At 32.1% G+C, this 57,671-nt stretch carries 56 protein-coding genes, 1 tRNA gene and 1 other RNA gene (2 of these 58 cut by a window edge); 55 read left to right on the top strand and 3 right to left on the bottom strand.

Features of this window, described 5'->3' with window-relative positions:
- From selA to ACJDUG_RS10705, 6 genes are all read left to right on the top strand, one after another.
- Positions 1-1,121, top strand: the 3' portion of a protein-coding gene (selA, locus tag ACJDUG_RS10730) for an L-seryl-tRNA(Sec) selenium transferase (RefSeq protein ID WP_406769885.1). The gene continues 277 nt to the left of window position 1, outside the view; only the last 1,121 of its 1,398 coding nucleotides appear in the window; its start codon lies off the left edge, out of view; its stop codon occupies positions 1,119-1,121.
- A 4-nt stretch (positions 1,122-1,125) separates the two neighbouring features.
- Positions 1,126-3,033 carry a selenocysteine-specific translation elongation factor gene (gene selB / locus ACJDUG_RS10725; protein WP_406769884.1) on the top strand — a complete coding sequence of 636 codons (1,908 nt, stop codon included), beginning with the start codon at positions 1,126-1,128 and terminating at the stop codon, positions 3,031-3,033.
- A gap of 68 nt (positions 3,034-3,101) precedes the next feature.
- A tRNA-Sec gene (locus tag ACJDUG_RS10720) sits at positions 3,102-3,198 on the top strand.
- Positions 3,199-3,804: 606 nt separating this feature from the next.
- Positions 3,805-4,059 (top strand): phage holin family protein, encoded by a 255-nt coding sequence (locus ACJDUG_RS10715; RefSeq protein ID WP_406769926.1) that lies wholly within the window; start codon positions 3,805-3,807, stop codon positions 4,057-4,059.
- 231 nt (positions 4,060-4,290) lie between these two features.
- Complete coding sequence (locus tag ACJDUG_RS10710; RefSeq protein ID WP_406769883.1) at positions 4,291-5,172, top strand: sensor histidine kinase; 882 nt, start codon at positions 4,291-4,293, stop codon at positions 5,170-5,172.
- Positions 5,173-5,184: 12 nt separating this feature from the next.
- Positions 5,185-6,948 (top strand): tetratricopeptide repeat protein, encoded by a 1,764-nt coding sequence (locus ACJDUG_RS10705; protein ID WP_406769882.1) that lies wholly within the window; start codon positions 5,185-5,187, stop codon positions 6,946-6,948.
- A 138-nt stretch (positions 6,949-7,086) separates the two neighbouring features.
- Here the strand turns inward: ACJDUG_RS10705 and ACJDUG_RS10700 are convergent, their stop codons facing one another.
- Positions 7,087-7,593, bottom strand: a complete 507-nt coding sequence (locus ACJDUG_RS10700; protein WP_406769881.1) for a metallophosphoesterase family protein — start codon at positions 7,591-7,593, stop codon at positions 7,087-7,089.
- Between the two features lie 126 nt (positions 7,594-7,719).
- Here ACJDUG_RS10700 and ACJDUG_RS10695 point away from each other — a divergent pair, with 126 nt between their 5' ends.
- From ACJDUG_RS10695 to holA, 3 genes are read left to right on the top strand one after another with little or no spacing between them, the layout of a single operon-like run.
- Positions 7,720-8,022, top strand: a complete 303-nt coding sequence (locus ACJDUG_RS10695; RefSeq protein WP_406769880.1) for a hypothetical protein — start codon at positions 7,720-7,722, stop codon at positions 8,020-8,022.
- The gene (locus ACJDUG_RS10690; protein ID WP_406769879.1) at positions 8,009-9,814 is read left to right on the top strand and encodes a ComEC/Rec2 family competence protein; all 1,806 of its coding nucleotides are present in this window, start codon (positions 8,009-8,011) and stop codon (positions 9,812-9,814) included. The genes ACJDUG_RS10695 and ACJDUG_RS10690 overlap by 14 nt, the downstream gene beginning before the upstream one ends.
- A gap of 4 nt (positions 9,815-9,818) precedes the next feature.
- On the top strand, positions 9,819-10,841 hold the full coding sequence (gene holA / locus ACJDUG_RS10685) for a DNA polymerase III subunit delta (protein WP_406769878.1): 1,023 nt from the start codon (positions 9,819-9,821) through the stop codon (positions 10,839-10,841).
- A gap of 33 nt (positions 10,842-10,874) precedes the next feature.
- Here the strand turns inward: holA and rpsT are convergent, their stop codons facing one another.
- On the bottom strand, positions 10,875-11,141 hold the full coding sequence (gene rpsT / locus ACJDUG_RS10680; protein WP_406764414.1) for a 30S ribosomal protein S20: 267 nt from the start codon (positions 11,139-11,141) through the stop codon (positions 10,875-10,877).
- Positions 11,142-11,425: 284 nt separating this feature from the next.
- Here rpsT and gpr point away from each other — a divergent pair, with 284 nt between their 5' ends.
- From gpr to ppdK, 25 genes are all read left to right on the top strand, one after another.
- The gene (gene gpr, locus ACJDUG_RS10675; protein WP_406769877.1) at positions 11,426-12,400 is read left to right on the top strand and encodes a GPR endopeptidase; all 975 of its coding nucleotides are present in this window, start codon (positions 11,426-11,428) and stop codon (positions 12,398-12,400) included.
- 157 nt (positions 12,401-12,557) lie between these two features.
- A complete protein-coding gene (locus ACJDUG_RS10670) occupies positions 12,558-12,836 on the top strand; it encodes a hypothetical protein (protein ID WP_406769876.1) in 279 nt (92 codons plus the stop codon).
- 108 nt (positions 12,837-12,944) lie between these two features.
- Positions 12,945-14,750: a translation elongation factor 4 gene (gene lepA, locus ACJDUG_RS10665; protein WP_406769875.1), complete on the top strand. Its 1,806-nt coding sequence runs from the start codon at positions 12,945-12,947 to the stop codon at positions 14,748-14,750.
- 11 nt (positions 14,751-14,761) lie between these two features.
- The gene (hemW, locus tag ACJDUG_RS10660; protein ID WP_406769874.1) at positions 14,762-15,892 is read left to right on the top strand and encodes a radical SAM family heme chaperone HemW; all 1,131 of its coding nucleotides are present in this window, start codon (positions 14,762-14,764) and stop codon (positions 15,890-15,892) included.
- A gap of 186 nt (positions 15,893-16,078) precedes the next feature.
- Entirely contained in the window at positions 16,079-17,116 is a 1,038-nt protein-coding gene (hrcA, locus tag ACJDUG_RS10655) for a heat-inducible transcriptional repressor HrcA (protein ID WP_406769873.1), read from the top strand.
- Positions 17,117-17,180: 64 nt separating this feature from the next.
- Positions 17,181-17,747 carry a nucleotide exchange factor GrpE gene (grpE, locus tag ACJDUG_RS10650; protein ID WP_406769872.1) on the top strand — a complete coding sequence of 189 codons (567 nt, stop codon included), beginning with the start codon at positions 17,181-17,183 and terminating at the stop codon, positions 17,745-17,747.
- A 116-nt stretch (positions 17,748-17,863) separates the two neighbouring features.
- Complete coding sequence (dnaK, locus tag ACJDUG_RS10645; protein ID WP_406769871.1) at positions 17,864-19,717, top strand: molecular chaperone DnaK; 1,854 nt, start codon at positions 17,864-17,866, stop codon at positions 19,715-19,717.
- 93 nt (positions 19,718-19,810) lie between these two features.
- Positions 19,811-20,935, top strand: coding sequence for a molecular chaperone DnaJ (gene dnaJ / locus ACJDUG_RS10640; protein WP_406769870.1), 1,125 nt, complete (start codon positions 19,811-19,813; stop codon positions 20,933-20,935).
- Between the two features lie 312 nt (positions 20,936-21,247).
- Positions 21,248-22,186: a 50S ribosomal protein L11 methyltransferase gene (gene prmA, locus ACJDUG_RS10635; RefSeq protein WP_406769869.1), complete on the top strand. Its 939-nt coding sequence runs from the start codon at positions 21,248-21,250 to the stop codon at positions 22,184-22,186.
- 34 nt (positions 22,187-22,220) lie between these two features.
- A complete protein-coding gene (locus ACJDUG_RS10630; protein WP_406769868.1) occupies positions 22,221-22,982 on the top strand; it encodes a 16S rRNA (uracil(1498)-N(3))-methyltransferase in 762 nt (253 codons plus the stop codon).
- Positions 22,982-24,283 (top strand): tRNA (N(6)-L-threonylcarbamoyladenosine(37)-C(2))-methylthiotransferase MtaB, encoded by a 1,302-nt coding sequence (gene mtaB, locus ACJDUG_RS10625; RefSeq protein WP_406769867.1) that lies wholly within the window; start codon positions 22,982-22,984, stop codon positions 24,281-24,283. Before ACJDUG_RS10630 ends, mtaB begins: the two co-directional genes overlap by 1 nt.
- 28 nt (positions 24,284-24,311) lie before the next feature.
- Entirely contained in the window at positions 24,312-24,656 is a 345-nt protein-coding gene (locus tag ACJDUG_RS10620; RefSeq protein WP_406769866.1) for a histidine triad nucleotide-binding protein, read from the top strand.
- A 140-nt stretch (positions 24,657-24,796) separates the two neighbouring features.
- A complete protein-coding gene (rpsU, locus tag ACJDUG_RS10615) occupies positions 24,797-24,973 on the top strand; it encodes a 30S ribosomal protein S21 (RefSeq protein WP_252131274.1) in 177 nt (58 codons plus the stop codon).
- Positions 24,974-24,996: 23 nt separating this feature from the next.
- A complete protein-coding gene (locus ACJDUG_RS10610; RefSeq protein WP_406764427.1) occupies positions 24,997-25,443 on the top strand; it encodes a GatB/YqeY domain-containing protein in 447 nt (148 codons plus the stop codon).
- A 218-nt stretch (positions 25,444-25,661) separates the two neighbouring features.
- Positions 25,662-25,946 (top strand): sporulation protein YqfC, encoded by a 285-nt coding sequence (gene yqfC, locus ACJDUG_RS10605; RefSeq protein WP_406769865.1) that lies wholly within the window; start codon positions 25,662-25,664, stop codon positions 25,944-25,946.
- Complete coding sequence (yqfD, locus tag ACJDUG_RS10600) at positions 25,939-27,078, top strand: sporulation protein YqfD (protein ID WP_406769864.1); 1,140 nt, start codon at positions 25,939-25,941, stop codon at positions 27,076-27,078. Before yqfC ends, yqfD begins: the two co-directional genes overlap by 8 nt.
- Before the next feature lie 31 nt (positions 27,079-27,109).
- Positions 27,110-29,206: an HD family phosphohydrolase gene (locus ACJDUG_RS10595; protein WP_406769863.1), complete on the top strand. Its 2,097-nt coding sequence runs from the start codon at positions 27,110-27,112 to the stop codon at positions 29,204-29,206.
- A 13-nt stretch (positions 29,207-29,219) separates the two neighbouring features.
- A complete protein-coding gene (gene ybeY / locus ACJDUG_RS10590) occupies positions 29,220-29,726 on the top strand; it encodes an rRNA maturation RNase YbeY (protein WP_406769862.1) in 507 nt (168 codons plus the stop codon).
- A gap of 137 nt (positions 29,727-29,863) precedes the next feature.
- Positions 29,864-30,562: a diacylglycerol kinase gene (locus tag ACJDUG_RS10585; protein ID WP_406769861.1), complete on the top strand. Its 699-nt coding sequence runs from the start codon at positions 29,864-29,866 to the stop codon at positions 30,560-30,562.
- Between the two features lie 93 nt (positions 30,563-30,655).
- Positions 30,656-31,054, top strand: coding sequence for a cytidine deaminase (locus ACJDUG_RS10580; protein ID WP_406769860.1), 399 nt, complete (start codon positions 30,656-30,658; stop codon positions 31,052-31,054).
- 32 nt (positions 31,055-31,086) lie between these two features.
- Complete coding sequence (era, locus tag ACJDUG_RS10575; protein ID WP_406769859.1) at positions 31,087-31,974, top strand: GTPase Era; 888 nt, start codon at positions 31,087-31,089, stop codon at positions 31,972-31,974.
- A gap of 46 nt (positions 31,975-32,020) precedes the next feature.
- Positions 32,021-32,791, top strand: coding sequence for a DNA repair protein RecO (gene recO / locus ACJDUG_RS10570; protein WP_406769925.1), 771 nt, complete (start codon positions 32,021-32,023; stop codon positions 32,789-32,791).
- Positions 32,784-33,407 (top strand): DUF4342 domain-containing protein, encoded by a 624-nt coding sequence (locus ACJDUG_RS10565; RefSeq protein WP_406769858.1) that lies wholly within the window; start codon positions 32,784-32,786, stop codon positions 33,405-33,407. Before recO ends, ACJDUG_RS10565 begins: the two co-directional genes overlap by 8 nt.
- 168 nt (positions 33,408-33,575) lie before the next feature.
- Entirely contained in the window at positions 33,576-34,217 is a 642-nt protein-coding gene (gene ccpN, locus ACJDUG_RS10560; protein ID WP_406769857.1) for a transcriptional regulator CcpN, read from the top strand.
- Positions 34,218-34,285: 68 nt separating this feature from the next.
- On the top strand, positions 34,286-36,919 hold the full coding sequence (ppdK, locus tag ACJDUG_RS10555) for a pyruvate, phosphate dikinase (RefSeq protein ID WP_406769856.1): 2,634 nt from the start codon (positions 34,286-34,288) through the stop codon (positions 36,917-36,919).
- Positions 36,920-36,969: 50 nt separating this feature from the next.
- Here ppdK and ACJDUG_RS10550 read toward each other — a convergent pair whose 3' ends face one another.
- On the bottom strand, positions 36,970-38,040 hold the full coding sequence (locus tag ACJDUG_RS10550; protein WP_406769855.1) for a CotS family spore coat protein: 1,071 nt from the start codon (positions 38,038-38,040) through the stop codon (positions 36,970-36,972).
- Between the two features lie 345 nt (positions 38,041-38,385).
- On the opposite strand from ACJDUG_RS10550, the gene dnaG reads away from it, so the two are divergent.
- The 21 genes from dnaG to dtd form a co-directional block, all read left to right on the top strand.
- Entirely contained in the window at positions 38,386-40,158 is a 1,773-nt protein-coding gene (gene dnaG / locus ACJDUG_RS10545; RefSeq protein ID WP_406769854.1) for a DNA primase, read from the top strand.
- Between the two features lie 21 nt (positions 40,159-40,179).
- A complete protein-coding gene (gene rpoD, locus ACJDUG_RS10540; protein WP_406764439.1) occupies positions 40,180-41,244 on the top strand; it encodes an RNA polymerase sigma factor RpoD in 1,065 nt (354 codons plus the stop codon).
- A gap of 101 nt (positions 41,245-41,345) precedes the next feature.
- Positions 41,346-42,227, top strand: coding sequence for a PH domain-containing protein (locus tag ACJDUG_RS10535; RefSeq protein WP_406769853.1), 882 nt, complete (start codon positions 41,346-41,348; stop codon positions 42,225-42,227).
- Between the two features lie 93 nt (positions 42,228-42,320).
- Positions 42,321-43,013, top strand: coding sequence for a tRNA (adenine(22)-N(1))-methyltransferase (locus ACJDUG_RS10530; protein ID WP_406769852.1), 693 nt, complete (start codon positions 42,321-42,323; stop codon positions 43,011-43,013).
- Complete coding sequence (locus ACJDUG_RS10525; protein WP_406769851.1) at positions 43,004-43,816, top strand: Nif3-like dinuclear metal center hexameric protein; 813 nt, start codon at positions 43,004-43,006, stop codon at positions 43,814-43,816. Before ACJDUG_RS10530 ends, ACJDUG_RS10525 begins: the two co-directional genes overlap by 10 nt.
- Before the next feature lie 121 nt (positions 43,817-43,937).
- An RNA gene (rnpB, locus tag ACJDUG_RS10520) (RNase P RNA component class A) lies at positions 43,938-44,319 on the top strand.
- A gap of 171 nt (positions 44,320-44,490) precedes the next feature.
- Positions 44,491-44,712 (top strand): (2Fe-2S)-binding protein, encoded by a 222-nt coding sequence (locus tag ACJDUG_RS10515; protein ID WP_406769850.1) that lies wholly within the window; start codon positions 44,491-44,493, stop codon positions 44,710-44,712.
- A 120-nt stretch (positions 44,713-44,832) separates the two neighbouring features.
- On the top strand, positions 44,833-45,414 hold the full coding sequence (locus tag ACJDUG_RS10510) for a hypothetical protein (protein WP_406769849.1): 582 nt from the start codon (positions 44,833-44,835) through the stop codon (positions 45,412-45,414).
- Positions 45,415-45,504: 90 nt separating this feature from the next.
- On the top strand, positions 45,505-46,098 hold the full coding sequence (gene ruvA, locus ACJDUG_RS10505) for a Holliday junction branch migration protein RuvA (protein WP_406769848.1): 594 nt from the start codon (positions 45,505-45,507) through the stop codon (positions 46,096-46,098).
- A 13-nt stretch (positions 46,099-46,111) separates the two neighbouring features.
- Positions 46,112-47,143 (top strand): Holliday junction branch migration DNA helicase RuvB, encoded by a 1,032-nt coding sequence (gene ruvB / locus ACJDUG_RS10500; RefSeq protein WP_406769847.1) that lies wholly within the window; start codon positions 46,112-46,114, stop codon positions 47,141-47,143.
- Between the two features lie 93 nt (positions 47,144-47,236).
- Positions 47,237-48,262 carry a tRNA preQ1(34) S-adenosylmethionine ribosyltransferase-isomerase QueA gene (queA, locus tag ACJDUG_RS10495; RefSeq protein WP_406769846.1) on the top strand — a complete coding sequence of 342 codons (1,026 nt, stop codon included), beginning with the start codon at positions 47,237-47,239 and terminating at the stop codon, positions 48,260-48,262.
- A 21-nt stretch (positions 48,263-48,283) separates the two neighbouring features.
- Positions 48,284-49,420 carry a tRNA guanosine(34) transglycosylase Tgt gene (gene tgt / locus ACJDUG_RS10490; RefSeq protein WP_406769845.1) on the top strand — a complete coding sequence of 379 codons (1,137 nt, stop codon included), beginning with the start codon at positions 48,284-48,286 and terminating at the stop codon, positions 49,418-49,420.
- A gap of 62 nt (positions 49,421-49,482) precedes the next feature.
- Positions 49,483-49,785 carry a preprotein translocase subunit YajC gene (gene yajC / locus ACJDUG_RS10485; RefSeq protein ID WP_406769844.1) on the top strand — a complete coding sequence of 101 codons (303 nt, stop codon included), beginning with the start codon at positions 49,483-49,485 and terminating at the stop codon, positions 49,783-49,785.
- Between the two features lie 80 nt (positions 49,786-49,865).
- Positions 49,866-50,234 carry a TIGR04086 family membrane protein gene (locus ACJDUG_RS10480; protein WP_406769843.1) on the top strand — a complete coding sequence of 123 codons (369 nt, stop codon included), beginning with the start codon at positions 49,866-49,868 and terminating at the stop codon, positions 50,232-50,234.
- 68 nt (positions 50,235-50,302) lie between these two features.
- Positions 50,303-50,440: a six-cysteine ranthipeptide SCIFF gene (scfA, locus tag ACJDUG_RS10475; RefSeq protein WP_406764454.1), complete on the top strand. Its 138-nt coding sequence runs from the start codon at positions 50,303-50,305 to the stop codon at positions 50,438-50,440.
- Positions 50,441-50,536: 96 nt separating this feature from the next.
- On the top strand, positions 50,537-51,892 hold the full coding sequence (gene scfB, locus ACJDUG_RS10470; RefSeq protein WP_406769842.1) for a thioether cross-link-forming SCIFF peptide maturase: 1,356 nt from the start codon (positions 50,537-50,539) through the stop codon (positions 51,890-51,892).
- 92 nt (positions 51,893-51,984) lie between these two features.
- Positions 51,985-53,250, top strand: coding sequence for a protein translocase subunit SecD (secD, locus tag ACJDUG_RS10465; protein WP_406769841.1), 1,266 nt, complete (start codon positions 51,985-51,987; stop codon positions 53,248-53,250).
- A 1-nt stretch (position 53,251) separates the two neighbouring features.
- Positions 53,252-54,139, top strand: a complete 888-nt coding sequence (gene secF / locus ACJDUG_RS10460) for a protein translocase subunit SecF (protein ID WP_406769840.1) — start codon at positions 53,252-53,254, stop codon at positions 54,137-54,139.
- A 278-nt stretch (positions 54,140-54,417) separates the two neighbouring features.
- The gene (locus ACJDUG_RS10455; RefSeq protein WP_406769839.1) at positions 54,418-54,936 is read left to right on the top strand and encodes an adenine phosphoribosyltransferase; all 519 of its coding nucleotides are present in this window, start codon (positions 54,418-54,420) and stop codon (positions 54,934-54,936) included.
- A gap of 160 nt (positions 54,937-55,096) precedes the next feature.
- Complete coding sequence (locus ACJDUG_RS10450; RefSeq protein ID WP_406769838.1) at positions 55,097-57,292, top strand: RelA/SpoT family protein; 2,196 nt, start codon at positions 55,097-55,099, stop codon at positions 57,290-57,292.
- A 13-nt stretch (positions 57,293-57,305) separates the two neighbouring features.
- Positions 57,306-57,671, top strand: the 5' portion of a protein-coding gene (gene dtd, locus ACJDUG_RS10445) for a D-aminoacyl-tRNA deacylase (RefSeq protein ID WP_406769924.1). 84 nt of this gene lie beyond the right edge of the window; only the first 366 of its 450 coding nucleotides appear in the window; the start codon lies at positions 57,306-57,308; its stop codon lies beyond the right edge, outside the window.

Here is a 57,671-nt window from a genome sequence, read left to right as displayed (position 1 = left end):
TAGGCAGAGCCCTATTAGGTGAAGAAGCCTTAAGGCATATTATAAACTGTGCCGATAGCTATAGTAATTTGGAATATGACCTTAAAAGTGGTGAGAGGGGTTCTAGATACGAGCATGTTGAAGAACTTATAAAAAAAATTACTGGTGCTGAAGCAGCTGTGGTTGTAAATAATAATGCAGCTGCTGTTATGCTGGTGTTAAACACCTTATGCAGCAACAAAGAAGCCATTGTATCAAGAGGACAGCTTGTTGAAATTGGAGGCTCCTTTAGAGTTCCAGAGGTAATGAAGTTTAGTAATGCCACACTTGTAGAAGTTGGAACCACAAATAGAACCCACCTTTATGATTATGTAAATAGTATAACTGAAAATACAGGTGTATTATTAAAGGTTCATACCTCCAATTTTAAGATAATGGGCTTTACTGAAGAAGTCCCACTTGAAGACTTGGTGAGCTTAGGAAAAGAAAAATCAATACCTGTGGTTGAGGACATAGGCAGCGGTGTATTAGTTGATTTTTCTAAATATGGTTTCTCCTATGAACCAACCGTACAGGAAAGTATAAAAAAAGGTATAGATGTAGTAACCTTTAGCGGAGATAAGATGCTTGGAGGACCTCAAGCAGGGATTATTGCAGGTAAGAAAATATATATAGATAAAATAAAAAGAAATCAATTAACTAGAGCACTTAGAATTGATAAGCTTACTTTAGCGGCCTTAGAAGGCACACTAAAATATTATATGGATGAAACTAAAGCAGTAGCTGAAATTCCAACTTTAAATATGATACTAAGTTCAAAGGATATCCACAAAAAGAGAGCTCAAAGGCTTAAAAACAGAATTCTAAAAGCAGCAAAAGAAATAGATATAAATATTGCTTCAGATTATTCTATGGTTGGCGGGGGTTCAATGCCTGCTGAAAAAATACCTACGTATGTTTTAAGAATAAAATCAGATTTCAAAGCAGCAAAGCAAATAGAAGCCTCTCTTAGGAACTATGTAATTCCAATTATAGTAAGAATATTTGAAGATAATGTTATAATTGATTTAAGAACCATCTTTGACAAAGATTTTGATATTATTGCTCTAGCTTTTAAAAATTTAATGCAGCAGAAGGGTTGATATAATGAAGCATGTAATCATAGGAACCGCTGGGCATATAGACCATGGTAAAACTACATTAATAAAGGCCTTGACTGGAAGAGAAACTGACACCTTAAAGGAAGAGAAAGAGAGAGGCATTTCTATAAATCTAGGCTTTACTTTTTTTGATTTACCTTCTGGAAAGAGAGCTGGAATAATTGATGTGCCTGGCCACGAAAAATTTATTAAAAATGCACTTGCAGGTGTAAGCAGCATCGATGTGGTTTTACTTGTAATTGCAGCTGATGAAGGCATAATGCCTCAAACAAAAGAGCATTATGAAATATTGCAGCTTCTTAATATTAAAAAAGGGATTATTGTAATTACAAAGACTGATTTAGTTGATGAAGAATGGCTTCTTCTAATTAAAGAAGATATTAAAGAATATTTTAAAGGTACCTTTCTTGAGGAGGCACCAATTCATGAGGTTTCTTCTAAAACTGGAAAAGGCATAAAGGAGCTAATTGAGGATATAGACAAAATTACTGAGGAAGTAGAGCCAAAAGACACTGAAGGACATTTTAGACTTACTGTAGATAGAGTTTTCTCGGTCAGCGGCTTTGGGACCGTTGTTACAGGAACCATCATAAGCGGCAGAATTGAGGAAGGTGAAGCTTGTGAACTTTATCCCTCTAAACTACTTACAAAAATTAGAGGAATACAAGTTCATGAAAGTCCAGTTAAGTTTGCTGAAGCAGGACAAAGGGCGGCGTTAAATCTTGCTAATGTTAAAGCTAGCGAGGTTCATAGAGGTGATGTCCTTTCAAAAGAAAACGTAATGGAGCCATCTTTAATTGTTGACTGCAGCTTAAATTATTTAAAGTCTGCTGAAAAACCTTTAGAAAATAGACAAAGGGTAAGACTCTATCATGGAACAAGCGAGATTTTGTGCAGGGTAGTTTTACTTGATAGGGAGGAGCTTTTGCCGGGAGCAAAAGCTTATGTTCAGCTTAGACTTGAGGAGCCTTTAACAGCCCAAAGAAAAGACAATTTTGTTTTAAGAAACTATTCTCCAATGTATACCTTAGGTGGAGGACAACTAATAGAACCTGTCTCTAAAAAAGCTAGAAGATTTGATAATTCTTATATAGAAGAATTAAAAATAAAGGAGAGCGGAAGTCAGGAAGATATCTTAGATAAATTAGTTGAGAAACTTAGCAAGGATTTTCCAGATGAACAGGTGATAATAAAAGCCTTAGGGAAAAATGATGAAAGGCTCTCCGAAAGATTAGAAAACTTAGTTAAGGATAAGGTGCTCCTAAAACTTACTAGTCTAGATAAACCAATTTATATTCATAAAAGCTTTTTAAAGTTAAAAACTTCAGAAATTGAAAAACTCCTAACTGATTTTCATATGGCGAATCCACTTAAAGCCGGCATATCAAAGGAAGAAATAAAAAATAAAGTCTTTGGGAAAGGCATTAAGCAAAAAACCTATGATGAGCTGCTGCAGCTTTTATATGGGAGAAATGTTATAAGAATACAAGGAAGCTTCATAAGACTTATGGACTTTGAAATAAAGTATTCTAAAGAACAAAATATCCTAAAGGATAAAGTTATAAATGCCTATACTGAAGCTAGGTATATGCCGCCTAAATACGATGAACTAATTCAAGGTGAGAAGGATAAAAAAACCTTTAAAATGGTATATGATTCGCTGCTTGATATGGGTAGTTTAACAAAGGTATCAGAAGAGTGTGTATTATTAAAGGATTATTATGAAGCTGCAAAGGCGCATATTATTAAGTTTATTAGCGAGCATGGCAGTATATCAGCAGCTGAAGCTAGAGACATTTTAAATACAAGCAGGAAATATGCAGTTGCAATTCTAGAGAACCTTGATAGCATGAAATTGACAAAAAGGGTAGAAGATATAAGGGTTCTTTACTAAATTACTATTTCTTACATTGACTTTAGAATTATTTTTATGTAAAATCATTATGCGTAGTAAGCAAATACGGGGGTAGATAAGTGCTGGTGTGCTTGCCAGTCTTCAAAACTGTGTTGCCGTGCTAAGACCACGGTAGGTAGGTTCGATTCCTACATACTCCCGCCAAAACCATTTAAATCAATGACTCATGAGAGCTTTAAAAAAATCTTATGAGTCTTTTTTTATAGCTTAAAATTATAAAACTTTCAGAGTTAGCTTATATACGCAAAAGAATTAATTATTGATGAACAATTTTCTTCTTAAACGTTTATATTAAAAAAGAAGGGACTCTACTTTAAAAGTAAAGAAACCTTCTTCTCAAACAACTCTCTTTGAGTTGTTAATAATAGTATTAGGAGTTTTGTAGTTTTTATGCATAAAAATAAGAGTATTAAGAACATAAATTAAAATATTAATTGATATGTACACCCATTAATTGGGTGTATTTTTTATTATAAAAGTAAGGTGATGAGCAATGGGAGATAATGTAGATGAATTAAGTTATAAAAGCTAAAAGTATTGCTGGTGGAATTATACAGTAATAAAAATATTCGGGTAGAAAGTCATTATGTGTACACAATTATACAAAAGCACATAAATTATAATAGGTCAAATGATGTCTTAAATCCATTAGGTTTGCCATTCATGGAATAGATGACATAGAGGGGACTGTAAAAATTAAAAGAAACTATTACATATATCTTAAAATAATTTGGAGGTATGAATATGGATATAGATTTAATAGAATTAATTACAGAACAAGCTTTGATATTAATCCCTGTTTTATATATAATTGGTATACTTTTGAAAAATACACCTAAATTAAAAGATTGGTTAATTCCCTATATATTATTGGTTCTTGGTATTGTAGGTTCAGTTTCTATAATTGGATTAACAGTACAAGCAGTAATACAAGGTATTCTTGTTGCGGGTGCTGCTGTATTCAGTCACCAATTAATTAAACAAACTACCGATAAAAAAGATTAGAAGTTACTTTGAATAGTCAGCCATTTTTATGGCTGGCTATTTTAATAAGAATTCTTTATTAATTATAACTTGAATTTCGACAAATTAATTAATCTTTTTAAACAATTCCTTAAAAAATGTCGAATTCTATACATTATCCATAATTTATGATAAAATTAATATGGTTAATAATTATGTGATTTAAAATAGTTGGATAAATATTCTTGATATACAAGGTGGTAAACTTAAAATATGGATATTGATAAAAGTAATGATAATAGTGAGATAGAAAAATTAAAATTAGCCTTAAAAGTTTGTGAAGAAAAATTGGAAGATCATAATAAAAAAAGTGAGTTTTTCGCCAATATATCGCATGAATTTAAAACTCCAATAAATATTTTAATGGGAGCAATGCAGCTTATTGAATTATATACCTTAAGCGGAACTATTAAAGATCCAGAGAAAAAACTTGAGAAGTATATGAAAACAATGAAGCAAAATTCTCTGAGATTATTAAAACTAATTAATAATATTATTAGTATGACTAAGATTGATTCCAATGATGTTTCAATTGAGCTTCATAATTATGATATAGTTACAATTATTAAAAATGTGGTACAATCTATTGAAGCTTACGCAAAGGTAAAATTAATTAATTTAACCTTAGAAACAAATTTAGATAAAAAAATTATTGCTTGTGATGCAGACAAAATTGAAAGAATAATGTTAAACCTTTTATCAAATGCCATTAAATTTTCAAATAAACAAGGAAATATCAAAATAAAATTAGAAGACATTAATAATATGGTAAGTATTTCTGTAGAAGATGATGGAATTGGTATTCCAAAAGATAAACTAAATAGTATCTTTCAACGATTTAGAAAAGTTGAAACAAGTTTTACTAGAAACAGAGAAGGAAGCGGCCTTGGCTTGTCCATAGTAAAGGCCCTTGTGGAAATGCACAACGGTACTATAAACGTTACTAGCGAATATACTAAAGGAAGTAAATTTGTAATTCAACTTCCTAATAGAAAATTAAGCGAATCTAATAAATCAAATCTTTATTCTCAATTTGATGACGATATTGATCAAAGGGTAAAGGTTGAATTTTCTGATATACAAGATATTTTTTAAGGAAGTGATTATTTGAAAGCTGCAGAAGAAAATTTGGAGATAGCTGAAGATGTAAAAAGATCTAAAGAAAAGATAAATGCGACTGCTTTAATTAAAAATGCTAAAGCCTTTGAAAAGAAAAATGATATTCATATGGCTATTAAAAGCTATGAGAATGCACTTTCAATCTGCATATCTGAGAATAATACTGCTGATGTATTTACCCTATCCATGAAACTTGGAGACTTTTATCAGCTAGGAGGTAAATTAGAAGAGGGGATGCAGTACTTTCAGCAAGCAAAAGCTGCAGCAGAAAATCTTAAAAATAAAGCATTGCTTATTGACGCCTTAAATAAAACTGCGGATAGCTATATAAGCTGTTATGAAATTGAAAATGCCCTAAAGTATTCAGAGGAAGCTTCTAAAATTCTAAATGAAATTGATTATTTAAAAGGTAAAATTGAAAATAACATTGGTATGTCACGTATTTACAATATAAAAAAAGAGTATTTTAAGGCTAGAGAACTCTGCAATGAAACATTGCTGCTCTGTGGCGATAACTTCCCTCTATTTAAAGGAAAATTATATATTTCGCTAGCAGATCTTTATAAAAACATGACAAGCCCAGAAGAGCACTTAGAACTTTTAAGTCAGGCCTATGAGTGCTTTGAGAAGGCTGATTATGAAAGAGGGCTGTTTGGTGTTATAAATAATATTGCAATTGTATATGCTGAAAAGTTACATGATTATGAAAAGGCACTTGAATATTATAAAAAACTAAAAAAACTTTGCGAAGGTTCTATTTATGTGGAGTTTCTTAAAATATGCTATCTTAATATTGGAGAAGTTAATTTAAAATGTTTTAATTATAAGAAGTCCCTTAGTTGGCTTAATAAGGCTATAAAAATGCCTTCAGGAGCCTATGCTGATAATATATTAGCTTATAATTACGTTTTTTTAGTACAAGCTAACTTAAAGTTGTATAACTACACAGAAGCCTATGACTTTTTAATGAAGGCTGAAAAAGAGATAGGTAAAAACTCTAATACTGAATATACATTAGTACAATATTATAAAGCTGCAGCCTTAATTTTTAATGAGTTTGGAGACACTAACTGCGCTAAATCCTATATAAAAAAAGCATTGGATTCAGTTGAAAAAGATGAAACATTGATTAAATGGAATATAGGTATTATATATGAATATTTAAAGCTAAGTGAGGCTAAAAATGAGGCTGATGTAATTGATATAGTTGATGGAGTAAGCTATGCTCTATCAAAATACAAAAATAATGACCAAATTTTAGAGTCTGTTTACAATATCACTATAGCATTAATAGATTGTAATTATGATAAAATAGCATTAAATTTTCTAAGTAAATACAATTCAATGAAACCAGCTTATGAAATATTAAAATTAAAAAAGATGTTTATTGATATTAAGCTAAGTAAAAGTAATGATGAGAAATTATTAATTAAGGCTTTAAAACTAGCTGAAGAAATTAGAGATGTTAATTTTGAATGGAAGTTATCTTGCTTAATAGGAGACTATTATTTAAAAAATGATGGTGCTAAGGAAGCTTTAAATTATTATAATCTAGCTTTCAAAGTTGTTGAAGAAATGGTTTTATCTGTACCTGAAAAATATAGAATTCAATATGCTAATTCAAGTAAAGCTTTAGAGGCCTATAATAAATTAGTTATGGCAATGCACTATAATTCAATGATAGAACTTAAGACTTGTAAAGCAATTACCAGTATGGACCAATTAAATGAGATATTTAACTATACTAATTAGTTTTATGGAATTATTACATAAAATAATTTATGAAGAATTATAAAGGATATAAAAATAGTGTTTCTTTATAATTCTTCATTTTTTATTTATTGTTTTTCATTATTAAAAAAGTATTTTATAAAAATATAAAGATATATTTTACAGTTTGTCAAAGAAGTTAAGTTGAGCATCAATGTGTCCTTTACTAAGCTCTAAAATTATATAAGAATACCATCTATCCTTTCTTTTACTTGTCGGTGATCCTGGATTTATCATCAGAATTTTATTCATTGTCTTTATTATGGGCTGATGACTATGTCCGAAAATTATAATATCAACTTTATTGTCTTTAAACATTTCATAAGCTCTATCGATAGTAGTTTTTGCATTGCCATGGCCATGATAAATTCCAATTTTATAGCCCATAATATTAATAAGCTCTTTTTCTTTAACTCTTTCTTTTATAAGCTCTCCATCATTATTACCAAAAACTCCAATAAATTTTTTTTGATTTTCTAAAAGATCAATAACCTTACTGTTTTTAAAATCTCCAGCATGTATTATTAAATCAACAGCTTTTAAATGTTTATTTAATAATTCCTCAATTTTATATAAATCCTTTGAAATATGTGTATCTGAAATAATTCCAATTTTTATGCTGACCACCTCCTAAATACCTATAGTTATACATTATTCTTAGTATGCTTCAAATGTTAAATGGATTTTCATTAAAGACTACTTCTGATTAAAGACATAGGTTTTGGATAAAATAATTATGGAGGTGTATTAAGTATGATTAATAACGTGTTTGAAACATCAGTAATGGGAAGTAATATTGTTTATTTGAATATACCTGAAGAGGATTATTTTTTAAGCTATGATTCAATTACTAGAAAAGCTGCGGAAGAAATAAGTAACACCTATTTTTTGCTAAGAAGCAGAGATGGAATTCCTGAGGTCTTAGATATAGAGCATCATGAACCAAGCCATAGAGTAAAAATCACCCTTGAGGTAAAAGAGGCCAAGAACAACAATAGGCCTTTATATAAGGTTCCAGATTCTCTAAATATTACGAGAAATAATGAAGTTCGTTAAGCCTCTTGTATTTTATGGAATCGCTCTTTTTATAGGTTGTATTTCTTATATAGCTTTTAAAAATAGTTTAGTTATAGGTGCAGTTTTAACTGCATCTTTTTTAATCATAATTCTCTCAACAATTGATACTAAATATTCAATAATTATCCTTAGCTTTTTATTTCTTGGAATTCTTAGCTCACATCTTTACTATAATATGGAGGTGGATTCGAACACTTTTAATATAAGGCTTACAAAATATAATGAATTTTATTCTTATGGCATATTAAATGGAAGAAATGTGCTGCTTAAGGGAAATCTTAAAAAAGAAGATGAGGGTTTAAATCTAATAATTAAAGGTAAATTTGAAGATATAAGGGATTATGAAAAAGGAATAGTTGGAACCATATATGTAGATAGTGCTTTAAGTGGGAAAAAGGATTTTATTTCAAGCATCAGTACCTTTAAGCAGAAATTATATAATAAATTCAAGACTTATTTAGGTGAAGAAAGGGCAGCACTTATAATGTCCCTATGTTTTGGAGAAGCAAATTACCTTTCTGATATTCAAAAGAACGACTTTAAAAAGCTTGGGGTTGTCCATGCCATTAGTGTATCAGGCTTTCATATGGCCATTATTTACAAGGTGCTGGAAGGTGTTTTTGGAATTGGAATCTCTATTTTTGTGTCACTTTTATATGCCTTATTCACAGGAGCGCAGCCTGCAACTTTAAGGGCTTTTTTGATGATATTTATTTTAAAAATGTCTAAAAAGGTGTTCAAAAATTATGATGGACTTTCAGCCCTAAGCTTGTCTGGAATAATTATTCTTACTTTAAAACCCTATTATTGTCTGGACTTAGGCTTTATATTGTCATATCTTTCAACTTTAGGAATCATGCTTTATTATAACAAAATTAGAAGAGCTCTTTATTATATTCCAAATAAGCTTAATGAAAGTATAAGCCTAACTCTAAGTGCCCAGGTATTTTCAATGCCATATGCTGCACTTTCCTTAGGGAATCTAAGCTTTGGCTTCATACCTGGAAATATAGTTTTATTACCTATTTATACTGTGCTGGTCCTAATAGGGAACATAGCGTTATTGTTTTATAAAATTGATTTTATATTTAACTTATTAAATAAGTTTTTAGAATTAATTATGCTGATTTTAGAAGGTGCAACTTATTCCTTGCTTTTAATAACGCCGCAAGTAGTATATATAAACTTCTTTGAAAGCTGTTCCATTTTACTGATTATTATTTCTTTTATATTAATTAAAAGAGGAATGAACAATTTAAAACCAGTTCCTTTATTAATAGTAATCTTAGTAGCTATAAATAATTATAAATTTTTTCCCAATATACAGTATATAGATTTAGGTGCAAGTGATGGTGTAATTATAGAATATAAATTAAATAAAATATTAATAGTCAATGATGGTGAAAATATAGGAAACAATATAAAGACAATTAATAATAAGTTTAACTTCTCAAGAATTATTAAAAATTCTAAGGAAGGCTTAAGCTTAAAAATTAGTACTAATTTTTATTTAAAGACTCTGCCTAATTTAAATTCAGAGGCTGGTGAGCTAAATTTAGAAGTATATTCGAATAACAATCCCATTATATTCACAAGGAACTCCCAGAACTTTATGGATATTGATTTAAAAAAGTGTGATATAATAGTGTTACCTCAGAAAAGTTATTATTTTTCTAAAAATGTAACGATAAATAATTTAAAAACCTCAAGTTATGATATTGTCTTTAATAAGGCATATCCTAGTTTTACATTAAGCAAAGGAAAGGAGTAGTTTCTTGCTTGAATATATTGAATTAGAAGAGAAACTTAAAAATAATAAATTTGAAAATTGCTATATATTTTGCGGTATTGATGAAGCCTTGATGAAGGAAAAAATTTCATTTATTAAGAAAAAGGTTCTTAATGCTGCCTATTCAGATATCAACTTTGTTCAATTTGATGGAAAAACAGCGGATATGGAAGCAGTTATTAACACATGCGACACTATACCATTTCTAGATGAGAAAAAAGTAGTTGTAGTTTTTAGAGCTGAGTTTCTAGGAGAAGGAGAAGATAGAGCCGCAAATAAAAGCTTTGAGATTCTCCTAAAATATTTAGATAATCCTGCAAAGCATACAATTTTAATTGTCTATTATGTGTTTAAGGAAGAAAGAGAGAAACCTAGCAGCAAAATTAAGAAATTTGATAAAAAAGCTTCTGTTGTTAAATTTGATAAATTAAAGGGCGTAAATCTTGAAAAAAAGATTAAAGCACTGTTTGACGAAAAAAATAAAAATATAGGCAGGGCAGAACTAAAATTTTTCTGTGAGGAAATTGAAGCCAACATGGAATCTGCAAAAAATGAAGTTGAGAAGCTTTGCTGCTATGCTATAAACAAGGAAATTACAAAGGAAGATATTTTGATGATGCTGCCGCCAAAAGCAGATAATGATATCTTTAATTTAGTGGATTCAATATCCCAAAAGAAATTAGAAAAGGCATTGGACATCTTATCAGAACTTATATATAAAGGAGAGAAACTTACCTATATTTTGTATATGGTTGAACGGCAGTTTAATCTACTTTTACAATTAAAACTTGGAATTGAAAAAGGGAAAACAAAGGATGTGCTTTCTAAGGAGCTAAAAATGAACCCCTTTATTTGTGATAAAATGATGATTCAAAGTAAAAGATTTACACTTAAAAACTTGAAAACTGCTATAAATGACTGCTTAGAAAGTGAAGAGGTACTTAAAAGTTCGCCAGTTAACAGTAAAACTGAAGTAGAATTATTGATTTTAAAAACCATAACAGCATAAAAATAAAAAACCGGTTAAAAACCGGTTTATTTATTAAGCAGAAATAGAATTTAACTTTGCAGCTAATCTAGATTTCTTTCTTGAAGCCATATTCTTATGAATTATTCCTTTAGAAGCAGCCATATCTAAAGCTTTTACAGTATTAGTGAAAGCAGCTTTAGCTTCTTCAAGGTTTCCGCCTGTTACAGCAACTTCAAACTTCTTTATAGTAGTTTTAAGAGCTGATTTAACCATTTTGTTTCTAAGTGTTTTAACTTCGATAACTTTTATTCTCTTTTGAGCTGATTTAATATTTGCCATTGGTTTTCACCCCCTTATTTTTTTATAGGGTCTCAGCAGTTTGGGGAAATCTGCGTCCGAGTTATTTACATAACAAACCATATTATAACACTTATTTTTTAGCACTTCAATAGTAAATTGCAAAAATCACTTTGGAAGTCTATATTTTTGAAGTTATTCTTTCTATTTAAAATTATATCTTCTCTAAGACCGTATAGTATGAGCTTAATTGGAAAAGATAAGGTTAAAAATAATAAGAAAGATAAAACTCTTCTTACAAACTTATTTTTTAAAGGAGCAAAAACATGATAAATGTAAGAACTGATTTGGCAATTGAAGCTAAGGAAATATATGAAAAGAAAAGTAATGGAAGATATCCAGGGGTTGAAGTTTCAGAAGAAAGGGATGGAGACATAAAAATTACAAAGGTTAAAATAGTAGATGAGGTAGGGGAAAAAGCTATGGGTAAGCCCATAGGAAGCTATATTACACTAGACATACCTGCTGTAACTCATTATGACAGTGATTCAATGGATGAGGTAAGTGAAGCTATGGCTAAGGTACTATCTCCTATGATAAATTTAGATAAAAGTATGACAGCACTTATAGTTGGACTTGGAAATTCAAGCATTACGCCAGACGCCTTAGGTCCAAAGGTTATTTCAAAGCTTATGATTACAAGACACTTAAAGGAGTTAGTGCCTGACAGCATAGACGAAAATATAAGGCCTGTTTGCGGAATTTCTCCAGGAGTTTTAGGTACTACAGGCATAGAAACTGGTGAGATAATAAAGGGTGTTGTGGAAAAAATAAAGCCAAATTTAATTATTTGTATAGATGCCTTGGCTTCTAGAAAAATGGAAAGGGTAAATAAAACAATTCAAATTGGAGATACTGGAATTTCACCAGGTTCTGGAGTTGGAAATAAGAGAATGGAAATTAGTAAACGTTCAATTGGAATTCCAACAATTGCAATTGGCGTTCCTACAGTGGTAGATGCTGCTACTATGGCTAATGACACTATAGATTTGGCCATTGATGAAATGATTAAACAAGCTACAAATGGTGGGGAATTTTATAATATGCTGAGGGGTATAGACAAAAATGAAAAACAGAAAATGATTGAGGAAATTTTAAATCCCTATGTTGGAAACTTAATGGTAACACCTAAGGAAGTGGATTTAGTAGTTGATTCACTTTCAAAGGTAATAGCTAATGGCATAAATATAGCTCTTCAGCCTGCTTTAGACCTTGAAGATATTAATAGATATATGAATTAAATAAAAAATGGTATTTTTGAATAAAATAAATAAAAAAGTACATCCTTTTATATATGTAGGAATTTAAGGAGCAAGACAGGCAATATTTGTTTTGTATTCTGCTGATTCAAGGAACTCAACAACAATATTTGCTGGGTACCTAAGGAGGTATTTTTTTATGTTTAAAAGATTAAAATATTTTTTTGTAATTTTTATTTCACTTGGCATAGTTTTTTATGGTTTTATAACTGTCAGCAATGTTCTGCCTGATTTTATAAAGGAAAGGTCTGCATTTAAAGTGTTCTACAGCACTAAGCCTTTTGATTTACAATTTGATATTGGCGATTATGTAGTTTACTTAAATAGCAAAGCAGTGGATAACTATAAAAAAGGTGCAGATGAGCTTATGCATAACCTAGTTACAAACAATCCCATAAAAAAGATTTTAAAGCAATAATAGCTTTTAGTAAAATATTATAGGGGTTGATTTGCAGTATTTATTGACAAATTCCCTAGTTACTATGATATAATTTATTTTGATTTAATACGTTATGGGGGTAGAACTATGCAGACAGATAGACAAAAGCATATTAGAAATTTTTCAATAATTGCTCATATAGATCATGGTAAATCAACACTTGCAGATAGACTTTTAGAAAGTACAGGTACCTTGACACATAGAGAAATGGAAGAACAGGTGCTTGATAATATGGAGCTTGAAAAAGAGAGAGGTATAACTATAAAAGCACAGGCTGCAAGGCTCATATATAAAAGAGAAAATGGAGAAGAATACATATTAAATTTAATCGATACTCCAGGACATGTAGACTTTAATTATGAGGTATCAAGAAGTTTAGCTGCTTGTGAAGGTGCAGTACTTGTTGTAGATGCTACCCAAGGAATACAAGCTCAAACCTTAGCAAATTGTTATTTAGCTCTAGATCACAATCTTGAAATAGTACCAGTTATCAATAAGATTGATCTTGCAAGTGCAAGACCTGAAGAAGTCATTCATGAAATTGAGGATATTATTGGAATAGAAGCTCATGATGCACCTTTGGTTTCAGCTAAGTCCGGACTAAATATTGAGCAAGTTTTAGAGGCAATAGTTAATAAGGTTCCAGCTCCAGAAGGAGACGAGGAAAGCCCTTTAAAGGCCCTAATATTTGATTCCTATTATGACAGCTATAAAGGTGTAGTTTGTTATGTACGGCTGAAAGAGGGAAATGTTAAGATTGGAACAAAAATTAAACTCATGTATACAAATAAAGTTTATGATGTTACTGAAGTAGGTGTATTTTCGCCTCAAATGTTTCCGATTTCAGAACTTAGAGCTGGTGATGTAGGTTATATTACAGCATCTATTAAAAATGTTAGAGATGCAAGAGTTGGAGATACAATTACAGAAGCAGACAGACCAGCTTTAGAGGCTTTAGAAGGGTACAGACCGGCAGTGCCAATGGTATTTAGCGGTATTTATCCTGTAGATGGTGCTAAATATGAAGAACTTAAGGAAGCTATAGAAAAGCTTCAATTAAACGATGCCTCCTTAAGCTTTGAACCTGAAACCTCAATAGCCCTAGGCTTTGGCTTTAGATGCGGCTTTTTAGGATTACTCCACATGGAAGTTATTCAAGAAAGAATTGAAAGGGAGTTTAATATAGATATTATTACTACAGCTCCTTCTGTAATTTATAAAATCGGTAAAACAGACAATACTGTTATAGAACTGACCAATCCAAGTAATATGCCAGAAGCATCAACTATAAGCTATATGGAAGAACCTATAGTAAAGGCCTCCATTATAACTCCTACTGAGTATGTTGGGGCTGTTATGGAATTATGCCAAAATAGACGTGGAACCTTTAAGGATATGCAATATCTAGAGGAAACAAGGGCAGTTTTAAATTATGACATTCCACTTAATGAAATAATATATGATTTCTTTGATGCACTAAAATCAAGAACAAGGGGATACGCTTCCTTAGATTATGAACTTAAGGGCTATGCAGAAAGCAAACTTGTAAAGCTTGATATCTTGCTTAATGGGGATACCGTAGACGCCCTGTCTATGATTGTCCCAGAAGAAAGAGCTTATTATAAAGGAAGAGGTATGGCTGAAAAGCTAAAGGAAATAATACCAAGACAGCAATTTGAAATACCAATTCAAGCTGCAGTAGGTTCTAAAATAATTGCTAGAGAAACAGTTAAAGCTCTTAGAAAGGACGTTCTTGCAAAATGTTATGGCGGTGACATAACAAGAAAGAAGAAGCTTCTTGAAAAACAAAAAGAAGGTAAAAAGAGAATGAGACAAATCGGTACGGTGGAAGTTCCACAAGAAGCCTTTATGTCAGTATTAAAGATAGATTAAGGAGAAAAGTGATGGAAGAAACAATAGCATTGTATCTGCATATACCATTTTGTAAACAAAAATGTTTTTATTGTGATTTTCCTTCCTTTGCCTGTAAAGATAGCTTAATGCTTAATTATACTAATGCACTTTGTAAGGAAATAGGCAGTGCGGCAAATTATAAAATTGGTTCGATTTTCATAGGTGGGGGTACTCCCACCTATTTGTCTTTAGAATGCCTAATGCTTTTAAAGGAAGTAATAGCTAAACTAGATCTTGCCGAGGATATTGAATTTACCGTGGAAGGAAACCCAGACAGCTTTAATAGTGAAAAGCTATCCATATTTAAAGCTATGGGAGTAAACAGACTAAGTATAGGGCTGCAGGCATGGCAGGATAATTTGCTTAAGAATCTTGGACGAGCACACAATAGACAACAATTTTTAAATACTTTTAATACAGCAAGAAGCCTAGGTTTTAATAATATAAATGTTGATCTTATGTTTGGCCTGCCAAATCAAACTATGAGCAATTGGAAGGAAACCTTAGAAAAGGATATAGAGCTAAAGCCAGAGCACATTTCTTGCTACAGTTTAATTATAGAGGAAGGAACACCCTTTTATAAAACCATGGAAATTGGAAAGCTAAATTTGCCAGAGGAAGATGCAGAAAGAGAAATGTACGAATTTGCTATAGAATTTTTAAAGTTCAAAGGCTATAAGCAATATGAAATATCCAACTTCAGCAAAGTAGACTACGAGTGCAGGCATAACTTAACTTACTGGAACTTAAAGGACTATCTTGGCTGCGGCTCTAGTGCACATTCTTTCATAAGTAATACAAGGTATAGAAATGAATCTGATATAGAAAAATATATTTACGGCGTAAACAGTGGGACAAATGCTGTAATTGAGAAGCATGTAAATTCCTTAGAAGATAATATGGAAGAATTTATGTTTATGGGACTAAGAAAAATAGAAGGCATATCCCTTAAAGAATTTAAATTGAGATTTAAGAATGATATATTTAGTGTTTATCCTAAGGTATTAAATAAGTTTTTAAAAGCTAATCTTCTGGTTTTAGAAGGTGATAGATTATACTTAAGTGCAAAGGGCATAGAATTATCCAATCAAGTTATGTGTGAATTTATACTTTCAGTGTAAGGTTCATAGTAATATAGAGTAAATTAAAGAAAAATGAAGTAAATAAAAAATAAAAAAATGTAATTAAGATATTTGATCTATATGTGGATATTTTATTTAATTGACAAAAGATTTTAATAGTGATATGTTTTAAACATAGTGATTAGCACTCACCGACAGCGAGTGCTAATAAAAAGAGGTGATTGTATGGAGATGGACGAAAGGAAGATAAAAATTCTTCAGGTAATAATAAATGATTATATATCTACAGCTGAGCCTGTTGGTTCCAGAACCATTGCAAAAAAATATGATTTAGGTATAAGTCCAGCTACAATAAGAAATGAAATGGCTGATCTTGAAGAAATGGGATTTCTTGAGCAACTTCATAGTTCCTCTGGTAGAAAGCCATCAGATAAAGGTTATAGATTATATGTTGATAAACTTATGAAATTACCTCAGTTAACTACGGAAGAAGAAAATTTAATAAAGGGCCAGCTTTTAAACTCTGCACTTTATGAGGTGGAGAAGATTGTAAAGCAGGCCACTCAACTCTTATCAGAACTTACTAAACTTACCTGTATTGTAAAGACTCCCTCAGTAAATAAAAGCTATATTAAATCAATTCAGCTTTTAGGTGTGGATAATAACAATATACTAGCCGTTATTATTACAGATACTGGAATTATTAAAAATACAATTATAAGAATTAAAACTCCTGTAAGTACAGATGATTTAGTAAAATTAACTAATATTTTAAATGGAAGACTTAAAAATTTAAGTATTGAAGATATAAATCTTACTGTTATTAATTATCTTAAAACAGATTTAATAAATTATGAGGAGATTTTTGATGCTATAATACCTGCGCTGCATGAAAGCTTAAGCAGTTCAGATGTATCTGAAATCTATCTTGAAGGGGCAACAAATATATTCAACTATCCTGAATATAATCATATAGATAAAGCTAGAGACTTCTTATTCCTTCTAAATAATAAAGAAAATATAAAGGAAATGTTAAACCAGTCTAATAATATTTCCATAACAATTGGTGGAGAAAATAATTTAGAGGAAGCAAAGGACTTAAGTATAATATCAGGTGTATATAGTATTTATGGAAGGCCTCTTGGGGCAATAGGGGTAATTGGTCCTACCAGAATACCCTATTCTAAAGTTATTAGTATTTTATCTAAAATATTAAAAAATATAAATGAATCGCTTAATCAATCATATTTAGATGATAGATGATCTAATCTATTTATGAATAAATATTAAGTTTTAAATGGTTTTGCACAGAAGGGAGCAGCGATAAATGGAAAAAGATTTTAAGGATGAAAGTACACAAGTGGATAATGAGGAAACCTTAGAACAAGCAGAATTAATGGAGGATAAAGAATTCGAAGCTACTGAAAATGATTTACTGGATACTAATAGAAAGCTTAAAGAAGAAAAGGATAAAGCAGAAAATGAGCTTAATTCAATAAAGGACAGATTACTTAGACTTTCTGCTGAATATGAAAATTATAGAAAAAGAACTGCAAAAGAAAAAGAAGGAATATATTCAGATGCCTGTGAAGATATTCTTAAAAATATGCTGCCTGTATTAGATAATTTAGAAAGAGCAGCAAGTGTTGAGGGCAAAGCAGAAGATATTAAAAAGGGTATTGAAATGACAATTAGGCAGTTTAATGATAGCCTTGAGAAGCTTCAAGTAACTGAGATTCCAGTAAATGAAGGCTTTGATCCAAATATTCATAATGCTGTGATGCATGTAGAAGATGGTAATTTTGGTGAAAGTGAAATAGTAGAAGTTTTTCAAAAGGGTTATATTAGAGGAAATAAAGTCATAAGACATAGTATTGTTAAAGTAGCTAATTAAAAAATTAAATATATTTTTTAATTTCAAGGAACACCATATTTGTGTTCAAATTTAAGACTATAAGGAGCATAAATTTAATATTTGTGCAGAATAAGGAATACAAGGAGGATATTAAAATGGGAAAAGTAATAGGAATTGACTTAGGAACAACTAATTCATGTGTAGCAGTTATGGAAGGTGGAGAACCTGTTGTTATAGCTAATGCAGAAGGCGGAAGAACTACTCCTTCAGTAGTATCTTTTCAAGCAAATGGTGAAAGATTAGTAGGTCAGGTTGCTAAAAGACAGGCAATTACAAATCCTGATAAAACTATAATATCAATAAAGAGACAGATGGGAACTAGCCATAAGACAAATATAGATGGCAAGGATTATACTCCACAAGAAATTTCAGCTATGGTACTTATGAAAATAAAATCAGACGCTGAGGCTTATTTAGGTGAAAAAGTAACTCAAGCAGTTATAACTGTACCAGCATATTTTAATGACAGCCAAAGACAAGCAACTAAGGATGCAGGAAAAATTGCTGGTCTTGAAGTACTTAGAATAATAAATGAACCAACTGCAGCATCACTTGCATATGGCCTTGATAAACAAAACGAGAGCCATAAAATATTTGTATATGACTTAGGTGGTGGAACCTTTGATGTATCCATTCTAGAACTTGGTGATGGTGTATTTGAGGTTAAATCAACAAATGGTAATACAAAGCTTGGTGGAGACGACTTCGACCAAAGAGTTATGGACTTTATTGCTGATACCTTTAAGAGAGAAAATGGAATTGACTTAAGAAATGATAAAATGGCATTACAAAGATTAAAGGAAGCTGCTGAAAAAGCTAAAATAGAATTATCAGCATCACTTCAAACAAACATCAATCTGCCATTTATAACAGCAGATGCTACAGGTCCAAAGCACATAGACATGAACTTTACAAGAGCTAAATTCAATGAATTAACTCATGACTTAGTTGATGCTACAATTGAACCAATGAGAAAGGCTTTAAATGATGCTGGACTTTCAATGAATGAAATAGATAAAATTATATTAGTTGGTGGTTCAACAAGAATACCTGCAGTTGTAGATGCAGTTAAAAACTTTACTGGAAAAGAACCTTCTAAAGGAGTAAATCCTGATGAGTGCGTTGCAGTAGGAGCAGCAATACAAGCTGGAGTATTAACAGGAGATGTAAAGGATGTTTTACTTCTTGATGTTACTCCACTAACACTTGGTATAGAAACCATGGGAGGAATTGCAACTCCATTAATACAAAGAAATACAACTATTCCTACAAGAAAGAGCCAAATATTCTCAACTGCAGCAGATGGTCAAACCTCAGTTGAAATAAATGTAGTTCAAGGTGAAAGACAAATGGCAGCTGATAATAAGACACTTGGAAGATTTACATTATCAGGCATAGCTCCAGCTCCAAGAGGAATTCCTCAAATAGAAGTTACCTTTGATATAGATGCAAATGGTATTGTAAATGTTGCAGCTAAAGATAAGGGAACTGGAAAAGAAGCAAACATTACAATTACAGCTTCAACAAACTTAAGTGATGAAGAAATTGATAATGCAGTAAAAAATGCTGAAAAATTTGCAGAAGAAGATAAGAAAAGAAAAGAAGCTATTGAAGTTAAGAATAATGCCGACCAAATGGTTTATCAGTCAGAAAAAACTTTAAAGGACCTTGGAGATAAGGTTTCTGCAGAAGACAAGGCTAAGATTGAAGATAAAATCAAAGCAGTTAATGCAGTTAAGGAAGGAACTGATTTAGAAGCTATTAAAAAGGCTACAGAAGAATTAACTAACGAGTTTTATGCTGTTTCTTCAAAAATGTATCAAGCAAATGGCGGAGCAGAGGGCGCTGGCTTTGACCCAAATAACATGGGCGGAGCTAATGCTGAGGGCAGTGCACCACATGATGATAATGTTGTTGATGCAGATTTTAAAGTTGAGGATGACAAATAAATAAATTCAAGTATAATATATAAGGGATGGGTAACTAAACCCCTCCCTTAATTTAAGTCGTATGAACTAATATATAGGTGGTGTAAAACTTAGATGGCTAAAAAAGACTACTATGAGGTGCTTGGCCTTCAAAAAGGAGCAAGTGATGATGAAATTAAAAAAGCTTTTAGAAAGCTAGCCATAAAATATCATCCTGATAAAAATCAAGGCAATAAGGAAGCTGAAGAGAAATTCAAAGAGATAAACGAAGCCTATCAAGTGCTTTCAGACCCAGAAAAAAAATCTAATTATGACCAGTTTGGAACTGCTGATTTTAATGGTGCCGGTGGTTTTGATGGCGGTTTTGATTTTTCTAATATGGGTGGCTTTGGAGATATATTTGAAAGCTTTTTTGGTGGTGGTTTTTCTTCAGGAAGAAGAAAAAATGGTCCGGAGCGAGGAGCAGATCTTGAATATAATTTAAACCTAACTTTTGAAGAAGCTGTCTTTGGCGTTGAAAAAGAAGTTTCTGTTCATAAACAGGAGAATTGTGAAACCTGCAGGGGAACAGGCACTAAACCAGGAACTTCACCAAAAACCTGTGATAAATGCGGTGGAACAGGACAAATAAAGGTGCAGAGAAATACTCCTCTTGGAACCTTCCAAAGTATTAATACTTGTGATAAATGCGGAGGTAAAGGTAAAATTATTAGTGACCCATGTCATACTTGCAGAGGAACAGGTAAAGAAAGAAAGCTTAGAAAAATTAAAATTAATGTGCCAGCTGGTGTTGACACAGGCAATGTTATTCCACTAAGAGGCCATGGAGAGCATGGAAATAATGGTGGGTCACCTGGAGATCTATATATAAATATAAGAGTCGCTTCCCATCCTCAGTTTAAAAGAAAGGGATTTGATATCTATATAGATAGACATATTAACTTTGCGCAGGCTGCTGTAGGCTGCGAATTAAAGGTACCAACAGTAGATGGAGAAGTTAAATATGATGTACCTTCTGGAACACAACCAGGAACAATTTTCAGATTAAAGGGAAAAGGAGTTCCAAGAGTTAACAGCAGCGGTCGTGGTGACCAATACGTTAATATTATTGTAGATATTCCAAAGACCTTAAATGAAAAACAAAAGGAAGCCTTAAGATTGTTTATGGAAGCAAGTGGCAGCACTCATGAAGATATAAAAAAATCATTTATGGATAAGCTTAAGGGAAGCTTTAAGTAAGAAAAAACTTAACAATTTAAAATAGCTGCAATATATAAAATATGTTACATGAGCTGATCGCTATAAAAGAATTTCCAAGTTCAGAATAGCCACAAAACCAAGTGTTGACCTGAATTCATTTCATTCAGACGAACAACACTAAGGCTTTGTGGCTATTCTTTCGCTAGGAAATTCTAGTTTTCGCGCATGCTCATTACATATATTTTATATATTTTCGCTAAAATTTCAAATTGTTAAGTTTACTAAATTGGAGGATTTGGTATAATAAATACTAAGCATTACATAATTTTAAGCTAAGAAAGGATTGAAACAATGGAAGGAAAATGGATTGAGGTAAAAATTGTAACCAGTAGTGATGCCTTAGAAGCTGTAAGTGGAATATTTTATTCTCTAGATGTTAAGGGAGTAGCAATAGAAGATCCAAGAGACATATTAGAAAGAGAACAGGGACCTTTAAGCTGGGACTTTGCAGATATAAATATATTTGAATATGGAAGTGATGCTGCAGTAATAAAAGGATACTTTGCTGTAGAGGACAACATAGACGAAATTAAAAGTTATATAGAAGAAAAATTGATTTACATAAAGGAATTAGGAATAGATATAGGTAAGGGCAAGGTAATTATAAACGCAGTTTATGAAGAAGATTGGGCTAATAATTGGAAAAAGTATTATAAGCCAACTAAAATTGGTGATAAGATAGTTATTAAGCCAATTTGGGAAGCTTATGAGCCAAAGGGCGAGGAAATAATAGTTGAAATGGATCCTGGTATGGCCTTTGGAACTGGAACCCATGAAACTACCAGAATGTGTATAGAAGCTCTTGAAAAGAAGGTGCAAAAGGAAAGTACTGTATTTGATATAGGCACAGGCTCAGGAATACTTGCCATTACAGCTGCAAAGCTTGGTGCTAAAAAAGTTATTGGAGTTGACTTAGATCCTGTAGCTGTTGATTCTGCAAAACAAAATACTACTATTAATAAACTAGATAATATAGAGATAATTTATGGAAACTTAATGGAAGTAGTTGAAGGTAAGGCTGAAATTGTGGTTGCAAATATTATTGCTGAGGTTATAATGCTTTTATGTGAGGACGTTAAAAAGTTCTTAAAACCAAATGGTTATTTTATTAGTTCTGGAATAATTAAAGATAGAAAAGATGATGTGGCAAAGAAATTAACAGAAGTAGGTTTTAAAATTCATGAAATTAATGAACTTGGAGAATGGGTGTGTATTATAGCAAGTCTATAAGATACCTCATCTAGCAGCAAGGAGTAAGTAATATATGAATAAATTTTTTGTGCAAAAGCAAAATATTTTTAATAACATGGCATTTATTGAAGGGGAAGACGTTAAACACATATATAAGGTGCTTAGACTAAATACTTTAGATAAAGTAAGCATAAATAACTGTGAGGGTACAGAATATTTAGGTGAAATATCTGAAATTACAAAGTCTAGAGTAGAAGTTAGGCTTTTAGATAAGCTTCAAATAAATAATGAAAGTCCATTAAATGTATACTTATTTCAGGGGCTGCCAAAGTCAAGCAAAATGGATCTTATAGTTCAAAAAAACACTGAGCTTGGTATTAAGGAAATCACCCCTGTAATTACAGAGAGAGTAGTAGTTAAAAATGAGCTTGGTGAATTTAAGAAGGTAGACAGGTGGAATAGAATAGCCTTAGAAGCCTCAAAACAAAGTAAGAGAAGCCTAATACCAAAGATAAATACTCCTATTGAATTTAAGGATTTACTTAGAGAGTTAAAGCTTATGGACTTAATATTAGTGCCCTATGAAAATGAAGAAAATATAGGTCTTAAAAATATTAATTTTAAAGATAGAAAAACCATAAAAAACGCTGCAATAATTATTGGACCTGAAGGCGGCTTTGAGAATTCTGAAATAGAGTCCTTAAAGAATTTAGGAGCACATATTATTACCTTAGGGCCAAGAATATTAAGGACAGAAACCGCAGGATTTGTTTGTGTGTCTCAAGTAATGTATGAGCTTTCGGATATGGGCGGGAATGAAGGAGATTTAATTTAATGAAGGTAGCATTTTCGACTTTGGGCTGCAGAGTGAATCAATATGAGTCTGAAGCCATGACAGAAAAATTTTTAAAAGAAGGCTATGAGGTTGTTGATTTTGACAGCTTTTCAGATGTATATGTTATTAATACCTGTACAGTAACAAATATGGGGGATAAAAAGTCAAGACAGATGATAAGCAGGGCAAGAAGGCATAATGAAGATGCTATTATTGCTGTGGTTGGCTGTTATTCTCAAATTGCTCCAGATGAGGTAGCTAAAATTGAAGGGGTAAATATTGTCCTCGGCACAAGGAATAAGGGAGATATTATTTATTGGGTAAATAGAGTACGTGCGGAAAACAAACAGCTTGTGGAAGTTAATGATGTACTTAAAAATAAGGACTTTGAGGAGCTTAATATAGAAGAATATCAAAACAGAACCAGGGCATTTATTAAAATTCAAGATGGCTGCAACAGGTTCTGCTCTTACTGCCTTATTCCCTTTGCAAGAGGTGCTGTGTGCAGTAAACCTCCTAAAAAGGTTATAGAAGAAGTAATGGACCTTTCTAATCATGGTTTTAAAGAAGTAATTTTATCTGGCATACATACAGCCTCCTATGGCGTGGATTTTGCTGAAAGCTTTACTTTGGTAGACCTACTAGAAAAGGTAAATGAAGTACCTGGTATAGAAAGAATTAGAATTGGATCTATAGATCCAACCTTCTTTACTGATGAAGTTATTGAAAGGATAGTTAAACTTAAAAAATTATGCCCTCATTTTCATCTGTCACTTCAAAGCGGCTGTGATGTCACTCTGCAAAGGATGAATAGACATTATACTTCTCATGATTATAGGAAGGTAGTAAATAAGCTTAGAGAAAAAATTTCAGATGTATCTATTACAACAGATATTATTGTTGGCTTTCCAGGTGAAACAAATACAGAGTTTGAAGAAACCTATAATTTTTTGAAAGAAATAAAATTATCTAAGATGCATATATTTAAATTTAGCCCAAGAAAAGGAACAAAGGCTGCGGCAATGCCAAATCAAGTTGAGGGACCTGTAAAAGATGAAAGAAGCAGTACCTTAATTTCTTTAAATAATGAATTAGAAGCTGAATTCATGAGCAAATTTATAGGAAGAAAAATGGATGTGCTTTTTGAACAATGCTATAATAATGACAGTGAAAAATTTGAAGGCTATTCTCCAAATTATATAAAGATAATAGCTGAAAGTAAAGCTAATATCGAGGGCTTAATTCTAGAAACACAACTACAGAAAGTATGTAGTGACCATGTAAGAGGAAGCTTAATTTAAATGCTTTGATATTAAGGAGGTGATTTTTATGGATAATTGTATATTTTGCAGCATAATAGCTGGTAAGATTCCCAGTGAAAAAGTTTTTGAAGATGAGAAGGTTTTAGCCTTCAAAGACATAAATCCTGAAGCTCCTGTACATATTATAATTATACCTAAAAAGCATATAAACAGTATAAATGATTTGGAATATAATGATAGTGAATTAATAGGTCATATTTATAATGTGGCAAAAGAAATAGCTGCGGATTTAAAGATAAATGAAAGCGGTTATAGAGTGGTGACAAACTGCGGAAAGGACGCTGGTCAATCTGTTTCTCACCTGCATTTTCATCTTCTAGGTGGAAGAAGTTTAACCTGGCCTCCAGGTTAAGTAAATAGCTAGTTTATTACAATGAAATTGTTGACAGTTAACAATTAAATATTGTATAATAAAAAATGTGCTATTAAACCCATTAGGCGCTGCATTTAAATTTAAAAGTTATTTTGTGCTAGCGGAGGGAGGGATAAGATATGTCAGAAATAAGAGTTGGAGAAAACGAAACATTGGATAGTGCATTAAGAAGATTTAAGAGAAAATGTGCTAGAGCTGGGGTTCTTTCAGAAGTTAGAAAGAGAGAACATTATGAAAAACCAAGCGTTAAAAGAAAGAAGAAATCTGAGGCTGCAAGAAAGAGAAAATTTAAATAGAATTCCTGAAAGAAGGTACAATTATGTCTCTCAAGGAAAGACTGCAAGATGATTGGAAGCAAGCTTTAAAAGCTAAAGATAAATTTAGAGCTGATACTATTAGTATGGCTAGAGCCGCTGTATTGCAAGTTGAAAAAACTGATGCCGTAACTCTCGGTGATGAGGAAATTATTGGAGTTATTGCAAGAGAAGTAAAACAGAGACGAGAAGCTGTACTTGAGTTCGAAAAAGGGAAACGACAAGATTTGGTTGATCAAACAAATAATGAAATCGAAATCTTGCTCAATTACCTTCCTCAGCAGTTAACAGAAGAAGAAATATTAGTTATGGTTCAAGATGCAGCTGTTGAAGTAGGTGCAAATAGCATAAAGGATATGGGTAAAGTTATGCAAGTGTTGACTCCGAAAGTAAAGGGAAGAGCCGACGGTAAGCTTGTAAGTCAACTTGTAAAAGAACATTTAAATAAATAATAATGATTATAAAAGGTTCAGTTTTCTGAACCTTTTATTTATTTATATACAATGCAATAAAGTTCTTACATTAGTTATGTCATAAAATATCCAATCTTCAAGGATTTTTAGGACATAACTAATGAATTAGAACTTTTGCATTGTATTTTTTAAAGCTGTCATTTATTAATTTTATTTTTCATAAATTTAGTAAGAAAGAATTATCTTGAGGTGAAGGTATGGAAAGTAAAATTATAAAGACAAAAGAAATTATAGCTGAAAAGTTGGATTTTCCGAGAGACGTTGTTTTAGACATCCCTAAGATAACAATAATTGGAGATAATGAGATTACTATAGAAAATCATAAGGGAGTAGTAATTTTTGATGAAGAGAAAATGAAAATTAATTCAAATGCCGGTTTAATAACTATTTACGGGAATAGCTTCAGAATATTGTTCATGGGAGGAAGCACATTGACTATAAGTGGGAAATTTAAGTCAATGATGTACGAAGATAATGATTGATCATTCAAGAATTAAAAGTGGTAGAGTTACTATTGAAGCAGAGTCTCATAAACCGGAAAAGTTTGTTAATTTTCTTTGGAGAAACGGTGTCCATATTAAGAATATACATAAAATTAGTATAACTACAGTTGTTTTGGATATCAACCTTAGGGATTTTAGCAAGGTGAAAGAAGCCGCATTAAAAACAAACACTAATATTAAAATTCTTGAAAAGAAGGGGATTTCTTTTTTTATTCTTAAGTTAAAAAGAAGAATTGCACTATTTTGCGGGATTTTTATCTTTGCAGGCCTTTTATACTACCTTTCTGGCTTCATATGGAAGATTGATATTAAAACAGAAGATAATTTAACTCCTTATGAGATAAGGCAGCAATTAACTGCCTTTGGAATTGTTCCAGGAGTAAGGAAAAGCAGTTTTAATATTTATGAATTAGAAAATAAAATGATAAAAAATAACAATAATATAATGTATTTAAAAACTTCAATTGAAGGTTCAAGACTTCTTGTAAGTGCCTTTGAAAAAATACCACCACCAAGCACAATAGAAGATAATGTTCCTTGTAATTTAGTAGCTAAAAAAGATGGCCAGATTATAAGGGTATTTACTTCTGCTGGAACCTCCATTATAAAAGCAGGGGAAATGGTTAGAAGCGGACAGCTCCTAGTAAAAGGTGAACAAGGAAAAGAAGGAAGTGTATATAATGTTCATGCCAAAGGAGAAGTATATGCCAAAACCTTTTATGATGCTTCAAAGGAGGTAGCCTATAAGGGAGTAAAGAAGGAAAGGACAGGAAATAAGATTGAAAATTTTTATATGGAAATCTTCGGTAAGAGAATTTATTTTAAAAATAGTTTAAATAAGTTCAAATCCTATGATAAAATAGTAGAAAATAGTAATATAATCAAAAGTGAAACATTTTATGAAACCGTAGAAACAAAATATATATTAGAGCCTAATGAAATAATTAACACTGCAGCAGCGCAGCTTTATTCAAAACTTACTGAAAGCTTTGATAAATCAGTAAAGGTTTTGGACAAAAAAGTTATTTCGGAAGTCAATGGAGACAACTACAAGGTAAGGGTGTTAATTACTGCAGAAGAAAATATTGCATTACCTGAAAAGCTTCAGTAAATATAGTTTTAATAACAAAAGGTGGGGTAACATGGGCACGATTAATTTTAAGGGTTTTGTGCTGAGAAATAAACTAAAGAATGTCTTAATATATGTTGTTACGTTTATTCTAATTTATACAATTTTAATAACAACCTTAATTACTAAAACTTATGACATTCAGGAAGGCAGCATTGCTAAATTTAGCATCAAGGCTCAAAGAACCACGATTGATGAATTTAGTACTAAGGCTAAGAAAGATGAGGCTGTAAATCTAATTCCAGCACAATATAGTATAGATACAAGGGTAAAAGACACTGCAGTTAATATGGTATCCACCTTATTTTCTAAAGCTATTCAATTAAAAGATGTAAATCTACCGGATAAGGATAAAATTTCGCAATTATCCAGTATATCCAATTCCTTGTTATCTGAGGAGGACTTTGGGACATTAGTAAAAATGGATAAGGAAGGACTTTCAAATCTTGAAAGCTTTCTTTTAAGTACCCTTACAGAGGTTTATAACTTCAGCATACAGTATAACCCTGATGTAAGTGCTGAATTAAACAATGAAAACCTTAAAAGGGCACAGGATATGGTGCAGCTAAAATTCAACAGTTCAAACTTTTCTAAGGCTACAAGAGACTTAGGTACCAATATTGGAATTAAATTAGTTAAGCCAAATTCCTTTTATGATAAGAGTAAAACAGAAGAATTGAAAAACGAGGCAATAAATAAAACTGCTCCGGTTATTATTCAAAAGGATCAGATTATTGTTATGGAAGGAGAGCAGGTAACTAAGGAAAAATATGAACTCTTGCAAAGTCTTGGGTTATTAAACAGCAATAATAAATCAGAATGGTACATATATATCAGCTTAGCAGTTGTAATAATCCTGCTGCTTTTTATGGAGCATTTTTATATATATAAATATCATAGAGATATTTATAAGGACATAAAAAAATTAACACTAATAAATTTGATTACAATTATTTCCTTGCTCCTTACTAAAAGCTTAACTATTGCATCCCCTTTTTTGATACCCTTAGCTTTTGCTCCTTTAATTATAAGTCTTTTAATAAATAACAGACTTTCACTTACTATTAACATAATCAACGTCTTATTTATAAGCGCTGCCACTAATTTCAACATAGAAATTACCTTACTTGCAATAGTAAATACCTTTGCAGGAGCGTTAATTATAAAAAAACAGTATCAAAGAAATGATATTGTATATTCTTCTTTATATATTTCTATTATCAATGTAATAGCAACCTTTTCTATTGGATTTTTATTAAGTAATAATTCAAAAGATGTTTTAACGCAGGCTGGATTTTCTGCAATTGGGAGCGGCTTATCAGGAATCTTAACCATTGGGCTCCTTCCATTTTTTGAAAGTATATTTGATATTGTTACAACTATTAAACTGCTTGAATTATCAAATCCTAATAATCAACTTTTAAAGAAGCTGCTTATGGAAGCTCCAGGAACCTATCATCATAGTATTCTAGTAGCAAACTTAGCTGAGCTTGCCTCAGAAGAGGTTGGAGGTAACCCTGCTTTAGCAAGAGTTTCTGCGTATTACCACGATGTGGGCAAAATCAAGAGACCTTATTTTTTTAAGGAAAATCAAATGGCTGTTGAGAATCCACATGATAAGATAACTCCAAATTTAAGCGCTCTTATAATTATTTCACATGTAAAGGATGGAATAGAGCTTGCTAAAGACTATAAATTACCAAAAATAATTCAAGACATCATTTTATCCCATCATGGAAACTCATTAGTAAAATATTTCTACATAACTGCGAAAAATAATAGTGATAAGCCTGATGAAATCCTTGAAGAGGACTTTAGATATTCAGGACCAATTCCTCAAAGTAAGGAAGCAGGCATTGTTATGCTTGCTGATAGTATTGAAGCTGCTGTACGCTCTATAAACGAACCAACTCAGGATAAGATTGAAGCTATGGTAAATAATATTGTTAAAAATATTTTGTCAGAAGGTCAACTTGATGAATGTGATCTTACATTAAAGGATATAACTAAAATTAAGAAAACATTTGTAAATAGCCTGATTGGCATTTACCACAAAAGAGTAGAGTATCCAGAAGACAAATGGGCCCATAAAACACAGGATAAAATTTAGAAGGAGTACTTTTATGATTCTTATAGATAATAGACAAAATAATATTATACTTAAAAAACAAGAAGAAGAAATTTTAAAAGAAATAATAGATTATACTTTAAAAGAAGAGGGAGTTAACATAGACTACGAAGTAAGTGTCATTTTTGTTGATAATACTAATATAAGAGAATTAAATTTAGAGTTTAGAAATATAGATAGAGAAACGGATGTACTATCCTTTCCAATGCTTGAATATACTCCTAAAAAGGTTTATAAGGACTTATACATAGATTACCACTTTACTGTTGACTATTTTGATGAGAAAAGACTCCTCTTAGGTGATATAGCTTTATCTCTTGAAAAGGCAAAGGAACAGAGCGAAGAATTTGGACATTCATTTATAAGGGAAATTTGCTATCTTACTATTCATTCCCTTCTTCATCTCTTAGGTTATGATCATATAGAAGAAGATGATAAACTTAAAATGAGAATGAGGGAAGAAGAGATTTTAGGAAGGTTTAACATTATAAGGAGCATTTAATAACATACAGCGTTGTATACAATGCAAAAGTTCTAATACATTAATGATGTCCTAAAAATCCTTGAAAATTGGATATTTTATGACATCATTAATGTAAGAACTTTATTGCATTGTATATATAATAAAGGGGATTTCTTATGAAGATGAGAAAGCTTTTTGATAGCTTTAACTATGCAATAAATGGGATTATACATGCAGTTAGGACACAACGAAATATGAGAATTCATATGATTGTGGCCTTATTAGTCTTAACTGCTTGTTTTTTTTATAATATAACAAAAATTGAATTTTTAATTTTAGCTATTACAATTACTATGGTAATAGTTGCTGAAATGTTTAACACAGCAATAGAATGTGCAATCGACTTAACAGCTAACTATTATCATCCTTTGGCTAAGATTGCAAAGAATACTGCTGCAGGAGCTGTTTTAATTAGTGCAATCAACGCTGTTGTAGTTGGTTATATTATATTTTGGGAAAAGATTAGCTTTGTAGGACCAGTAATAATCAAAGAAATAAAGAAATCTAATCCTTATACAATATTTATTATTTTATTAATTGTTTTAATATGCACTGTGGTTATTAAGGCGATTTTTGGAGAAGGGACTCCATTAAGAGGAGGCATGCCAAGCGGTCATAGTGCAATTGCCTTTGCACTAGCAACAACTATAGCACTTTTATCAAAAGAATCTTTAGCAATACTTTTTAGTTATATATTAGCTTTTATTGTTGCTCAAAGCAGAGTTGATTCTCATATACATTCTATTTTAGAAGTATTTGCTGGAGGAGTTTTAGGAACACTGCTTACCATATTGCTTTTTAAGATTTTTGGTTAAAAGTGCATTTATTATTGTATTAATAGTAATTAGTGCTATAATTTATATACAAGTTTTAGTATAATTTTGAAATTTAACTGGAGGTTTAGGTTAATGGATATTAAAGAATTAATTAGAAATGCAATAAAAGCTAGAGAGAACGCCTATGTTCCTTATTCTAACTTTAAAGTTGGTGCCGCAATTCTAACTGAAGATGATAAAATATATAGCGGTTGTAATATTGAAAATGCTTCATTTGGAGCAACAAATTGTGCTGAAAGAACTGCTATTTTTAAAGCAGTTTCAGAAGGACATAATAAAATCAAAGCTATTGCAATTGTAGGTGATGTTAATGCATATACCTATCCCTGCGGAATATGCAGACAGGTAATTAGTGAATTTGCAGATGCGGACAGCTCAGTTATTCTTGCTAAAAATGAAAATGATTATATTACAAAAACTTTAGAGGAAGTTCTGCCAGGGGCCTTTACAAAAAAGGACTTAGATAAGTAGAAATAAAGTTTTTAAAGGAGTGCATTGAGGTAATGTTTAAATCAGGGTTTGTAACAGTTATAGGAAGACCAAATGTGGGTAAATCAACTCTGCTTAATTATATAATGGGTGAAAAGCTATCAATAGTTTCAAGTAAACCCCAAACAACTAGAAATAATATACAAACAATATTAACCAAAGAAAATTATCAGATGGTGTTTGTAGATACACCAGGTATTCATAAACCTAGGCATAAGCTGGGAGAGTATATGGTTAAAATGGCAAAGGATACCTTTAAGGAAGTTGATGAGATATTATTTCTAACAACTCCTGAGGTTGAAATTGGAAAAGGAGACCAGCTTATTCTTGAAGAATTGAAAAACATAGATATTCCTGTTTTTCTAATTGTTAATAAAATAGATGAAAATAGTGATGATAGAATAGCACAGACTATAAAAAATTATTCAGAGCACTTTAACTTTACTGAAGTTATTCCTATATCCGCAGTAAAAGGGAAAAATGTTGACACGCTACTTAAAATAATGGAAGATTATTTACCAGAAGGACCTAAATACTATCCTGACGATATGATTACAGATCAACAAGAAAGATTTATCGTGGCAGAAACAATAAGAGAAAAGGCTTTAAGATTATTAACTCAAGAGGTTCCCCATGGAATAGCAATTGAAGTAATTGCGATGAAAAAAGATGAAAAGGATATCTATAATATCGAAGCAACTATTCTTTGCGAAAAAGATTCTCATAAGGGCATAATAATAGGAAAAGGCGGAGAAATGCTTAAAAAAATATCCACCTATGCAAGGCAGGATTTAGAGAAAATATTAGGTACCAAAATATATCTTAAGCTTTGGGTAAAGGTTAAGAAAGAATGGAGAGACAATTCTTCTATGTTAAAGGAATTGGGATATAAAAAAATATAAAAATAAAGATTTAGCTTTATTTTTTGTATTAAGGGTATAATATAATATAGGAGATGGTTTTCTGTCAATTTTTAAAACAAAGGCTATTGTAATTAAATCAATGGATTTGAAAGAATCAGATAAGCTTATTTGGCTCTTTACAGAAAAGCTTGGAAAGGTTTCTGCAGTGGCCCGAGGAGCTAGAAAATCAAAAAGCAAGCTGCTGCCCCTTAGTTTACCCTTTTGCTTTGGAGAATTTGTTTTATTTCGTGGAAAAAGCATGTACAGCATAAATGAAGGGGAAATATCGAATTCCTTTCAATCATTTTTAAATGACTTTGAAAGCTTAACTTATGCTTCTTATTTATGTGAGCTCATTGATATAGCCATTGTTGAAGAAGAAAGTAACAGAGAGCTGTTTAAGGAATTTATAAGTGCATTTTATTTACTTCAAAATAATGCTGTTGATTTTAAGTTATTAATTAGTGCTTTTGAAATAAAGTTAATAATTCAATCAGGCTATTATTTTAATTTAGATAAGTGCGTATTTTGCGGAGATAAAATAACCTCAGCAAATCGCTTCAATATACAGTATTTAGGTGGTATTTGTCCTAGGTGTGAAAGGCAGCAGGGAATAAAAATCAGCTTCGCTACATTTAATGCATTAAGATATTTAGTTAAGACACCACTCACAAATATATATAAGCTTAATTTATCAGAAGAAGTTATAGAAGAATTACATAACTTACTTATAAATGTCATTTATTATAACTTTGGTAAAAAACCACACAGTTTAGAAATGTTAAATATTTTTAGAGGAGTTGAAAAAAATGAGTGAAATTACACTAGAAAAAATTGATGTAGTAAGAGAAAGAACTGGGGCAACTTATGGTGAGGCAAAAGAAGCACTTGAAGCTTCCGAGGGTAATGTTGTAGATGCTATAATTTATATGGAAAACAATAAAAAATCTACTATGGATAATCTGTATACTTCTAAAGACGAATTCTTAACTTGGATTAAGGATTTAATTAACAAAGGAAATATTACAAGGATTAGAATTAAAAAAGAGGAAAAAGTACTTGTTGACATGCCAATTAATGCTGGAATAGCAGTTGGAATTGTAGCCTATGCTATATGGGCACCATTAATTGCAATTGGAGTAATAGGTGCAGTTGTTACCAATATAACTGTTGAAATAACCAAAAAAGATGGTTCCGTTGAGATAATAAATAAGGCAATAAAGACTACCATGCAGGATGTAAAAGAAAAAGTAAACGATATGGCAAATGAGGTTAAGGAAAAGGTAAGCGATGTAAAGGATAAGGTATCTGATGCCGCATCTGATGTAAAAGAAAAGTTTACAAATAAGAAGCAGGATAATGCAAAAAAGGATTCAGAAACCGTATACACCTACACTGTAAAATTTGACGAGAATGAAAATAATTCCAAGTAGTAACTATTCTCTAGCCAGCAGCTAATTGCTGCTGGCTAGAGTTAATTATATATTTAATAAATTTTTATTGAAATTGTGTTAAAACTTAGGTAAAATATTTAAAGCACGTATAATTTATTTTATTTACATGCTAAAATAACGTTGTAACATTGTAATTAAGGAAAGAGGGTGAATCAAATTAAGCTTTCTCTTAGACAAGAAGAAATAATTAAATTAGTTAAACAAAATGGACCAATTACTAGTGAAGCTTTAGCTCAAAAACTAAAAGTTACTAGAGCAGCCCTTAGACCTGACTTAGCTATATTAACTATGACTGGAATACTGGAGGCAAGACCAAAAGTAGGGTACATCTATTCAAAGAAACCTTCTTATAGTTTGATTTATGATTACATAAGAAATATAAAGGTTTTAGATGTTATGTCAGAACCTGTCGTTGTTGATGAAAATACTCTTGTATATGATGCTATAGTGCATCTCTTTTTAAATGATGTTGGTACCTTATTTATACAAAACAATGGCTTCTTAGTTGGTGCAGTTTCAAGAAAGGACTTTCTTAAAATTGCAATGGGCGGAACCGATATGCACAAGGTTCCTGTTGGAGTGATTATGACAAGGATGCCTAATATAGTGTTTGTAGAAAAGGAAGACGCTGTTTATTTAGCTGCACAGAGGATCATGGAACATGAGGTAGATAGCTTGCCAGTTATAGAAAGGGTTTTCGATAATTCAAAGGAAAACTTTAAAATAATTGGAAAGGTATCAAAGACAAATATTACAAGACTATTTGTTAAACTTGGAGAAAACACATAATTTTGACCTAACCGGGACACTTTTTAACCCGTTAGTATAAATATTTTATTTAAAGGAGTGTTACATACATGCAAAGTAAAAAGTATGTTTACCTTTTTAGCGAAGGTAATGGAACAATGAGAGAACTCCTTGGTGGAAAGGGAGCAAACCTAGCTGAAATGACTAACCTAGGTATTCCTGTACCACAAGGATTTACTGTTACAACTGAGGCTTGTAATAAGTATTATGAAGACGGTAAGGTAATTTCTGATGAAATTATCTCTCAAATTTATGAATATATGACAAGTCTAGAAAAAATAACTGGCAAGAAATTTGGAAGCGTTGAAAACCCACTACTTGTTTCTGTTAGATCAGGAGCAAGAGCTTCAATGCCAGGAATGATGGATACAATCCTAAACCTTGGCTTAAACGATGAAACTGTTGAAGCTATGTCAAAACTTACAGGAAATGAAAGATTTGCATATGATTCATATAGAAGATTCATACAAATGTTTGCTGACGTTGTTATGGAAATTGAAAAGAGAAACTTCGAAAATATATTAGACGAAGTTAAAGAAGCTAAAGGTGTTAAGCTTGACACTGAACTCAATGCAGCTGATTTAAAGGAAGTTGTTAAGAGATTTAAAGCTTTCTATAAAGATGCTAAGGGAGAAGAATTCCCAGCAGATCCTAAAGTTCAATTAATAGAATCTGTAACAGCAGTATTTAGATCCTGGGATAACCCAAGAGCTAATGTATACAGAAGATTAAATGATATCCCATCAAACTGGGGAACAGCAGTAAATGTTCAATCAATGGTATTTGGTAACAAGGGAGAAACTTCAGGTACTGGAGTTGCCTTCTCAAGAAACCCATCTACTGGTGAAAAGAGAATTTATGCTGAATACTTAATGAATGCTCAAGGTGAAGACGTTGTTGCTGGTATAAGAACTCCAGAAGACATATCAACACTTGAAAAGAGAAATCCAGAAGTTTACAAACAATTTATGGATATAGTTCATACCCTTGAAAATCACTACAAAGATATGCAGGATATGGAATTCACAATTGAAGAAGGAAAGCTTTACTTCCTTCAAACTAGAAATGGTAAGAGAACAGCTCAAGCTGCATTAAAGATAGCTGTTGATCTAGTTGAAGAAGGAATGTGTACAAAAGCAGAAGCACTATTAAAGGTTGATCCAAAGCAGCTTGATTCACTATTACACCCTGCTTTTGATGCTGCTGCATTAAAGAGTGCTAAGATAATTGCAAAAGGACTTCCAGCTTCACCAGGAGCTGCCTGTGGTAAGATTTGCTTTACAGCTGAAGAAGCTAAAGAGCGTCATGAAAAGGGAGAAAAGGTTGTTCTTGTTAGACTTGAAACTTCTCCAGAAGATATCGAAGGTATGATAGCTTCAGAAGGAATACTTACTGTAAGAGGTGGTATGACTTCACATGCAGCTGTTGTAGCTAGAGGTATGGGAACATGCTGCGTAGCTGGCTGCGGAGATATTAAAGTTAATGAAGAAGAAAGAACAATAGAAGTTGCTGGTTTAAAATTAACTGATAAAGACTATTTATCAATAGAAGGAAGCACTGGTAATGTATATGGTGAAGCTATAAAGACTGTTGAACCTGAAATCAGTGGATACTTTGGAACCTTTATGGGTTGGGCAGATGAAACAAGAAGCTTAAAGGTTAGAACTAATGCAGATACTCCAAGAGATGCACAGCAAGCAGTTAAGTTTGGAGCAGAAGGTATTGGCCTTTGCAGAACTGAGCACATGTTCTTTGCTGAAGACAGAATAGCTGCAGTTAGAGAAATGATAGTAGCTAAGACTGAAGAACAAAGAAGAAAAGCTTTAGATAAATTACTACCAATGCAGAGAGAAGACTTTGTAGGTCTTTATGAAGCAATGGAATTTAGACCAGTTACAATTAGATTCCTAGATCCACCACTACATGAATTCCTTCCTCATGAAGATGAAGATATAAAGGCATTAGCTAAGGAAATGGGCTTAACTTTTGAAGAGTTAAAAGCTACAGTTGAATCCTTACATGAATTCAACCCAATGATGGGTCACAGAGGATGCAGACTTGCAGTTTCTTACCCAGAAATAGCTGAAATGCAAACAAGAGCAGTTATAGAAGCTGCACTAGATGTTAAAAATAGAAAAGGCTATGACATAGTTCCTGAAATAATGATTCCACTTGTTGGAGAAGTTAAGGAATTAAAATATGTTAAAGACATAGTTGTTAGAATAGCTGAAGAAATAATAGCTAAATCAGGTGTTAAATTAGAGTACAAAGTAGGTACAATGATAGAAATACCTAGAGCTGCATTAACTGCAGACGAAATTGCTAAAGAAGCAGAATTCTTCTCCTTTGGAACAAATGACTTAACACAAATGACATTTGGTTTCTCAAGAGACGATGCTGGTAACTTCTTAAAGCACTATTATGAGAAGAAGATCTACGAATTTGATCCATTTGCAAAATTAGATCAAACAGGTGTAGGTAAGCTAGTTAAAATGGCTGCTGAGCTTGGAAAAGCTACAAGACCAGACATTAAACTTGGAATATGCGGAGAACACGGTGGAGATCCATCTTCAGTTGAATTCTGCCATAATGTAGGATTAAACTATGTATCCTGTTCACCATTTAGAGTTCCAGTAGCAAGACTTGCTGCTGCTCAGGCTCAAATTAAGAATCCAAGAAAGTAATTTTTTATCTATATAAAAATCACCAGATTTTTCTGGTGATTTTTTTACTATTATAAAAGTATGTTTCTCTTGAACTTGTTTTCAATATAATTCATAAACCCCTTTGAAAATTCTAGTTGTGCATCGGATTTACTGCAAGCTTTTGTAAGTACAGAAACAAATGAATTCTTATTACACTTATTAATGTTATTATAATAGTCCCTTGATATTTTCCAAAATTTTTGAGGAAAAGCCAGATAAACAAGAATTGCCTTATATTCATCAAAACTTAAGGGATTTAGCTTTTCATATAATTTTAAACAATTAATTGTTAATTCAAGATCCCATTTTGTACTGTCTCTTTTTAAGAGCCTTCTTAAGAAATAGGAAATATCATGTACACTATAATCCATTCTACATTTATCAAAATCTATAGTCCAAATATCTCCTTCATTATCAAAAATTATATTTTTATTAACATAATCAAGGTGACATAAGGAACTTCTTAAGTTCTCGTTATTAATTGCAGCAGCAACATCCACTGCAGTTTGGCTTAAGAGTATGTTGCTATCAAAGTACTGCAGAAAGATTTTAGAAAATTTATCTCCATAAAAAAAAGCTTGATTAGAACAAAGAAGTAATTGTTGAAAATGTTTTGTAACTGAGGCATATAGATTTTCATAGCCAATTCTTGGAGTGCTGCCGATAATAGGGTTGAAGTTTCTTGTTGAAAGATGAATTTTTGCTAGATTTGTACTGGCGCTTAGGACATTTTCTATATTGTCATAGCTGCATTTTTCTCCCTCAATCCATGGAGTTAGAATGAATAACATATTCTTATAATTTACAAATCTATTCTTGGTGGTAGTAGGCAATATTCTCGGTACTTTAATTCCATGTCTAAAAAGCCATTCTATAGCTGAATATACAAAGAGGAGATCTTCTGTACTAAAGTAAATTTTTTTCAAACAATAACACGCATTTTCATTAGAAACCTTATATACTGCCCTCTGCTTGTCTGTATCCTTGAACTTAATTTGAGTTATTTCATAGTCCTCCATACCATAATGTGGAAGTACATTTAATTTGACATTTTCCTCAGACAAAAGATCTATTTTATATGCTTTAGCCTCACTTAGCATAATAACACTCCTTAATAGCAATCACATTATATGATATTAAAAAAGTTTTTATATTATACATACTTATGAAAAAAGGAATTTTATAATGAGTATAGAATTAATAGTGTATAAGTTAATTACACCTTAAGGTAAGCAATTTTATTAAAATAATAGGAATAATTATTGCTATATATTGGGTAAAATAATATTTGTCAAAGAAGGAAGGATTTTTTTAATTTATAAAGAATATTATAAGTGACAATAAACAATTATTAAATTTATTTGTTTTTTTAGAAGGATTTTAGTTGTTTTTGTCGAATATTAATATATTTGTTATGGAAAATATTTTTGATTAGGAGGATTTCCTTGAACATTACTGATGAAATCATCCAAAAAATAAAGGATAGTAACGATATAGTAGATATAATATCAGAAACTGTAAGGCTTAAGAGAGCTGGCAAATATTATACAGGACTATGCCCTTTTCATCATGAAAAGACACCTTCTTTTACAGTTACACCGGACAAACAAATTTATAAATGTTTTGGCTGCGGTGAAGGAGGAAACGTAATATCCTTTATTATGAAAACTAAAAAATTGGATTTTCATGAGGCTGTTAAGTTTTTGGCTGATAAAGCTAATGTTGAGCTTGAAGCTGAAACACCAAAATCCATTAAAAGGAGAGAGGTTAACGCAAAACTTTATAAAATTAATGTAGATGCTGCGAGATACTTCTATGGGTGGCTGCGTAAAAATACAAAGGCCCATAATTATTTTTCCGGAAGAGGGATTTTAGATAGAACCCTTACAAGGTTTGGTATAGGATATGCACCAGATAGTTGGAATGAACTATTAAATTATTTAAAATCCAAAGGCTACACCGAATTAGATATGTTAAATGCTGGATTAATTATAAAAAATGATAAAAATAAGCTATATAATAGGTTTAGGAATAGAGTAATATTTCCGGTATTTGATGTAAGAGGTAAGGTCATTGGATTTGGTGGCAGGGTATTAGACGATTCTAAACCAAAATACTTAAATTCGCCAGAAACTGAACTGTTTAAAAAAGGTACAAATTTATATGGTTTGAACTTTGCAATTAAAGACCTTAAAGAAAGAGTAATTGTAATTGTTGAAGGCTATATGGATTGTATTTCACTTCATCAATATGGAATTACAAATGTTGTAGCTTCATTAGGTACAGCTCTTACAGTAAATCAGGCTAAGCTCTTAAAAAGATATGCAGATAAAATTATTATATCTTATGATGCTGACCTGGCAGGTCAAACAGCAACTTTAAGGGGACTTGAGATTTTAAGAAACGAGGGCTTTGAAATTGGTGTGCTCACAGTTCCTATGGGAAAAGACCCAGATGAATTTATTCGCGCAAATGGTAAAGAAGCATTTTTGAAATTAATTGATAATGCATTACCTCTTGCTGATTACCGAATAAAAAGAGCTGGTGAGGGCATAGAATTTAATAAGCCTGAAATGTTAACTGGGTTTATAAAAGAGGTAGCTATAATAATCAATGAGCTAAATCCTTTAGAAAAGGATATCTATATAAAGAAAATTTCCGAGGATACTGGTGTAAAAGAACAGGCGATAATAGACCTTATAAGTGAAGAAATTCAAAAAAACACAGCAAAATCAGATTTTATGAATATAGATAACAGTTTTGGACAAAAATTATATTTGGAACCTGCTTATATGAAAGCAGAAAGAGGCATTTTAAAGCTTATGAATGAAAGCGAAGATGCATATAATTATATAACTCTTAACTTTACTGAAAATGATTTTATAGTTGAAAGTCATAAGAGCTTATTTAAGCTTATTAGGGAATATATTCATGAGGATTATAAGCAAAGGCAAAAACTCATACAGCTCAAGCTTACTGATACTGAAATTTCAAAGGAATATGTAAATTTTGAAGAAACACAAATCAATTTAGAAGACAATAATTATACAAATTTCATAGAGGATTGCTTTAAAGAAATAAAGAAATTTAAACTTGAAGCAATGAAGAAAGATATTTTAAGCAAAATTAAGCAATTTGAAAATAGTGGGGAAATAAAGGAATCATTGAAGCTAGCAGAGAAATTAGTAGCTTTAAAGAAGGAGCTAGCTAAGCTGTAGAAGTATGGAAGGAGGCAAAAAATGAAAGATAAGAGTGCAAAGATGCAATTAGTTAAGAAACTTATTGATAAAGGTAAGAAATCCGGCACTTTAACTTATAAAGAAATAATGGATGAACTTGAAGAGATCGATTTAAGCCCAGAACAGATTGAGAAAATTTATGAAGTTCTTGAGTCCATGGGTATCGAAATAATGGGAGATATGCAGGAAACCGAAGTAGCTGAAGAAGAACTTGATTTGTCAGTTCCAGAAGGTATAGCAATTGATGATCCAGTTAGAATGTATTTGAAGGAAATAGGTAAGGTACCACTTCTATCTCCAGAAGAAGAAATTAGCTTAGCTAATAGAATTGAGGCTGGAGATCAAGTTGCAAAGAAGAAACTGGCTGAAGCAAATTTAAGATTAGTAGTAAGTATAGCAAAAAGATACGTTGGAAGAGGGATGCTCTTTTTAGATCTAATCCAAGAAGGTAATCTAGGACTTATAAAGGCTGTAGAGAAATTCGATTATAGAAAGGGCTTTAAATTTAGTACCTATGCTACTTGGTGGATAAGACAAGCGATTACAAGAGCTATTGCAGATCAAGCAAGAACTATAAGAATACCTGTTCATATGGTAGAAACTATAAATAAGCTAATTAGAGTATCAAGACAATTACTGCAGGAATTAGGCAGAGAACCAGTACCAGAGGAAGTTGCCAAGATAATGGAAATGCCTGTGGATAAAGTAAGAGAAATAATGAAAATAGCTCAAGAACCGGTATCGCTAGAAACACCAATAGGTGAAGAAGAAGACAGCCACCTTGGTGACTTTATACCAGACGATGATGCACCAGCTCCAGCAGAAGCTGCTGCCTTCACAATGCTTAAGGAACAGTTAATCAATGTTTTAGATACATTGACACCTAGAGAAGAAAAGGTACTTAGGTTAAGATTTGGCTTAGATGATGGAAGAGCTAGAACCTTAGAAGAAGTAGGAAAAGAATTTAATGTAACAAGAGAAAGAATTAGACAAATAGAAGCAAAGGCACTTAGAAAATTAAGACACCCAAGCAGAAGTAAAAAATTAAAGGATTACCTAGATTAAGCACCTTATAAGGGTGTTTTTTCTTTTAAAATATTAACATAACTTTAATTGTTTTAAATATTATATATATTATGGTATAATATTAGGAATGGGGTGATAATATGGAAATTTATAAACCATGTAAAGGACAAGGAATATATTATATTTTAGGCTTACTCTTAGTATATGTATTACTTTTTACTGCTGGTTTATTCTTAGTAAATACATATATTCTATTTAGTTTATTAAAAATTGCATTTGTTGTTATTACAGCCTATCAACTATACTATATTCTTCAATATACTACGCTCAAATATGGAACAGATGAGAAAAATCTATATATTATTAATTTCATTAAGACAATTAAAATACCTTACGAAGAAATTGAATACTATAAGGTTGAAGAAGGAAATATTAATGGAGTTAAACTAAGTGGCCTAGGTAATAATAACTTTGCTTTAGGAAAGTCAGTGATAAAAAAAATAGGTACCACCAATATGTATGTAACTTCAAATAAAAATATTATATATTTAAAAGTAAATGAAAAAAATTATGCAATTACTCCAATGGATTTTAAAAGCTTTAAATCAGTATTAGAGAAAAACAATGAAGTGGAAAGTGATTGGACTCGTAATGAAGAAAAACATGTTAGTCTGCACAAGGATAGAGGCTTTATACTACCTCTAATACTCTCAAGTATTATTATCTTCATTTTAACTTTAAATCCATTTATTTTGTATTTAACAGATAAGCTTCCTAGCAGTATGCCTCTGAATTTTGATTCTTCATTTTTACCTGTAGATAAGGGAACCGGCAAACAATTTGCCTTCAATCAAATGATATATGGTGTGCTTAATATGGCTATATTGTTTTGTATGTATTATGCCTCACATTTCTATGCTAAATATGATAAAAAATCTGCTAAAAAATATATGTACATTTCTTTACTAATAGCAGCTGCATTTTTAATCATACAAATTAGAATACTACTTACCTTTAAATAAATAGGCTAAAGTCCTAAATGGTCTTTAGCGAGTGGTTTGCGAATGGGAATGAGCGTTTTTAAACCACGCAGTATTTCGACGATAGGAGACAATATGGAACTAAGCTTAAGACTTTTAAAAATTGCGTCTATGGTGGAGCCTTGTGAGTGTTTAGCTGATATAGGTACGGATCATGCATATATTCCTATATGGCTTATAAAAAATGAAATATGCAAAAGGGCAGTAGCCTCAGATATAAATGAAGGACCAATAAAAAAGGCAGAAAAAAATATTGCAGAGGAAGGCTTGACAAAGAAAATAGAATGCCGCTTAGGAGCAGGCCTTAATACTATAAAGCCCTATGAAGCAGATACAGCTGTAGTAGCTGGTATGGGTGGAAATCTAATTAGAGACATTATTAATAATGACATTGAAGTATTTAAAAGCTTAGGCTGCTGCATAGCTCAACCTGTACAAAACCCTGAAGTTTTCAGGCAGTATATTTATAATATAGGATTTACAATTATTGATGAAGAGCTTGTTTTTGAGGATAATAAATTTTATGAAATAATTAAATTGAAGTTTGAGAAAGTTAAGGAGAAAGTAGAGCCAATTTATTATGAAGTAGGCAAAAAACTCCTTGATAAGAGGCATTACCTCCTAAAAGATTTTATCAATTATAAATTAGAAAAATATAATTCAATTAATAATAAATTAATAGATAACAGTGTGAATTCTCAAATTAGGAAAACTGAGGTTATAAATAAAATAAAAGACTTGAAGGGACTGCTTGATTTATGCCGCTAAAAGTTAGGGATTTAAGAAACTTAATGGAAAATTTAGCACCAGTAAATTTAAAAGAGGACTATGACAATGTAGGGCTTATGGTAGGAAACCTTGAAAAAGAGGTTTCTAGCATACTAGTTGCTCTAGATTGTACACTTCAGGTAATAAAAGAAGCTAAAGAAAAGAACTGTAATTTTATATTAACACATCATCCACTGCTTTTTATAAAACCAAGGTCCGTTACCGATGAAACACTTATTGGAAAGAAAATTATAGAGCTTATAAGAAATGATATAGCAGTTTACTCAGCTCATACTAATTTAGATTCGGTATATTATGGCTTAAATGATATGCTAGTGAAACTTTTAGGCTATGAAAACTATTCAATTATAGAAGTAAACAATAGCAACAATTCCTCAGAAAAAGATGGTATAGGAAGACTAGCAGTATTGCCATCCCCCTTAACATTAATAAAGATTTGCAACCATGTAAAAGATAAATTAGAAGTTAAGGGCTTAAGATATGTGGGAGAGGACTCTAAGCTAATTAGAAGGGTTGCAGTTGTAAATGGCAGCGGTGAAGACTACTATGAGGCAGCTTTTAAACTTGGAGCAGATTTAATAATAACAGGTGATACCAAATATCATAACACCAGCGACTTTAGTGAAATGGGCATGGCTATTATTGATGCAGGGCACTTTGAAAGCGAATGGCCAGCTCTGAAGATCTTTGCTGATAATCTTCGAGATGAGCTGTCAGCTTTAAATTATACCAATAATGTTATTATTTCAGAAGCTAGCAAGCCAATTTATAAATACCTTTAATTTTGAAGATAAACCTATTTTATAAATATGAGTAAAACAAAAGTAAATTATATTTTATTATCTTAAATGGAAATAAAATTTATTTGATAAAATTTAAATACTATGATATTATATATTTCGTTGAGTAAGCCAGACGGTCGCTGCCTAATTGCCATTATGGCTTTTTAGGGAGAGGAAAGTCCGAGCTCCACAGGGCAGGGTGCTGGGTAACCCCCAGTGAAGGTGACTTTAAGGAAAGTGCAACAGAGATATACCGCCATGTTTAAGATTTCTTAAGCGTGGTAAGGGTGGAAAGGCGAGGTAAGAGCTCACCAGCGCATTGGCGACTTTGCGGCTATGTAAACCCCACTTGGAGCAAGACCAAATAGGAAGGCAGAATCCTTAAATGGATTAAGAGGTTGCCCGCTTCGCCTTCGGGTGTGTCGCTTGAGCCTGATTGGTAACAACAGGCCTAGATAGATGGCTGTCAAATACAGAACTCGGCTTATAGACTTAGTCAACATCAAAACACTAGCTTTGTTAGTGTTTTTTTATTTTCAGCGGATTTTAATATTTAATTAAATAGTTACAAGTTTTTAAATAATTATCCTTGATTTCTAAGAAATTAATTATATAATAATACGTAAAATAATCAGTTAATAACTGAAGAGTAAATAATGTAGGAGTTGTTATATATGGAACAGAATTTAAATGAAGAAATATTAGATAAATTAACTAAGGTATGTTTGTGTAAGGCAATACCAAGATCTACTATGAAGAAAGCCATTAGAAACGGGGCAAGAACAATTAAGGAGGTTCAGGCAGCTACCGGAGCCGGTTCTGGTCCTTGTGGAGGAAGACGCTGTACCCCAAAGATAGAGCAGCTATTAAAAGATATGCTGGGGGATGAACTTTAAACAAGCATAATACTAAATATAATTTAAATTATCTATAAAATGTATAAATAGTTTATTTGTGGACATAATACCTGTTAAATAAAAAGATGTTTATCTTTTGTAATAAAATAGGAGGATATTATGTCTAAGAAAAAGATTTCATTATTAGTCATTGTAATGACATTTATTCTTATAGGTATATTTTATATAAGTTATAATATCGGTTTTAAAAAATTAACTTCTTTAAATAACAGAGGACAGGGCCTTCAGTCAGCTAGCGATATAGATAAATTAACCTTAAACTCAAATACTGAAAGTGTTATCTCACAAAACGCAAAGGTTATACTTAAAATAGAGTATGAAAAAAGCGGTGACATTGACAGCAGAGAAATGATCACTTCAGATTTTGCAGGAAAAACTAAGGAACAATTAGAAGCTCAAGGCTATGAGGTTGAAAATATTACAAAAACTGAAGCAGTACTGCTTAAAAAGGTAAATGCCTATGCTCCTAATAAGTATATTTTAGGAGTTAATGGAAACTGTTTTGCAATATTTAAAACTGATGCTAATAGCAACTTATATATAGAAAATGAAGATTCTGATATTACTAATATTAAGGTTCCTACACAAGGAGACTATAATCTTCTTGTAAAAGGAAGTAAGAGCTTTCAGTTTAATACAAGAGAAGAAGCTGAAGAAAAACTTGGGGAGTTTAACTCTTAACCCAAGTTTTTTTATTGAATAAAAACTTAGTTGATGGTAAAGTAATATATGAATTATATTATTTTTGCTTTTTTGGAAGGATGAATTAAGTTGTACGATTATATAAAAGGTGTTTTTGTAGGAGTTTATAAAGATTACATAGTCCTAGAAAATAATAATATAGGTTATAAAATTTTTACTTCCGGTACTACTTTGGCCAATATGCCTGGAATAAAGGATACAGTTACTTTATATATTCAGCAATTAGTAAGGGAAGATTTTATAGGCCTTTACGGCTTTCTAACAAGAGACGAACTTACAATGTTTAATCTGCTTCTTGGTATTAATGGGGTAGGGGCTAAGGCTTCACTATCCTTATTGTCGATAAGCAGTGTAAATAACTTAAAATATGCTATTTTAACTGGAGATGAAAAGAACTTAACTAGAGCACCTGGTATAGGCAAGAAAACAGCTCAAAGGATTATTTTAGAATTGAAAGATAAGTTAAAGGGAGATAAGGATGCCGTAAATAGCAGCAGTGGAGCTGCAGTAATTGATGAAGATAATAAAATCAATGAAGCACTTGAAGCTCTAATTTCACTAGGCTATTCTGAAAAAGAAGCATCAGCTGCCTTAAAGAAGGTTAATAAAGAGGAAGCTGTGGAACTTATTATTAAAAACAGTCTAAAACAACTTTTAGGCTAAGGAGATTTGCTTTATGGAAGAAAGAATTATTACAGGGGTAAATATAGAAGAAGATAATGATATTGAATATAGTTTGAGACCGAAGAATTTACGAGAATATATTGGCCAAAGTAAGGTAAAGGAAAAGCTTAATATATTTATTGAAGCTGCTAAGCTTAGAAGTGAGGCACTGGACCATGTCCTTCTATATGGTCCTCCAGGACTTGGAAAAACAACTTTAGCCAATATTATTGCTAGAGAAATGAAGGGAAGCTTAAAGATAACCTCTGGCCCAGCTATAGAACGAGCTGGTGATTTGGCAGCAATACTAACTAGCTTAAATGATAATGATGTTTTTTTTATAGATGAAATACACAGACTAAATAGAGCTGTAGAAGAAATACTATATCCTGCAATGGAAGACAATGCCCTTGATATTGTTATAGGAAAGGGCGCCGCAGCAAAATCTATTAGAATAGATTTGCCTAAGTTTACTCTTATTGGTGCAACAACAAGGGTAGGTCTGTTAACAGCCCCTTTAAGGGATAGGTTCGGTGTCTTATGTTCAATGGAATTTTATGAGGATGCTGAGCTTAAAGAAATAATAACAAGGTCTGCAAAAATACTGGAGACGGAAATTGATGATGATGCTGCCTTAGAGATTGCAAGGCGTTCAAGAGGCACTCCAAGAATAGCAAACAGGCTTTTAAAAAGAGTGAGAGATTATTCTGATGTAAAAGGTAATGGCTTAATTAACCTTAGTATTGCAAAAGCAGCTTTAGAACTTTTAGAAATTGATACTCAAGGCTTTGATAGACTTGACAACAGAATACTTGAAGCCATAGTAGATAATTTTAATGGAGGACCTGTAGGACTAGAAACTCTTTCCTACTTCGTCGGAGAAGAGTTAGATACCATAGAAGGTGTTTATGAACCTTATTTACTTCAAAAGGGCTTTATTATCAGAACCCCAAGAGGAAGAATGGCAACTGATAAAGCTTATAAACACTTAAATAGAAGCAGAAATAAGCAATCAATGGAGCAATATTCAATGTTTGATAAATAGAATACAGATATGCACAAAGTCTATATATACTATTATTTATTTAAGTTTATATTGATTTTGGCGTAACAATTTACATATGAGAAGGTGGCAGTTTTGGAAGTAAAAGATTTTTATTTTGATTTACCTGAAGAATTAATTGCACAGCATCCAATTGAAAAAAGAGACGAATCCAGACTAATGGCTGTTGATAAAAATACTGGTGAAATTCATCATAAGATATTTAAAGATATAATAGATTATTTAAATTCAGGAGACTGTTTAGTACTTAATGATACAAGAGTTATGCCTGCAAGGCTTATTGGTTCAAAACAGGGCTCTGGAGGTAAAATTGAATTACTACTCCTTAGAAGAATAAATATAAATACCTATGAAACTTTAGTAAAGCCAGGGAAGAAGGCTAAAATAGGGACCATCTTTGAATTTGGAAATGGAGAATTAAAAGCAGAGATTATTGATATAGGAAAAGAAGGAAATAGAATAGTTAAGTTTACTTACGAAGGAATATTTGAGGAAGTATTAGATAGACTTGGCCAAATGCCCCTTCCTCCTTACATAAAGGAAAAGCTTGTTGATAAGGAAAGATATCAGACAGTATATTCAAGAGAAGTAGGCTCAGCTGCAGCACCAACTGCAGGACTTCATTTTACTGAAGAATTAATGGATAAAATAAGAGAGAAGGGTGTTAATTTAGCCTTTATTACACTGCATGTTGGACTAGGAACCTTTAGGCCAGTAAAAAGTGATAAGGTAGAAGAACACACTATGCATTCTGAGTACTACGTAATGAATAAGGAAACTGCAGATGTTATAAATAAGGCAAAAGAAAGTGGTAAAAGGGTAATAGCTGTAGGAACCACTTCAAACAGGACCCTTGAAACCATAGCCGATAAAAATGGAAGAGTTAGAGAGCAGTCAGGGTGGACAGATATATTTATTTACCCAGGATATAAGTTTAAGATAGTAGATGCACTTATTACTAATTTTCATCTGCCGGAATCAACTTTAATAATGCTTGTAAGTGCATTTTCAAGCAGGGATATAATTATGAAGGCCTATAATGAAGCAGTAGAAAATAAATATAGATTTTTTAGCTTTGGGGATGCTATGTTTCTTAAATAATAATCAAAGGATGTGTATTACTTGTATAAATTACTTAAAAAAAGCGGCAAGGTGAGAAGGGGTGAATTTGTTACACCTCATGGAACTATTCAAACTCCGGTATTTATGAATGTAGGAACATTAGCTGCAATAAAGGGTGCCGTATCCTCTATGGACCTTAAAGAAATAAACTGTCAGGTTGAACTTTCTAACACCTATCATCTTCATTTAAGACCTGGAGATAAGGTAGTAAATAAATTAGGCGGGCTTCATGAGTTTATGAATTGGGATAAACCAATTCTTACGGACTCAGGTGGATTTCAGGTATTTTCACTAGCTGACATTAGAAAGATTAAGGAAGAAGGAGTTTATTTCAGCTCACATATAGATGGCAGAAAAATTTTTATGGGGCCAGAGGAAAGCATGCAGATACAAAGCAATTTAGCCTCTACCATAGCAATGGCCTTTGATGAGTGCATTCCAAATCCATCTCCTAAGGATTATGTTATAAACTCTGTTAATAGAACTACAAGGTGGCTTGAGAGGTGCAAGTTTGAATTAGATAGGCTAAATTCACTTCCTGATACCATTAATAAAGAGCAGATGCTCTTTGGTATAAACCAAGGTGGAGTTTATGAGGATATAAGAATTGACCATGCCAAGACTATTTCAAAAATGAATTTAGATGGTTATGCTATTGGGGGCCTTGCAGTAGGGGAAAGTCACGAAGAGATGTATAGAATAATTGATGCTGTAGTACCATACCTTCCACAGGATAAACCAATATATTTAATGGGGGTAGGAACTCCGGAAAATATTTTGGAGGCTGTAGCAAGGGGAGTAGACTTCTTTGATTGTGTTCTGCCTGCAAGAAATGGAAGGCATGGACATGTCTTTACTAAATATGGTAAAATAAATATAATGAATGCACAATTTGAACTCGATAAAAGTCCTATTGATGAAGGCTGTAACTGTCCTGCCTGCAGATACTACTCAAGGGCCTACATTAGACATCTATTTAAGGCTAAAGAAATGCTAGCTATGAGACTATGTGTTTTACATAACTTATACTTTTACAATAAGCTTATGGAAGATATACGTAATGCCATTGATGGAGATTATTTTGAAGAATTTAAAGAGAAGAAGCTTTCAGAGTGGTCAATGGGCAAAAACAAGTAATTCTTTATATTTGCATTAAGCGTTAAGCTTGATATAATTATGTATTAGAAAGGAGGGTTAATATGGCAAGCATATTACAATCACCTATAATGTATTTTGTTATAATGATAGCTCTTTTTTATCTTTTTATATTGGTTCCAGAAAACAGAAGAAAAAAGAAGTATAGTTCAATGCTAGGCGGTCTTAAAGTCAACGATGAGATTGCAAGTCGTGGTGGTATTATTGGTAAAATAGTAACTATACAAGATAAATTTGTAATCCTAGAAACTGGACCAGATAGAGTAAGAATTAAATTAGACAAAAATGGTATTTCTCATGTTATGAGTTCAAGAGAACCAGAAGCTGTAGAAACTAAAGAAAATTAATCATAAAACATCTCCTTCTTACATACATAATAGTATGTATAAAAGAGATGTTTTATTATTTTTTGGAGGTGCTGACTATTTTGGAAGAAAACAAAAAGAATTACGTGTACATAGGAAAAGGTGTGTTAAGAGGCTTAATTGTAACTTTAGTAATTGCATTTTTACTGGCCTTAATTCAGACCTACAGCAGCATAGGGGAAAGTGCGTTATCAATATGCATTTTGCTTACAAGCATGATAAGTATTATATACGCTTCAATTTATTCGGCAAAGAAAATAGGTAGCAGAGGATGGTTAGTTGGTCTTTTAACTTCTGTTTTATATATTTTAATAATTTACATAGCTACTTTTGTTTGGGGTAAAGAAGCAATAAACATGCGTGATCTATGGAGGGTAATGCTGGCTTTAGTAACAGGAATACTCTCAGGAATGCTTGGAATAAATCTATAAAACACTTTATTTTGCATTATATCTATGTTATAATTTTCATGGAATGATTTAGGAATGGAGGAATTGAAATGAAACATATCACAACAATAAACAGAAGCAATATTAAGGATAGCTTAAAGAAACCTGGCTGCAAGGAATGTGCAAATTCATGTCAATCAGCATGTAAAACTTCTTGTACAGTTGCTAACTTAGCTTGCGAAAATTAATATAATACCAAGCAGTAACTAATGTTACTGCTTTATATTTATAATTAAGCAATATTAATATATATAATTTTACAGATACTGTGGGAGGAAAAACAATTGTCATTAGTTCATAAATTTATTCAAGGAAATGATTTTTATGTAATAGATGTAAATTCAGGAGTTGTACATGCTGTTGATGAATTGGTATTTGATCTATTAGATGAAAATAATCTAAAGGAAAAAGAAGAAGTTTTAAGTTTAAATAAATATTCTAAAGAAGAAGTTGAAGAGGCATATAATGAGCTTTTAGAGCTTATTGATAATGAGCTTTTATATACAAAAGACCTTTATGAGGAAATAGCCTTAAATGATAAATCCAAGTCCTTTGTAAAAGCCCTTTGCTTAAATGTTGCCCATGACTGCAATTTAAGATGCAAGTACTGTTTTGCAGATGAGGGTGAATACAAAGGCTGCAGGAAGCTGATAACTGCTGAAGTTGGGAAGAAGGCAATAGATTTTGTTATCCAAAATTCCGGCCCTAGAAAAAATATTGAAATAGACCTCTTTGGGGGAGAACCTTTAATGGTATTTAATACTATAAAGGAAATTGTGGATTATGCAAGAGAGCAGGAAAAAATACATAATAAGAACATCAGATTTACTATGACCACAAATGCAACGCTTCTTAATGATGAAATAATGGAATATATTGATAAGCAAATGGGAAATATAGTATTGAGTATTGATGGAAGAAAAAGTGTAAATGATAAGGTAAGAATTAGAGTGGACGGCAGTGGCAGTTATGACAAAATTCTTCCTAAGATTAAGGCTATGGTGGAAAAGAGAGATAAATCAAAGCAGTATTATGTTAGAGGTACTTTCACAAGAGAAAATACCGACTTTTTTGAAGACGTAAAGCACTTTGCAGACTTAGGCTTTGATGAGGTATCAGTTGAACCAGTAGTTCTCCCTTCTGAACATGAGCTGTCTTTAAGAGAAGAAGACCTGCCAGAAATTTATAACCAGTATGATAAGCTATATGATTACTTACTGGAAAAACGTAAGGCTAATGAGAACTTTAAGTTTTATCATTTCAACATTGATCTTCAAGGAGGACCCTGTGTCTATAAGAGAATATCAGGCTGTGGAGCTGGACATGAGTATCTTGCCATAACACCAGATGGAGATATTTACCCCTGCCATCAGTTTGTAGGAAATGAAGCTTTTAAAATGGGAAGCATTTTTGAAGAAGGCTATGATAGTTCTATATCTGACACCTTTAAAAAGGCTCATATATACAATAAACCTACATGTAAGGAATGTTGGGCAAGATTTTACTGCAGCGGCGGCTGCCAGGCCAACAATTATAACTTTAATGGCGATGTTCATATTCCCTATGAACTTGGCTGCAAGATGCAGAAAAAGAGAATAGAATGTGCCATAGCTCTTAAGGCAAAGGAAATGCAAAAGTAGGACATATTTAACCAAAGTTGACTATATTTTGAAAAGGTAATATAATTAACTCTAACAGCGTAAGCGATGAAAGTATACGAAGGGGGATAAAGATGAAATCAAAAGGGAAAAGTACAGCAACATTTTTAGCTATTATTCTTGTTATTTTCTTTTTAGCCTATAGTGGTATTAAGGGTATTGTAATTGGTGACTATAGGATAAAACCATTTTCAGAAACAATAAACAGAGGGCTTGATCTTCAAGGCGGTGTTTCTGCACTTATGGAGATCCAAGGCAACAAGCCATCTCAAGCGGATTTAGATAGAACCATTGAACTATTATCTCTAAGAATAAATAAAATGGGAGTTAGTGAAACTTCAATTTCTAAAGAAGGTTCAAGAATAAGAATTGATATTCCTGGTGTGTTTGATACAAAGCAGGTAATAGACACAATAGGGAAACCCGGTGTTTTAAAATTCAAAGGTCCAGATAATGTTGACATCTTAACTGGTAAGGATGATGTAAAAGATGCAACTGCTATGATAGATCAAACTGGTCAGCCAATTATAAGCCTGGAATTAAATACTTCCGGAACTAAGAAGTTTGCTGATGCAACTGCAAAATTTATTGGTCAGCCAATATCTATATATATGGATGATCAATTAATAAGCAGCCCTACAGTTCAGGCAGTTATTACAGATGGTAAGGCCCAAATTACTGGAAGCAAGGATTTGACTGAAGCTAAAAACACTGCCAGTATAATAAAATCCGGTGCACTTCCTGTAACCTTAAAAACAGCTTCTGTTAATGTTGTTGGCCCAACACTTGGAGCCAATGCTATGCCTCAGAGTATAAAGGCAGGAGAAGTTGGTATTGGAATAGTATTTTTATTTATGCTTCTATATTATAGAGTACCAGGTTTTTTAGCAAATATATCCCTAGTACTTTACATGATATTATTACTACTTATTTTCTCATTAATTGGAGCTACTTTAACCCTTTCAGGCATTGCAGGCTTCCTGCTTACAGTAGGTATGGCGGTAGATGCCAATGTACTCATAATTGAAAGAACCAAGGAAGAGCTGAAGGCTGGAAAATCGCCAAAGTCAGCTATTGATGCAGGTTTCCACAGAGCTATGTCATCAATAATAGACTCAAATCTTACTACGGTTATATCGGGTATTGTACTTTACTCTCTAGGATCCGGAACAGTTAAAGGCTTCGCTCTTACCCTGATTATAGGTGTACTTCTAAGTATGTTCACTGCAATTACCTTCACTAAGGCTATTACTAAGCTTGCAGTTAATATGGGCTGGTTTAATAAAAAGTGGACTATTGGAACATTCGGAGTACATGACATGAGAAGGGGTGTGAAATAAAATGCTAAAGATAATTGAAAAAACCTGGCTGTGGTTTACAATTTCAGCAATTGTTATTGTAATAGGACTTGGAGGATTAGCTACTAGAGGTCTTGATTTTGGTATAGATTTTAAAGGCGGTACCATAATCAGAGTTAACATGGAAAAAGACTTTACAAAGTCAGATGTAGATACAATAATACAAAAATACGATAAACAGGCTTTAACCAATAAATCAACTCCAGAAGGAAACACTGCTCCTGAACTTGAAATTAAGAGTAACAGCTTAACCGGTGAGCAAATTGCTAATATGTTTAAGGAAATAAAGGATAAATATAAACTTAAAGACAGCGATTTAATAAGCCAGGATAACGTTGGAGCATCTATAGGTAACGAATTAAAGCAAAAAGCTGGATTGGCACTTATTATAGCAACAATTGCAATGCTTATATATATAGGAATAAGGTTTGAATTTAACTTTGGAGTAGCTGCTATTATTTCACTTTTGCATGATGTACTTATAACCCTTGGAGTATATGCCTTATTTAAGGTTCCAGTTGACTCTGCCTTTATAGCAGCAATGTTAACTGTAATTGGTTACTCTATTAATGATACTATAGTTGTATTTGATAGAATTAGAGAAAATCAAAAATATATGAAGAAGAACGACTTTACAGCACTTGCTAATGCAAGTATAACTCAAACAATGACTAGATCTATAAATACCGTATTAACAGTTTTAATTACTATAACTGCAGTATATATATTTGTACCTTCAGTTAGAAACTTCGCTTTTCCTTTAATAATAGGTATAGCATCTGGTTGTTATTCTTCAATATTTATAGCTAGCCCTTTATGGGTACTTCTAAAGAAAAGAAAGAAAAAAGCTTTAGCAAGCAGCCCAGCATAATAAAAAACAAATGTTAACCATATAATTAAAACAAATGGCAGGCACAGGAGTTATTCTTTTACTCAATAACTCTTGTGTCTGCCATTATTATTTTATTTAAAGCTTGAAAATTACTGAACAATTAATGTATAATGTATAAGTATTATTTGAATAATAGATTAAGTGAATTATTACAACAACTTAAACTTGGGAAATTTCAATGCCGCATAATAATTTTATACTATAAAATAATATTCGTAAATTACGTAAAAGGACAAAGTTCAAAGGGGGAACTAAAAGTGGATTTAAAAGAAAAAATAAGAGTTATTGAGGACTTTCCAAAGGAAGGAATTAGCTTTAAGGATGTTACTACAATTCTTGAAGATGGAGAAGCTTTAAAATATACTATAGATACTATTGCTAAACATTTAAAGGATAAGAACATTGATGTAGTTGTTGGACCAGAAGCTAGAGGCTTTTTATTTGGAGCACCAGTAGCTTATGCCTTAGGAGTTGGATTTGTACCTGTTAGAAAGCCAGGGAAACTTCCATTTGATACTATAGGAGTAAGCTATGATTTGGAATACGGAAGTGACGAACTAGAAATTCATAAGGATGCCATACTTCCAGGTCAAAGAGTTGCAATTGTAGATGATTTGCTTGCAACTGGTGGAACAATCGGCTCCGTAGCAAAGCTTGTTGAACAAGTTGGTGGAGTTGTGGCTTCAATAGATTTTGTTATAGAACTAACTGGACTTAAGGGAAGAGACAAGTTAGAAGGACATGATATATTATCCTTAGTAGAATATGAGTTTTAATTGGTTACTAAACAACCAAGTTTCAACATTATTTTAAGACGTTTATCTGATAATGAAATTCAATTTTTAAATTGCAAATTTCTACATAATATTATATAATATTAGTAAAAATAACGGCTGGTTGAATTAACCAGCCTTTGATTTTAGGAGAGTAATCCAAATGCTTAGTAAATTAATGGATACAATTGAAAGAAATCATAGCAATGTTAATAAGGAATTTATCACAAAAGCATATAATTTAGCATTTGATGCCCATAAAGAGCAAAAAAGAGAATCAGGTGAACCCTATATTTCTCATCCTGTAGAGGTTGCCTGTATACTTGTAGAAATGGGCCTGGATACTAATACTATAGCTGCTGGATTACTCCATGATGTAATAGAAGATACACCTTATAGCTTTGATGATATTGTAAGAGAGTTTAATGAAGAAGTTGCAAATCTAGTTGATGGTGTTACTAAGCTTGACAAAATAGAATTTAAAACTAAAGAAGAGCAGCAAGCTGACAATGTTAGAAAAATGCTGCTAGCTATGGCTAGGGATGTAAGAGTAATATTAATAAAATTAGCAGATAGACTTCACAATATGAGAACCCTAAAATATAAGTCAATTGAGAAACAAAAGCAAACTGCAAAGGAAACCTTCGATATATATGCTCCTCTTGCACATAGGCTTGGTATTTCAAAAATTAAATGGGAACTTGAAGACTTAGCTTTTAGATATACAAATCCAAATGAGTATTATGACTTGGTTAAACAGATATCTGAGAAGAGGGTAGAAAGAGAAGATTATATTAGTGACATTACTAAAGAATTAGAAGAAAACTTACTTAAAGCGGGAATAAGCTCAGATATTGATGGAAGACCAAAACATCTATATAGTATTTATCGCAAGATGATAAACAAAAATAAAACCATTGATCAGATTTTTGATTTAACGGCTGTAAGAATTTTAGTTAATAATGTTAGAGACTGCTATGCGGCTTTAGGAATTGTACATACCATGTATAAACCTATACCAGGCAGGTTTAAGGACTACATTGCAATGCCGAAGCCAAACATGTACCAATCCCTTCATTCTACTGTTATTGGTCATGAAGGTAAGCCTTTTGAAATTCAAATTAGAACCTTTGAAATGCATAAAACTGCAGAATATGGTATTGCTGCCCATTGGAAGTACAAGGAAACAAGTGCCGGAACGGCAGCTGGTAGTCTTGATACAAAGCTTACCTGGCTTAGAGAAATGTTAGAGTGGCAAAGGGATACCTCTGATGCTGAAGAGTTTATGGAAAGCTTTAAAATTGACCTGTTTTCTGATGAAATATTTGTATTCACTCCTAAAGGTTCGGTTATAAACTTACCTAGTGGATCAACTCCTATTGACTTTGCATATAGGATACATACAGACATAGGCAACAGATGCACAGGAGCTAAGGTTAATAGTAAAATGGTACCCCTTGATTATGAGCTTCAAACAGGCGAAATTATAGATATTCTAACCTCTTCCATTCCTAAGGGACCAAGTATTGATTGGCTTAATATAGCTAAAAGCAATCAAGCTAAAAGTAAAATCAGGTCTTGGTTTAAAAAGGTTAAAAGAGAAGAAAATATAGTTAAGGGTAAAGACTTACTTGAAAAAGAGACCAAAAGGCAGGGCTTCAACTTTGGTGAGCTTGCTAAAGGGGAGGGCCTTGAACAGCTTCTAAAGAAATATAACATGAATAGTATCGATGATATATTTGTATCTGTTTCCTTTGGGGATATAACACCTTCTACCATAGTTCAAAGACTAAAGGAAAGCTATAATAAAACAAATAAGCAAGAAGCTCAGGCTGTTAAAGTGTTAGAAGAGCAGATGAATAAAGCCATTGCTAAAAGTGCAGATACCCCTAGTAAACTAAAAAGCCTTAGCCACAGCGTTCAAGTAAAGGGTATAAGCAATATCTTAATAAGATTTGCAAAGTGCTGTAATCCTGTTCCAGGAGACGAAATACTTGGCTATATTACTAAAGGCAGAGGTGTATCAATTCATAGAACTGACTGTAAAAACCTATCCAGTATATTATCAAACGATGAAAATAAAATTGTTGAGGTAAGCTGGGGAACAGCTAAGGGGAGTGACTATATTACGGAAATTCAAGTTAAGGCAGACGACAGAGAAGGGCTTCTATCTGAAATAATGGAGTTAATCATAGAAACAAAGACCTTTCTCAGCGCTGTTAATGCTAAAACTATAAAAAATAATATTGCAGTTATAACTGTAAAGCTTAAAATATCAGATATAGAGCATTTAAAAGAGCTTATGAAAAAAATCAGAAGGCTTGAAGGTGTATTGGAAGTTTATAGAACAAAGTCTTAAGGAAGTGGTAAATTTGAGAGCTGTGGTGCAGAGAGTTAAATCCTCTAGTGTTTCCGTAGACAATAAAGTAATAGGTAAAATAGGGAAGGGCTTAAATCTTCTCATAGGGATATCAAGGGATGACACCTATGAGGATGCTATATATATTAGAGACAAGGTGATTAATTTAAGAATCTTCGAAGATGAAGATGGAAAATTAAACAAATCCTTATTAGAAGTTAAGGGGGAACTGCTGGTTATATCTCAGTTTACCCTATATGGAGACTGCAGAAGAGGTAGAAGACCAAGCTTTATTGATGCTCTTGCAGGTGAAGAGTCAGAAAAACTATATAATGAGTTTGTTAAGCTCTGCTGTGAGGTTCTAGGAAATGTAGAGACC

This window comes from Candidatus Clostridium stratigraminis, from assembly GCF_045310675.1.
Classification (GTDB): domain Bacteria; phylum Bacillota; class Clostridia; order Clostridiales; family Clostridiaceae; genus Clostridium_AT; species Clostridium_AT stratigraminis.
This window is presented reverse-complemented; position numbering and strand designations above follow the sequence as displayed.

Bases quoted from the DNA above. Each gene is read 5' to 3' on its own strand.
- selB (WP_406769884.1), top strand. From the start codon at position 1,126: ATGAAGCATGTAATCATAGGAACCGCTGGGCATATAGACCATGGTAAA.
- ACJDUG_RS10710 (WP_406769883.1), top strand. From the start codon at position 4,291: ATGGATATTGATAAAAGTAATGATAATAGTGAGATAGAAAAATTAAAA.
- ACJDUG_RS10695 (WP_406769880.1), top strand. From the start codon at position 7,720: ATGATTAATAACGTGTTTGAAACATCAGTAATGGGAAGTAATATTGTT.
- ACJDUG_RS10690 (WP_406769879.1), top strand. From the start codon at position 8,009: ATGAAGTTCGTTAAGCCTCTTGTATTTTATGGAATCGCTCTTTTTATA.
- rpsT (WP_406764414.1), bottom strand. From the start codon at position 11,141: ATGGCAAATATTAAATCAGCTCAAAAGAGAATAAAAGTTATCGAAGTT.
- gpr (WP_406769877.1), top strand. From the start codon at position 11,426: ATGATAAATGTAAGAACTGATTTGGCAATTGAAGCTAAGGAAATATAT.
- ACJDUG_RS10670 (WP_406769876.1), top strand. From the start codon at position 12,558: ATGTTTAAAAGATTAAAATATTTTTTTGTAATTTTTATTTCACTTGGC.
- lepA (WP_406769875.1), top strand. From the start codon at position 12,945: ATGCAGACAGATAGACAAAAGCATATTAGAAATTTTTCAATAATTGCT.
- hemW (WP_406769874.1), top strand. From the start codon at position 14,762: ATGGAAGAAACAATAGCATTGTATCTGCATATACCATTTTGTAAACAA.
- hrcA (WP_406769873.1), top strand. From the start codon at position 16,079: ATGGAGATGGACGAAAGGAAGATAAAAATTCTTCAGGTAATAATAAAT.
- grpE (WP_406769872.1), top strand. From the start codon at position 17,181: ATGGAAAAAGATTTTAAGGATGAAAGTACACAAGTGGATAATGAGGAA.
- dnaK (WP_406769871.1), top strand. From the start codon at position 17,864: ATGGGAAAAGTAATAGGAATTGACTTAGGAACAACTAATTCATGTGTA.
- dnaJ (WP_406769870.1), top strand. From the start codon at position 19,811: ATGGCTAAAAAAGACTACTATGAGGTGCTTGGCCTTCAAAAAGGAGCA.
- prmA (WP_406769869.1), top strand. From the start codon at position 21,248: ATGGAAGGAAAATGGATTGAGGTAAAAATTGTAACCAGTAGTGATGCC.
- ACJDUG_RS10630 (WP_406769868.1), top strand. From the start codon at position 22,221: ATGAATAAATTTTTTGTGCAAAAGCAAAATATTTTTAATAACATGGCA.
- mtaB (WP_406769867.1), top strand. From the start codon at position 22,982: ATGAAGGTAGCATTTTCGACTTTGGGCTGCAGAGTGAATCAATATGAG.
- ACJDUG_RS10620 (WP_406769866.1), top strand. From the start codon at position 24,312: ATGGATAATTGTATATTTTGCAGCATAATAGCTGGTAAGATTCCCAGT.
- rpsU (WP_252131274.1), top strand. From the start codon at position 24,797: ATGTCAGAAATAAGAGTTGGAGAAAACGAAACATTGGATAGTGCATTA.
- ACJDUG_RS10610 (WP_406764427.1), top strand. From the start codon at position 24,997: ATGTCTCTCAAGGAAAGACTGCAAGATGATTGGAAGCAAGCTTTAAAA.
- yqfC (WP_406769865.1), top strand. From the start codon at position 25,662: ATGGAAAGTAAAATTATAAAGACAAAAGAAATTATAGCTGAAAAGTTG.
- yqfD (WP_406769864.1), top strand. From the start codon at position 25,939: ATGATTGATCATTCAAGAATTAAAAGTGGTAGAGTTACTATTGAAGCA.
- ACJDUG_RS10595 (WP_406769863.1), top strand. From the start codon at position 27,110: ATGGGCACGATTAATTTTAAGGGTTTTGTGCTGAGAAATAAACTAAAG.
- ybeY (WP_406769862.1), top strand. From the start codon at position 29,220: ATGATTCTTATAGATAATAGACAAAATAATATTATACTTAAAAAACAA.
- ACJDUG_RS10585 (WP_406769861.1), top strand. From the start codon at position 29,864: ATGAAGATGAGAAAGCTTTTTGATAGCTTTAACTATGCAATAAATGGG.
- ACJDUG_RS10580 (WP_406769860.1), top strand. From the start codon at position 30,656: ATGGATATTAAAGAATTAATTAGAAATGCAATAAAAGCTAGAGAGAAC.
- era (WP_406769859.1), top strand. From the start codon at position 31,087: ATGTTTAAATCAGGGTTTGTAACAGTTATAGGAAGACCAAATGTGGGT.
- ACJDUG_RS10565 (WP_406769858.1), top strand. From the start codon at position 32,784: ATGAGTGAAATTACACTAGAAAAAATTGATGTAGTAAGAGAAAGAACT.
- ppdK (WP_406769856.1), top strand. From the start codon at position 34,286: ATGCAAAGTAAAAAGTATGTTTACCTTTTTAGCGAAGGTAATGGAACA.
- ACJDUG_RS10550 (WP_406769855.1), bottom strand. From the start codon at position 38,040: ATGCTAAGTGAGGCTAAAGCATATAAAATAGATCTTTTGTCTGAGGAA.
- rpoD (WP_406764439.1), top strand. From the start codon at position 40,180: ATGAAAGATAAGAGTGCAAAGATGCAATTAGTTAAGAAACTTATTGAT.
- ACJDUG_RS10535 (WP_406769853.1), top strand. From the start codon at position 41,346: ATGGAAATTTATAAACCATGTAAAGGACAAGGAATATATTATATTTTA.
- ACJDUG_RS10530 (WP_406769852.1), top strand. From the start codon at position 42,321: ATGGAACTAAGCTTAAGACTTTTAAAAATTGCGTCTATGGTGGAGCCT.
- ACJDUG_RS10525 (WP_406769851.1), top strand. From the start codon at position 43,004: ATGCCGCTAAAAGTTAGGGATTTAAGAAACTTAATGGAAAATTTAGCA.
- ACJDUG_RS10515 (WP_406769850.1), top strand. From the start codon at position 44,491: ATGGAACAGAATTTAAATGAAGAAATATTAGATAAATTAACTAAGGTA.
- ACJDUG_RS10510 (WP_406769849.1), top strand. From the start codon at position 44,833: ATGTCTAAGAAAAAGATTTCATTATTAGTCATTGTAATGACATTTATT.
- ruvB (WP_406769847.1), top strand. From the start codon at position 46,112: ATGGAAGAAAGAATTATTACAGGGGTAAATATAGAAGAAGATAATGAT.
- yajC (WP_406769844.1), top strand. From the start codon at position 49,483: ATGGCAAGCATATTACAATCACCTATAATGTATTTTGTTATAATGATA.
- scfA (WP_406764454.1), top strand. From the start codon at position 50,303: ATGAAACATATCACAACAATAAACAGAAGCAATATTAAGGATAGCTTA.
- secD (WP_406769841.1), top strand. From the start codon at position 51,985: ATGAAATCAAAAGGGAAAAGTACAGCAACATTTTTAGCTATTATTCTT.
- secF (WP_406769840.1), top strand. From the start codon at position 53,252: ATGCTAAAGATAATTGAAAAAACCTGGCTGTGGTTTACAATTTCAGCA.
- ACJDUG_RS10450 (WP_406769838.1), top strand. From the start codon at position 55,097: ATGCTTAGTAAATTAATGGATACAATTGAAAGAAATCATAGCAATGTT.